The organism is Nocardia pseudovaccinii NBRC 100343 (assembly GCF_001613225.1).
GTDB classification, from domain to species: Bacteria; Actinomycetota; Actinomycetes; order Mycobacteriales; family Mycobacteriaceae; genus Nocardia; species Nocardia pseudovaccinii.
On the sequence record NZ_BDBY01000171.1, the window covers coordinates 1 to 57052 of the forward strand.

General features: G+C 66.4%; 56 protein-coding genes (1 of these 56 cut by a window edge). 33 read left to right on the top strand and 23 right to left on the bottom strand.

The window, feature by feature from the left end:
- Positions 1-113: 113 nt before the first annotated feature.
- Positions 114-2678, top strand: coding sequence for a primosomal protein N' (locus tag NP3_RS50510; RefSeq protein WP_245721043.1), 2565 nt, complete (start codon positions 114-116; stop codon positions 2676-2678).
- Between the two features lie 445 nt (positions 2679-3123).
- On the opposite strand, the gene NP3_RS20405 is transcribed toward NP3_RS50510, so the two are convergent.
- Complete coding sequence (locus NP3_RS20405) at positions 3124-3969, bottom strand: NAD(P)H-binding protein (protein WP_063043241.1); 846 nt, start codon at positions 3967-3969, stop codon at positions 3124-3126.
- Positions 3970-4042: 73 nt separating this feature from the next.
- Between NP3_RS20405 and NP3_RS20410 the strand changes: the two genes are divergently transcribed.
- From NP3_RS20410 to NP3_RS20430, 5 genes are all read left to right on the top strand, one after another.
- Positions 4043-4633 (top strand): TetR/AcrR family transcriptional regulator, encoded by a 591-nt coding sequence (locus tag NP3_RS20410; protein ID WP_063043195.1) that lies wholly within the window; start codon positions 4043-4045, stop codon positions 4631-4633.
- 256 nt (positions 4634-4889) lie between these two features.
- A complete protein-coding gene (locus NP3_RS20415) occupies positions 4890-5546 on the top strand; it encodes a PadR family transcriptional regulator (protein WP_063043196.1) in 657 nt (218 codons plus the stop codon).
- Between the two features lie 170 nt (positions 5547-5716).
- The gene (locus NP3_RS20420) at positions 5717-6658 is read left to right on the top strand and encodes an esterase/lipase family protein (protein WP_084508731.1); all 942 of its coding nucleotides are present in this window, start codon (positions 5717-5719) and stop codon (positions 6656-6658) included.
- Positions 6659-6749: 91 nt separating this feature from the next.
- Entirely contained in the window at positions 6750-7439 is a 690-nt protein-coding gene (locus NP3_RS20425) for a TetR/AcrR family transcriptional regulator C-terminal domain-containing protein (protein ID WP_245721042.1), read from the top strand.
- Between the two features lie 127 nt (positions 7440-7566).
- Positions 7567-8556 carry an NAD(P)-dependent alcohol dehydrogenase gene (locus NP3_RS20430; protein ID WP_063043242.1) on the top strand — a complete coding sequence of 330 codons (990 nt, stop codon included), beginning with the start codon at positions 7567-7569 and terminating at the stop codon, positions 8554-8556.
- 4 nt (positions 8557-8560) lie between these two features.
- On the opposite strand, the gene NP3_RS20435 is transcribed toward NP3_RS20430, so the two are convergent.
- Positions 8561-10513 (bottom strand): vWA domain-containing protein, encoded by a 1953-nt coding sequence (locus tag NP3_RS20435; RefSeq protein ID WP_063043199.1) that lies wholly within the window; start codon positions 10511-10513, stop codon positions 8561-8563.
- The gene (locus NP3_RS20440) at positions 10510-11904 is read right to left on the bottom strand and encodes an ATP-binding protein (protein WP_063043200.1); all 1395 of its coding nucleotides are present in this window, start codon (positions 11902-11904) and stop codon (positions 10510-10512) included. Before NP3_RS20440 ends, NP3_RS20435 begins: the two co-directional genes overlap by 4 nt.
- A 228-nt stretch (positions 11905-12132) precedes the next feature.
- Here NP3_RS20440 and def point away from each other — a divergent pair, with 228 nt between their 5' ends.
- The 4 genes from def (at position 12133) to NP3_RS20460 (ending at position 16335) form a co-directional block, all read left to right on the top strand.
- Complete coding sequence (gene def / locus NP3_RS20445; RefSeq protein ID WP_063043201.1) at positions 12133-12696, top strand: peptide deformylase; 564 nt, start codon at positions 12133-12135, stop codon at positions 12694-12696.
- Positions 12696-13619 carry a methionyl-tRNA formyltransferase gene (gene fmt, locus NP3_RS20450; RefSeq protein WP_063043202.1) on the top strand — a complete coding sequence of 308 codons (924 nt, stop codon included), beginning with the start codon at positions 12696-12698 and terminating at the stop codon, positions 13617-13619. Before def ends, fmt begins: the two co-directional genes overlap by 1 nt.
- Before the next feature lie 827 nt (positions 13620-14446).
- Entirely contained in the window at positions 14447-15763 is a 1317-nt protein-coding gene (locus NP3_RS20455; protein WP_063043243.1) for an RsmB/NOP family class I SAM-dependent RNA methyltransferase, read from the top strand.
- Positions 15764-15990: 227 nt separating this feature from the next.
- Positions 15991-16335: an MmcQ/YjbR family DNA-binding protein gene (locus NP3_RS20460; RefSeq protein WP_063043244.1), complete on the top strand. Its 345-nt coding sequence runs from the start codon at positions 15991-15993 to the stop codon at positions 16333-16335.
- Between the two features lie 6 nt (positions 16336-16341).
- Here the strand turns inward: NP3_RS20460 and NP3_RS20465 are convergent, their stop codons facing one another.
- A complete protein-coding gene (locus NP3_RS20465) occupies positions 16342-17199 on the bottom strand; it encodes an RNA polymerase sigma factor SigF (protein WP_084508727.1) in 858 nt (285 codons plus the stop codon).
- Positions 17199-17621 carry an ATP-binding protein gene (locus tag NP3_RS20470; protein WP_040692115.1) on the bottom strand — a complete coding sequence of 141 codons (423 nt, stop codon included), beginning with the start codon at positions 17619-17621 and terminating at the stop codon, positions 17199-17201. Before NP3_RS20470 ends, NP3_RS20465 begins: the two co-directional genes overlap by 1 nt.
- A 96-nt stretch (positions 17622-17717) precedes the next feature.
- On the opposite strand from NP3_RS20470, the gene rpe reads away from it, so the two are divergent.
- Positions 17718-18374 (top strand): ribulose-phosphate 3-epimerase, encoded by a 657-nt coding sequence (rpe, locus tag NP3_RS20475; RefSeq protein WP_063043203.1) that lies wholly within the window; start codon positions 17718-17720, stop codon positions 18372-18374.
- A gap of 12 nt (positions 18375-18386) precedes the next feature.
- On the opposite strand, the gene NP3_RS20480 is transcribed toward rpe, so the two are convergent.
- Entirely contained in the window at positions 18387-18857 is a 471-nt protein-coding gene (locus NP3_RS20480; RefSeq protein WP_063043204.1) for a hypothetical protein, read from the bottom strand.
- 577 nt (positions 18858-19434) lie between these two features.
- Here NP3_RS20480 and NP3_RS20485 point away from each other — a divergent pair.
- The 4 genes from NP3_RS20485 (at position 19435) to NP3_RS20500 (ending at position 22472) form a co-directional block, all read left to right on the top strand.
- Entirely contained in the window at positions 19435-20058 is a 624-nt protein-coding gene (locus NP3_RS20485) for a riboflavin synthase (protein ID WP_063043205.1), read from the top strand.
- 77 nt (positions 20059-20135) lie between these two features.
- On the top strand, positions 20136-21380 hold the full coding sequence (locus tag NP3_RS20490; RefSeq protein ID WP_063043206.1) for a bifunctional 3,4-dihydroxy-2-butanone-4-phosphate synthase/GTP cyclohydrolase II: 1245 nt from the start codon (positions 20136-20138) through the stop codon (positions 21378-21380).
- A gap of 111 nt (positions 21381-21491) precedes the next feature.
- Positions 21492-21965 carry a 6,7-dimethyl-8-ribityllumazine synthase gene (gene ribH / locus NP3_RS20495; RefSeq protein WP_063043207.1) on the top strand — a complete coding sequence of 158 codons (474 nt, stop codon included), beginning with the start codon at positions 21492-21494 and terminating at the stop codon, positions 21963-21965.
- Between the two features lie 3 nt (positions 21966-21968).
- The gene (locus NP3_RS20500) at positions 21969-22472 is read left to right on the top strand and encodes a PH domain-containing protein (protein ID WP_063043208.1); all 504 of its coding nucleotides are present in this window, start codon (positions 21969-21971) and stop codon (positions 22470-22472) included.
- 187 nt (positions 22473-22659) lie between these two features.
- On the opposite strand, the gene NP3_RS20505 is transcribed toward NP3_RS20500, so the two are convergent.
- Positions 22660-24612 carry a gamma-glutamyltransferase family protein gene (locus tag NP3_RS20505; RefSeq protein ID WP_063043209.1) on the bottom strand — a complete coding sequence of 651 codons (1953 nt, stop codon included), beginning with the start codon at positions 24610-24612 and terminating at the stop codon, positions 22660-22662.
- Between the two features lie 204 nt (positions 24613-24816).
- Here NP3_RS20505 and NP3_RS20510 point away from each other — a divergent pair, with 204 nt between their 5' ends.
- Positions 24817-25500: an HAD family hydrolase gene (locus NP3_RS20510; RefSeq protein WP_063043210.1), complete on the top strand. Its 684-nt coding sequence runs from the start codon at positions 24817-24819 to the stop codon at positions 25498-25500.
- Between the two features lie 118 nt (positions 25501-25618).
- Complete coding sequence (locus tag NP3_RS20515; protein ID WP_063043211.1) at positions 25619-26056, top strand: hypothetical protein; 438 nt, start codon at positions 25619-25621, stop codon at positions 26054-26056.
- A gap of 10 nt (positions 26057-26066) precedes the next feature.
- Here the strand turns inward: NP3_RS20515 and NP3_RS20520 are convergent, their stop codons facing one another.
- Positions 26067-27071, bottom strand: coding sequence for a bile acid:sodium symporter family protein (locus NP3_RS20520; RefSeq protein ID WP_063043246.1), 1005 nt, complete (start codon positions 27069-27071; stop codon positions 26067-26069).
- Positions 27072-27148: 77 nt separating this feature from the next.
- Between NP3_RS20520 and NP3_RS20525 the strand changes: the two genes are divergently transcribed.
- From NP3_RS20525 to NP3_RS20565, 9 genes are all read left to right on the top strand, one after another.
- The gene (locus NP3_RS20525) at positions 27149-28000 is read left to right on the top strand and encodes a LysR substrate-binding domain-containing protein (protein ID WP_063043212.1); all 852 of its coding nucleotides are present in this window, start codon (positions 27149-27151) and stop codon (positions 27998-28000) included.
- A 47-nt stretch (positions 28001-28047) separates the two neighbouring features.
- Positions 28048-30081 (top strand): excinuclease ABC subunit UvrC, encoded by a 2034-nt coding sequence (gene uvrC, locus NP3_RS20530; RefSeq protein WP_063043213.1) that lies wholly within the window; start codon positions 28048-28050, stop codon positions 30079-30081.
- Positions 30082-30164: 83 nt separating this feature from the next.
- The gene (gene rapZ, locus NP3_RS20535) at positions 30165-31166 is read left to right on the top strand and encodes an RNase adapter RapZ (protein WP_084508728.1); all 1002 of its coding nucleotides are present in this window, start codon (positions 30165-30167) and stop codon (positions 31164-31166) included.
- Positions 31163-32209, top strand: coding sequence for a gluconeogenesis factor YvcK family protein (locus tag NP3_RS20540; protein ID WP_063043214.1), 1047 nt, complete (start codon positions 31163-31165; stop codon positions 32207-32209). Before rapZ ends, NP3_RS20540 begins: the two co-directional genes overlap by 4 nt.
- Positions 32200-33183, top strand: coding sequence for a DNA-binding protein WhiA (whiA, locus tag NP3_RS20545; protein WP_040692075.1), 984 nt, complete (start codon positions 32200-32202; stop codon positions 33181-33183). Before NP3_RS20540 ends, whiA begins: the two co-directional genes overlap by 10 nt.
- Before the next feature lie 319 nt (positions 33184-33502).
- On the top strand, positions 33503-34522 hold the full coding sequence (gene gap, locus NP3_RS20550) for a type I glyceraldehyde-3-phosphate dehydrogenase (RefSeq protein WP_063043215.1): 1020 nt from the start codon (positions 33503-33505) through the stop codon (positions 34520-34522).
- Between the two features lies 1 nt (position 34523).
- On the top strand, positions 34524-35738 hold the full coding sequence (locus tag NP3_RS20555; RefSeq protein WP_063043216.1) for a phosphoglycerate kinase: 1215 nt from the start codon (positions 34524-34526) through the stop codon (positions 35736-35738).
- 3 nt (positions 35739-35741) lie between these two features.
- Complete coding sequence (tpiA, locus tag NP3_RS20560) at positions 35742-36527, top strand: triose-phosphate isomerase (protein ID WP_063043217.1); 786 nt, start codon at positions 35742-35744, stop codon at positions 36525-36527.
- Between the two features lie 152 nt (positions 36528-36679).
- Positions 36680-37309 (top strand): DUF1579 family protein, encoded by a 630-nt coding sequence (locus NP3_RS20565; RefSeq protein ID WP_157124420.1) that lies wholly within the window; start codon positions 36680-36682, stop codon positions 37307-37309.
- A 6-nt stretch (positions 37310-37315) separates the two neighbouring features.
- Here NP3_RS20565 and NP3_RS20570 read toward each other — a convergent pair whose 3' ends face one another.
- Together NP3_RS20570 and NP3_RS20575 are read right to left on the bottom strand one after the other, a co-directional pair.
- Positions 37316-37834 carry a hypothetical protein gene (locus NP3_RS20570; protein WP_063043219.1) on the bottom strand — a complete coding sequence of 173 codons (519 nt, stop codon included), beginning with the start codon at positions 37832-37834 and terminating at the stop codon, positions 37316-37318.
- A 2-nt stretch (positions 37835-37836) separates the two neighbouring features.
- Entirely contained in the window at positions 37837-38631 is a 795-nt protein-coding gene (locus NP3_RS20575; RefSeq protein WP_063043220.1) for an META domain-containing protein, read from the bottom strand.
- Positions 38632-38805: 174 nt separating this feature from the next.
- Here NP3_RS20575 and NP3_RS48085 point away from each other — a divergent pair, with 174 nt between their 5' ends.
- From NP3_RS48085 to secG, 3 genes are read left to right on the top strand one after another with little or no spacing between them, the layout of a single operon-like run.
- Positions 38806-39540, top strand: coding sequence for a hypothetical protein (locus tag NP3_RS48085; RefSeq protein ID WP_157124421.1), 735 nt, complete (start codon positions 38806-38808; stop codon positions 39538-39540).
- A 49-nt stretch (positions 39541-39589) separates the two neighbouring features.
- On the top strand, positions 39590-41200 hold the full coding sequence (locus NP3_RS20585; RefSeq protein WP_084508729.1) for an MFS transporter: 1611 nt from the start codon (positions 39590-39592) through the stop codon (positions 41198-41200).
- A gap of 58 nt (positions 41201-41258) precedes the next feature.
- Positions 41259-41492: a preprotein translocase subunit SecG gene (gene secG / locus NP3_RS20590; RefSeq protein WP_063043223.1), complete on the top strand. Its 234-nt coding sequence runs from the start codon at positions 41259-41261 to the stop codon at positions 41490-41492.
- Here the strand turns inward: secG and NP3_RS20595 are convergent.
- Positions 41479-42612, bottom strand: a complete 1134-nt coding sequence (locus NP3_RS20595; protein ID WP_063043224.1) for a YbfB/YjiJ family MFS transporter — start codon at positions 42610-42612, stop codon at positions 41479-41481. The two genes, secG and NP3_RS20595, sit on opposite strands and share 14 nt — an antisense overlap.
- A 70-nt stretch (positions 42613-42682) precedes the next feature.
- On the opposite strand from NP3_RS20595, the gene NP3_RS20600 reads away from it, so the two are divergent.
- On the top strand, positions 42683-43516 hold the full coding sequence (locus tag NP3_RS20600) for a LysR family transcriptional regulator (RefSeq protein ID WP_063043225.1): 834 nt from the start codon (positions 42683-42685) through the stop codon (positions 43514-43516).
- Between the two features lie 3 nt (positions 43517-43519).
- Here NP3_RS20600 and NP3_RS20605 read toward each other — a convergent pair whose 3' ends face one another.
- Positions 43520-44368, bottom strand: a complete 849-nt coding sequence (locus NP3_RS20605) for an SDR family NAD(P)-dependent oxidoreductase (protein WP_063043226.1) — start codon at positions 44366-44368, stop codon at positions 43520-43522.
- Between the two features lie 54 nt (positions 44369-44422).
- Here NP3_RS20605 and NP3_RS20610 point away from each other — a divergent pair, with 54 nt between their 5' ends.
- Positions 44423-45409, top strand: a complete 987-nt coding sequence (locus NP3_RS20610; protein WP_084508732.1) for an alpha/beta fold hydrolase — start codon at positions 44423-44425, stop codon at positions 45407-45409.
- Between the two features lie 5 nt (positions 45410-45414).
- Here the strand turns inward: NP3_RS20610 and NP3_RS20615 are convergent, their stop codons facing one another.
- The 4 genes from NP3_RS20615 to NP3_RS20630 all read right to left on the bottom strand — a co-directional run bounded on the left by NP3_RS20615 (position 45415) and on the right by NP3_RS20630 (position 48213).
- On the bottom strand, positions 45415-45894 hold the full coding sequence (locus tag NP3_RS20615; RefSeq protein ID WP_063043247.1) for an SRPBCC family protein: 480 nt from the start codon (positions 45892-45894) through the stop codon (positions 45415-45417).
- Between the two features lie 122 nt (positions 45895-46016).
- Positions 46017-46415 carry a DUF397 domain-containing protein gene (locus NP3_RS20620; RefSeq protein WP_063043227.1) on the bottom strand — a complete coding sequence of 133 codons (399 nt, stop codon included), beginning with the start codon at positions 46413-46415 and terminating at the stop codon, positions 46017-46019.
- Positions 46416-46476: 61 nt separating this feature from the next.
- Positions 46477-47298, bottom strand: a complete 822-nt coding sequence (locus tag NP3_RS20625; protein ID WP_063043228.1) for an SAM-dependent methyltransferase — start codon at positions 47296-47298, stop codon at positions 46477-46479.
- Between the two features lie 18 nt (positions 47299-47316).
- Positions 47317-48213, bottom strand: a complete 897-nt coding sequence (locus NP3_RS20630) for a DUF5753 domain-containing protein (RefSeq protein WP_063043229.1) — start codon at positions 48211-48213, stop codon at positions 47317-47319.
- A 193-nt stretch (positions 48214-48406) separates the two neighbouring features.
- Between NP3_RS20630 and NP3_RS20635 the strand changes: the two genes are divergently transcribed.
- Entirely contained in the window at positions 48407-48835 is a 429-nt protein-coding gene (locus NP3_RS20635; RefSeq protein ID WP_063043230.1) for a hypothetical protein, read from the top strand.
- A gap of 66 nt (positions 48836-48901) precedes the next feature.
- Here the strand turns inward: NP3_RS20635 and NP3_RS20640 are convergent, their stop codons facing one another.
- Entirely contained in the window at positions 48902-51076 is a 2175-nt protein-coding gene (locus tag NP3_RS20640) for a thiamine pyrophosphate-dependent enzyme (RefSeq protein WP_063043231.1), read from the bottom strand.
- 155 nt (positions 51077-51231) lie between these two features.
- Positions 51232-51585, bottom strand: a complete 354-nt coding sequence (locus NP3_RS20645; protein ID WP_063043232.1) for a MerR family transcriptional regulator — start codon at positions 51583-51585, stop codon at positions 51232-51234.
- Positions 51586-51650: 65 nt separating this feature from the next.
- On the opposite strand from NP3_RS20645, the gene NP3_RS20650 reads away from it, so the two are divergent.
- Positions 51651-52424, top strand: coding sequence for an amidohydrolase family protein (locus NP3_RS20650; RefSeq protein ID WP_218024884.1), 774 nt, complete (start codon positions 51651-51653; stop codon positions 52422-52424).
- On the opposite strand, the gene pgl is transcribed toward NP3_RS20650, so the two are convergent.
- The 5 genes in view from pgl to tkt are tightly spaced (at most 6 nt apart) and all read right to left on the bottom strand, a layout consistent with a single transcriptional unit that may run on beyond the window.
- Positions 52421-53182 carry a 6-phosphogluconolactonase gene (pgl, locus tag NP3_RS20655; RefSeq protein WP_063043233.1) on the bottom strand — a complete coding sequence of 254 codons (762 nt, stop codon included), beginning with the start codon at positions 53180-53182 and terminating at the stop codon, positions 52421-52423. The genes NP3_RS20650 and pgl overlap by 4 nt on opposite strands.
- Positions 53175-54083 (bottom strand): glucose-6-phosphate dehydrogenase assembly protein OpcA, encoded by a 909-nt coding sequence (gene opcA / locus NP3_RS20660; protein WP_084508733.1) that lies wholly within the window; start codon positions 54081-54083, stop codon positions 53175-53177. Before opcA ends, pgl begins: the two co-directional genes overlap by 8 nt.
- Positions 54080-55639 (bottom strand): glucose-6-phosphate dehydrogenase, encoded by a 1560-nt coding sequence (gene zwf, locus NP3_RS20665; RefSeq protein WP_063043235.1) that lies wholly within the window; start codon positions 55637-55639, stop codon positions 54080-54082. Before zwf ends, opcA begins: the two co-directional genes overlap by 4 nt.
- A gap of 4 nt (positions 55640-55643) precedes the next feature.
- The gene (gene tal, locus NP3_RS20670; RefSeq protein WP_063043236.1) at positions 55644-56774 is read right to left on the bottom strand and encodes a transaldolase; all 1131 of its coding nucleotides are present in this window, start codon (positions 56772-56774) and stop codon (positions 55644-55646) included.
- Positions 56775-56780: 6 nt separating this feature from the next.
- Positions 56781-57052, bottom strand: the 3' portion of a protein-coding gene (tkt, locus tag NP3_RS20675) for a transketolase (RefSeq protein WP_063043237.1). It continues 1870 nt past the right edge of the window; the window shows 272 of its 2142 coding nt (coding positions 1871-2142); its start codon lies beyond the right edge, outside the window; it ends in the stop codon at positions 56781-56783.

The following is a 57052-nucleotide window of genomic DNA, read 5'->3' on the forward strand; positions in this document are numbered from 1 at the left end:
CGGACCTGCAATGGGAAGCCCTGCCTGATGCGCGCCGATAAGCTGCGCGCAGCCGTGGGTCTGTAGGCATATCGGGGGCCCGCGTGCACGAACCCACAGCGGACCTCACCGCCGTGGCTTCCGCAGGGGCGGGAGCCACGGCAACGCACGATTCGACAGCAGCGGGACACCCGATCGCCCGGGTGCTCCCGCTGCTGTCGCCTGCTCACCTGGACCGCGACTTCGACTATCTGGTTCCTCCTGAGCTGGACGAAATCGCCCAACCCGGCGTCCGAGTCCGCGTCCGTTTCGCGGGCCGCCTCGTCGACGGGTATCTGCTGGCCCGCCTGTCCCACAGCGACCACACCGGGAAAATGGTCAAACTCGAACGCGTGGTCTCCGCCGAACGCGTCCTGACCCCGGAAATCCTGAAGCTGGCCACCGCCGTGGCCGCCCGCTACGCAGGGACCCGCGCGGATGTTCTGCGGCTCGCGATCCCGCCCCGGCATGCGCGCACCGAGAACGGGGGCGCGACGACGGCGGCCGCCCCGTCCTCGCCCGGTTCACCGTCGCCAGATCCCGCGCTGGTAACTGACTCGCCAGCTTTGGCTGCTGATGCTGTCGGGCCTGCTGGAACTCCGAATACCGCAGCGGCGGTGGCGGATTCGCGTGACCTGCCGACGGTGGGTGATTCGCCGACATGGGCTGATTCTGTCGAATCCGCTGTGTCCGACGATGCGGTCGCGGCGCTCGAGCATTCCGTCGATGCTCCGACGGTGGGTGGCGAGGACGAGGCAGTCGACGTTCGCGATCGGTTCGGTACTGCTCCGGTGTCTTCGTGCTCGGACGGTCATGTGACGGCTGCTGGTGCTGGATCGGAGTCGCTGTCGGCGGATTCGATCGAATCGGTGGTGGATTCTGGTGCCGTGACATCGGCACGGCAGGACGGTGTCGCTGCCGCCGACGGACGAGTGGAGGCGGAACCCGAGGACGCTGACGCGCCGGTGGGTGAACGCGCTGTCGTGGCTGACGAATCGGCAAATGTTGTTGCGGTGCTGGCTGATTCGGGCGGCACCGGTATGCCGGACGGTGTGGAACTGCGGCCGTGGGAACGGTACATCCACGGGGCGGCGTTTGTGTCGGCGCTCGGGCAGGGGAAAGGGGTGCGGGCGGGGTGGCAGGCGGTGCCGGGGGAGGATTGGGCGCGACGGCTGGCGGAATTGGCGGCGGTTGTCGTGGGGCGGGGGCGTAGCGCGATTCTGATGGTCCCGGATCAGCGGGATCTGGATCGCGTGCTGGCGGAATGTGTTCGGCTGGTCGGGGATTCGGCGGTCGGGTTGGCTGCGGGGTTGGGGCCGGCCGCGCGGTATCGGCGGTGGTTGGCGGCATTGCGGGGAACCGCGCGGGTGATTGTCGGGACGCGCAGTGCGGTGTTCGCTCCCACAATTGATCTCGGGTTGATCGCGATCTGGGACGACGGCGACGACACCTATGCCGAACCTCGGGCGCCGTATCCGCATGCGCGCGAGGTCGCGATGCTGCGGGCACATGACACCGGGGCGGCATTCGTCGCGGCCGGATTCGCGCGGACGGCGGAGATCCAGGCCGTGGTCGATTCGGGGTGGGCGCACGATCTGGTCGCCGATCGTGCGATGGTGCGCAAATTCTCCCCGCGCATCAGCGCACCGGGTGATTCCGATATCGCGATGGAGCGTGACCCGGTCGCGCGCGCGGTCCGCATTCCCGCCGTTGGTTACGCTGCCGCGCGATCCGCGCTGAAGGAAGGTGCCGCGGTGCTGGTGCAGGTGCCGCGGCGCGGATACATTCCGGCGCTGGCCTGCGCGAAATGCCGTACGCCCGCACGATGTCGGCACTGCAATGGCCCACTTTCCTTGCCGGACGGGCGAGCTGGGCATCGCGCCGACACCGCGCACAGTCCAGCATGCCGCTGGTGCGGTATCACCGAGGCCGCCTTCCGTTGTCCGGCTTGTGCTTCCAGAGCGCTACGTGCGGTGGTGATCGGTGCGGCCCGGACCGCCGAGGAACTCGGTCGGGCCTTTCCCGGCGTACCGATTCGCGGATCCAGCGGCGGCGCGGTACTCGACACGGTGGAACCGGGACCTCAGGTGATCGTGGCGACCGTCGGCGCCGAACCGGTGCTGCCCGGCGGCTACGGCGTCGCATTGCTACTCGACGGTTGGGCGCTGCTGAGCCGCGCTGACCTGCGCGCCGCCGAGGACACCCTGCGCCGCTGGATGTCGGCGGCCACCCTGGTGCGCAATCACGGCCAGGTCATCGTGATGGCCGAACCTTCGCTACCCACCGTCCAGGCGCTACTGCGCTGGGATCCGGTCGGCCACGCCCGCGCCGAGGTGGCCGCCCGCGCCGAGGTCGGCTTTCCACCCGCCGTCCGCATGGCCGCCATCGACGGCACCTCCGACTCCATCGCCGAATTGCTCTCCGCCGCAAAGCTTCCCGGCAATGTCGACATCCTCGGCCCGGTACCCCTCCCACCCGGCGCCCGCAAACCCTTCGACAGCGGCGATACCTCCGCCGAAGTCGAACGCATGCTTCTGCGCGTGCACCGCACCTCCGGCGCCGCCCTCGCCCGCGCTCTCACGGCCGCCCAGGCCGTCCGCAGCACCCACCGCTCCGACGCCCCCCTCCGCGTCCAAATCGACCCGGTCGACATCGGCTGATCCCCCAACGAGCGCCTGGCACTCACCGCCGCGACGGGCCGTGGCAACGAGCGGGTCAACGGGTCCCGCGGCCTGCTCGACATGACGCCTACGGCCGCGGCGAGGCGTGCGAGGACAACCCCGAGGGACGTAGCCCCTCGGAACAGTCCTGGCGCGCGGGCGCGGCCGGGAACGCCACCTGGGGCCCGACCAGCCGCCCTGTGCCGCAGTGCACCCGTCCCGCCGCGACCCCCGTGCAGCCCCGCAGCTGGCGCGACCATCACCACTGACACGCCTTTGTCGGCGGTATCGGCACAAGGTGTGCCGGTACCCGTCATGCGCAGCTCATAGCCAGTGGTGGTGATCGTCTCTCGCGGCGACACTTCTACCTCGACGACCAGTTGCTCGCCCTCGGCGTGTGCAAGATCGCAAGCGCGAGTAGCAGATTCGAGTTGGTGGTGAGACGTCAGCCGAAGATGGCGCGATTGCGCTGCGCCCATTCGGCATACGATGTCGCGGGCCGTCCGAGCACCCGCTCGACATCGGTGCTGACCTGCTGCTCGGCCGGTGTCGGCGTGCCGAGGATATCGAGCGTGCCGTCCGCGACATCCTCCGGCATGAATCGCAACATGCCGGAACGCGCCTGTTCGCGGGTCAATTCGACGAATTGCAGCGAAATTCCCACCGCCTCTTCGACGGCTTGGGCCTGCTGGCGCGGACTGATCGCGGCGGGACCGGTCAGTTCATAGGTACGTCCGGAGTGGCCGTCCGTGCGCAATACGATTGCGGCGACCTCGGCGATATCTTCCGGATCGATAGCGGGCAGTGCGGTATCGGCGAAGGGTGCGGCAATCACCTGCTCGGCCCGGATCGACTCGATCCACGCGTAGGTGTTGGAGAAGAATCCGGTGGGCCGCAGAATCGTCCAGTCGAACTCCGATCGCTGCAGCGCGGACTCGAACACATGGAGTCGCGCATGTGCGGCCAGTCCTGGCCGGGTACCCGTCGCCTGCGACGACAGCAGCACCACCTTCTTGACCCCACCCGCCGCGGCGACCTCGACGAACCGCGCCGGATCCGGTCCGGTCACCAGCTGCGGCCCGGTCAGCAGCAGGAAGAGCGCATCCGCGTTTTCGACTGCGGGGGAGAGGCTTTCGGGATCGGCGAGATCGGCCCGCCGATGCCGCACGCCGTCGGGCACGACGATGTCCTGATTCCCGCGGGATACGGCGGTCACCTGCTCACCGGCGCCGGCGAGGTGCCGCACGAGGGTGCGTCCGATATTGCCGGTCGCTCCGGTCACTACGATCACATTCACTCCTGAGTTAGTTGACTGACTTAAATGAACGTAGCCGATGGTCTGGCGCTTGTCTATAGTTAGTTGTGTGACTAACTCAGTCGAAGGTCGGCGCGGGACACCCAAGGCGGGCAAGCGTGAACGCCTTGCCGCCGCGGCCGCCCAGGTGTTCCACGAGCAGGGCGTCGAGAAGACAACGATCGCCGATATCGCGCGGGTCGCCGATGTTCCGCTCGGCAATGTGTACTACTACTTCAAGACCAAGGATCAGCTGGTCGAGGCGGCACTCGGCGCGCATGCGCAGACGCTGCAGGAGCTGATCACCACGCTCGAGCAGTGCGACGAGCCGCAAGACCGGCTGAAGGCGCTGGTCCGCGGCTGGGTGGACCAGCGTGACCGCGCCGTGCGATTCGGTTGCCCCACTGGAACTCTGGCCTCGGAGCTGGGTAAACGTGGCGACGGCCTGGAGTTGGCATCGGCGGCGAGTATTCGCACGCTGCTCGACTGGATCGAACGGCAGTTCATGGCAATGGGTCGCGTGGATGCGCGGGAGCTCGCGGTTGCGCTGTTCGCTGCCTATCAGGGGATTTCGTTGCTGACCAATACCTTCCGCGATCCGGAACTGATGGTGACCGAGGGGCATCGGCTCGAGCGCTGGATCGATTCGCTTGCGCCATAACCGGAAGCGGAAAGAGATGGGGAGTTCGTATTCTGGCGCTTCGACTTGCCGCGCGACATTCGGTGGTGACTTGCTCCACGGGGACAACCCGCTCATGTGACAACTCCCTACGCGGGCCGCGCATCGACCGATGTGCGGCCCATTCCTCGTTTCAGAGCGCCCGGTCGGTTCGTGTCGCCGGTCACCCTTGCATGCGATGCATTGCCGATATATCGTCGATAGCGTGAGATATACACGGGAGCCTGAGGAGGCTGACATGGAGAACATCGAATACGGAGAATTCAGAGGTCGCGGCCGCTGGCGGAAGCCTGGTCACGACGAGGGCGACGCCGGTCGTCGCCAGCATCGCCGCGGTGGGCGGCACGGTTTCGGACCCGAGTTCGGACCGGGCTTCGGTCCTGGTTTCGGGCCCGGCTTCGGTCCGGGATTCGGACGTGGGCGCGGCCGCGGTGGCCGGGGCAGGCGCGGTGACGTGCGTGCCGCGGTGTTGTTGCTGCTCACCGAGCGTCCGATGCACGGTTACGAGCTGATCCAGCAGATCAGGGAGCGCAGCGACGATGTCTGGCGCCCGAGCCCGGGATCCATCTACCCCGCGCTCGCGCAGCTCGAGGACGAGGGTCTGGTGCTCATCGAGAAGGTCGCCGGTCGCAAGACCGCGAAGCTCACCGACGCGGGCGAGACCTATGTCGTCGAGCATCGGGACGAACTCGGCGATCCCTGGGCCGATGTCAAGGAAGACGTGGGCACTCAGGCGATGGATCTGCGCGCGCTGATCGGACAGCTGATGGGTGCGGCCGCTCAGGTCGCGGCGGCGGGTACTCCGCAGCAGGCGGCTCGGGCCGCGGAGGTGCTTACCGAGGCGCGTAAATCGCTATACCGCATTCTCGCCGAGGACGACGCCCCCGAAAAGTGATGGCAGTGTGAAACGCCGCCTGAGCGTGCACTTTTCGAGCGGATCGGGTACATCATTGTGATATGGAACAGCCGAGCGGTCAGTGGGGTTGGGGAGTATCACAGTTCAGGCGCGTGGTGTCTGCCGGTGTCTTGGCCGGAGCCGTCTTCGTCGGCTCCGGCGCGGCACCCATGGCGGGTGCCGAACCAGCTGATCCCGCGCCGGTTAGTGCCCAGATCGCCGGATATCGGCCGCCGGATGTGCCCACCCAAATCGGTCCGTCCCAATCGGACCATCTGGCCGCGGCGGTGTATCAGAAGGCGCACAAGAACGTTGCCCCGGCTGGTACCAACAACTTCGACTGCAAGCCGACCGCCGAGCATCCTCGCCCGGTCGTCCTGGCGCACGGCACCGATTCCTCGGCGTACTCCGACTGGGCGGCCATCGGGCCGCAGATCTCGGCGCTCGGCTTCTGTGTCTTCGCGCTCAACTATGGCGGTGCACCGGGCAAAGACACCTGGGGCACCGAGGACATGTGGGTGAGCGCCTATCAGTTCGGCGCATTCGTCGACCAGGTACTGGCCGCCACCAATGCCACCCAGGTCGATATCGTCGGATTTTCCCAGGGCGCCAACGTCACTCGCTACTACGTGAACAAGCTCGGTGGCGCGCCGAAGGTCGGTCAGTGGATCGGCCTCGCGTCGCCGAGCTACGGCGGGGTGATGTATGGGCTGGTGCCGGTGGCGCAGTCGATTCCGGGTGCGCTGCAAGCCTTTGCGCAGGTCACCTCACTCGCGGCGGTGCAGCAGGTGCAGGGCTCGCCGCTGATGATCGAACTGAATGCGGGCGGTGACACCGTGCCCGGCCCGCACTACGTGACCATCGGCAGCCGAGTCGACGAGATGATCCAGCCGTTCAGCAATATCGCACTGCACGGCCCGAACGTGGAGAACATCGCACTGCAGGACGAATGCGCGATCGACCAGACCGGTCACTTCCACATGGTCTACGACCCGTTCGTGCAGGAACTGTTGCTGCGGACGCTGGATCCGGTCCACGCACCGGCTCCGACGTGCCGAGAGGTGCCGCTCGGCACCGGCATTCCCGAGGTCATCATCGCCGGACATTCCTGAACGCGCAGTTCGGGCGACCGGGCGGAGGTATCGACCCTCCGCCCGGCGCAGCTGTCCATGCCGGACTTACGCCGTATGGGAGGATGCGTAAGTGGCGGCCGAAGTCGAGTCTCGAATCCCATTGAGCCGGATGCGAGTACTTTCCACGGCGATCGGCGTCGCTGACACGAGTGGTATCGAAGCGCTGACTATGCGTCGGTTGGCGGAACTGCTCGGGGTCGAGGCGATGTCGCTATATCACCACGTGGCCAACAAGGAAGACGTGCTGGACGGCGTCGTCGACGTCATCGCGGGGGAGATCAACGAGGTCGTTGCCGACATCGATGTGCCCGCTGCCGGTACCGCGTGGAAGCAGGCCGTGCGGCAGCGGATTCTGTCCGCACGCGAGGTGCTGCTCCGACATCCGTGGGCGCCCGGTGTATTCCAGACGCGGACCAATACCAGCCAGGCCGTGCTGCGCTACTACGACGGCCTGCTCGGGCTGATGCGCGAAGGCGGCTTCTCCTACGACCAGACCCACCATGCGATGCATGTGCTCGGTAGTCGGGCACTGGGTTTCACCCAGGAGTTGTTCGATCCCGGCGACGGACCGATGGATGCCGAAGCCATGGCCGCGCTCGACGGAATGGCCGAGGCGCTCCCGAACCTGGTCGGGATGTTGCGAGAGGTCGCCCACGACGATCCGGACTCGACGCTGGGTTGGTGTGATGACCAATTCGAATTCGAATTCGCGCTCGATCTGATTCTCGACGGTCTCGACCGTCTGCGTGAGACTGCTTGATCTGCAACGACTTCGGTCGGCGTGCCTCGCGGCAGCCATTGACGAGCCTTACAACGTAAGGGTACCTTACGTTGTAAGGCTCATGAGCGCGGGTGGCGTCTCGGTGCCGAGATCTGAGGAGAACATGATGAAGGCCTATGTCCTTCGCGCATTCGGACCACCGGAACAGCTGACTCTCACCGATATCGACCAGCCGGTACCCGCCGACGACGAGGTGTTGGTTCGGGTGCGTGCCACTTCGGTCCAGCCCTATGACTGGCACTTCCTACGCGGCGAGCCGTATATCGCGCGGCTGATGGGTGGCGGCGTCGGATTGCGCAAGCCGTCCATCGCCATCCTCGGCGCGGACGTGGCGGGGGTGGTCGAAGCTGTCGGCAAGGCCGTGACCGGATTCCAGCCCGGTGACGAGGTATTCGCGATGCTCAAAGGGGGTGGCTTCGCCGAGTACGTCTGTGTCCGGGAAAGTGAATTGGCGCCGAAGCCGAAGAACCTGTCATTCGAGCAGGCGGCCGCGGTACCGCTGGCGGCCAATACCGCGCTGGTGGCCCTGCGTGACGAGGGACGGATCCAAGCCGGGCAGCGGGTATTGATCAATGGCGCGTCGGGAGGTGTCGGCACATTCGCCGTACAACTCGCGCATGCGTTCGGCGCGGTGGTCACCGGCATCTGTGGCACGCGGAACACCGAGCTGATCCGCTCGCTCGGTGCGGATGCGGTAATCGACTACACCGCAGCGGATTTCACGCGCAACGGGCAGCGCTACGACCTGCTGGTGGATATCGCGGGAAGCCGCTCGATGTCGGCATGTCGCCGGGTGCTGACCGCCAAGGGCGCCTATGTCGCGGTCGGCGGTCCGGCGGGTCGTTGGGTGCAACCCGCCGGGCGGATGTTCGCGGCGTTGGCGCTCGCGCCCTTCATCTCGCAGCGAGTCGCGCTGGCGGAGGTGACCCGATGCACTCGGAACAGGGAAAACCTCCTCGCGCTTACCGAGCTCATCGAGGACGGAAAGATCACCCCGGTCATCGACCGGACCTATCCCTTCACCGAAATCCCGGCGGCCGTGCGCTACCAGGAGGACGGCCACGCCACCGGAAAGGTGGTCGTGGTCGACGACTAGCGGATCAACCGCGCCTGCCGTGCAGGTAGTCGCTGACCACGGCGGCGCCGAGTCCGTCCAGGTCCGGGGCGACGACGCGACCGCCGCTGCGGCGGGCCACCAAATCGACGAATGCGGCCAGGCTCGGGTCCTCGCCGAGCATGAAGACGGTGACCGATGCGCCGAGCTTGGCCAAGGCGTCGACCTGGGCCATTGTCACGGCCAGGGTGCGCGGTGCGGTCGGCCAATTGAAGTACGCCGCACCGTTCGATTCCAGGTGCGCGGTCGGCTCGCCATCGGTCACGACGAGCACGACGGGCACCGCGTCCGGATGCCTGCGCAAATGGCGTGCGGCCAGCAGCAATGCGTGGTGCAGGTTGGTGCCCTGTTCCCAAACGCCTTCCAGCGCAGTCAGTTCGCCGATATCGACGGTGGTGGCGTGCCGGCCGAAGGTGATCAGGCTCAGTGCGTCGGAGCGGAACCGGGTGCTGATCAACTGATGCACCGCGAGGGCAGTGCGCTTCATCGGCAGCCACCTGCCCTCCTGCACCATCGACCACGAGGTGTCGACGCAGAGCGCAACGGCGGCCCGGGAGCGCTGCTCGGTTTCCATGATCTCGACATCGGACACATCGAGCGTGACGCCGCGACGGCCGACCGACATCGACCGCAGCACCGCGTTGCGCACGGTCCTCGGCACGTCCCACGGTTCGGTATCGCCGAACTGCCATGCCCGGGTGGCGCCGGTCGGCTCGCCCGCCGCACCGGCCAATCGGGTATCCCGCTCGCCGCGACGGGACCGCAACCGCCCGATGACATCGCGCAGCGCGGTCTCACCGAGCCGTCGTAGAGCCTTGGGCGTCAACCGAAGTGAGCCGTCCGGTGCTCGTTCGAATACGCCCTGTCTGCGCAGTTCGCGTTCCAGTTCGGCCAACCGGGCGGCATCCACGCTCGCGTCGTCGCCGAGTTGGCGGGCCAAGGCGTCCAGATCGATATCCTCGAGGCTGGCGCCCGGATAGGACTGGCTGAGCTGTTCGGCGAGCGCGTCGAGTTCGGCGAGATCCTGCAGGGCTTGGGTGCCCGCACCCAGGCCCAATGGATCGTTGCCGCGAAACCGCTGGGCGGAGTCCCAGTCCTCGCCCGGCCGCAGCGCCCGCAGCGCGGCGTCGAGGGCGGCGACCTGCTGGGCAATGCGTGGATCGCCGAATGCCTGCCCGATCAGCTCGGCCAGTTCGGCTTGCTGCTCGGCGGACATCGAGTTCAACATGCGTTGGGCAGCGGCGGACCTGGCGGCGAGCGCGTCGATCAGTTCGTCGGTATTGCGCGGATTCTCCGGGAAGAATTCGCCGTGCTCGGCCATGAATTCGGCGAATTGCTGTTCGGTGTTCTCGCCTCGCGCATGCGCCGCGAGCAGGTTGTTCAGATCGGACAGCATCCGTCCGACGCGCTCGACATCCTGCGGAGCGGTGTTCTCCAGTGCCTGTTTCATGCCCTGGAACCGGGATTCGAGCAGTTCCTGTCCGAGCAGGTCGCGGATCTTCTGGTAGTTCTCCCTACCGGTCTCGGAGCGCCATTGGTATTCGGCGAGCTCGTTGACGGCGGCCGCGGTGCTCGGCGGCAATGCGTCCAGCTGTGCCTCGGCGAACCTGGCGTCATCGGAGGGATCCGGAAATAGCTCGCGGCGTTCGGCTTTCAGAGCCTGTTCCAGCAGTTCACGGACCTGTTGCAGGGTGCCGTCGAGCCGGTGCCGTCTACTGATCTCGGCGCGGCGCTGCCACACCTGCCGGGTGAGCTCATCGAGCCCTCGCATTTCTCGCATACCGCGCCGCAGCAACTCCTCCAGTGCGGTGCGGGGGGAGCTGCCCTCCATCACGTCGCGCCCGATCTGGTCCAGCGCCTCGCGCAGATCGAGCGGAGGCGCCAGCGGATCGGGTCCATCGTGATAGGGCCCGTAGGCGTAGCGGTCGGGGGCGGTCATGAGCCGTATACCGCGACGCCGCCGTCGGAGTCCTTGGCTATCTGACGAGCCAGATAAAGGGCTTCCAGCGCGAATTCGACCGCAGACGCGATGCGGGCCGCCGGTTCGTCGGCGCCGACGCCGAGCCGACGCGCGACCTCGTGCAGGACAGGCAGTTCCGGCAGCGCGGAGAGCATATCCTTGCCCGGGACGCGTTCGCCGGTGGTGACCAGATGGCCGTCGCCGACCGCCTCCGCCAACGGTCGCAGATTCAGCCCACCGAGCAGCGCACTCCCGGCCTCGGCGAACGAACGCCGCATCAGATGTGTGAGATGTTCCTGCTCACGGCCTTCCTCCCCGGACTCGAATTCCAGCTTGCCGCGCAATACCGCGGGCACGGATTCGAGGTCGACGGGTCGCGCGACGGCGGGACGCTCGCCGGTGAGCGCCGATCTGCGCAGTGCGGCAGCCGCCACCGTCTCGGCGGCGGCCACCGCGAATCGCGCGGACACGCCGGAGCGCTGGTCGATCGCGGACGATTCGCGCAGGTGCCGCACGAACCGGGCGAGCACCTCGATCAGCGGGTCGCCGACCTCGGCCACCAATTCGGCCTCCTGCCGGACCAGCGCCACCTCGGCCGGGACACTCAGCGGATAGTGGGTGCGGATCTCCGCGCCGAACCGGTCCTTGAGCGGGGTGATGATCCGGCCGCGGTTGGTGTAGTCCTCGGGGTTGGCGGTGGCGACGAGCAGCACATCCAGGGGTAGTCGGAGGGTGTAACCACGGACCTGGATATCGCGCTCCTCCATCACATTCAGCAGCGCGACCTGGATGCGTTCGGCGAGATCGGGCAATTCGTTGATGGCGACGATGCCGCGGTGCGCGCGCGGTACGAGCCCGAAGTGGATGGTCTCGGGATCGCCGAGGCTGCGGCCCTCGGCCACCTTGACCGGGTCGACATCGCCGATCAGGTCACCGACCGAGGTGTCCGGAGTTGCGAGCTTCTCCGCGTAACGCTCGGAGCGGTGCCGCCAGGTGACCGGCAGGTCGTCGCCCAACTCCTCGGCCGATCGGCGACCGGCCGGGCTGATCGGCGCCAGCGGATGCTCGCCCAGTTCGGTACCCGCGATGACGGGTGTCCACTCGTCGAGCAGGCCGATCATGGTGCGCAGCAGCCGGGTCTTGCCCTGGCCGCGCTCACCGAGCAGTACGACATCGTGCCCGGCCAGCAGCGCACGTTCCAGTTGCGGCAGGACGGTCCGATCGAAGCCGACGATGCCCGGCCACGGATCGTCGCCGGAACCCAACCGGGACAACAGGTTCTCGCGAATCTCGGACTTCACGCTGCGCGGCAGATGGCCGCCCGCGCGCAACTCGCCGACGGTGGTCGGCAGGTGCTCAGGAACAATCACCCCATCGACGCTACGTCGGTTCAGCGACGCGGTCGACGTTCAGCGTGCTTGGAAACAAGCCGGAAATAAGCTTGACAAGCACAGGCGGCCGGGCGGAGGGGTGAACACCCCGCCCGGACCGCATTGGAGTTCTACCAGCTTTTTCCCGTTCGGTCGGGGAGATCGGTGTGAACGGTGTCTCTCTCTAGAATGAATCGACCGTGTTCATCGTTTTGGGGAGCCGCCGCCGTGACCATTCAGCCCGTTCGCCTCTTCGGCGATCCCATCCTGCGATCACGTGCGGCGGAGGTCACCGAATTCGATCGTGAGCTGCGGCAGTTGGTCACCGACCTGACCGAGACCATGCACGATGACGGCGGGGTCGGGATGGCCGCGCCGCAGATCGGCGTCGGGCTGCGGGTTTTCGTCTACGACACCGAGGACGCCAGGGGGCATCTGATCAATCCGACCTATGAGGTAGTGGGTGCGGAGGAGCAGGTCGGGCCCGAGGGCTGCCTGTCGATCCCCGGGCTGCGCTATGACACGCGCCGCGCGCTGCGGGTGCGGGCCGCCGGTGTCGATGTGAACGGTGAGCCGGTGGAATTGGCGGCCGAGGGCCTGCTGGCCCGCTGCGTACAGCACGAGACCGATCATTTGGATGGTGTGCTGTTCATCGATCGGCTCGATCCCGCGCAGCGCAAGGAGGCGATGCGCACCATTCGCGAATCCGATTGGTTCAGCGCGGGTATCACCGTGCGCAGTTCGCGTGCGCTCGGCTCGACCGAGGCCGGACCGTTCGGACGGGGTCGCTGATGCGCATTGTCTTCGCGGGCACACCGGAACCGGCGGTCCCGTCGCTGCAGCGTTTCATCGATTCGGAGCGGCACGAGGTGCTCGCCGTGCTGACCCGCCCCGATGCCATCGCTGGACGCGGACGCAAGGTGCAGCGGTCGCCGGTCGGGCGGCTCGCCGATGAGCACGGCATTCCCGTGCTGACGCCGCGGCGCCCGGCCGAACCCGAATTCATCGAGCAGCTCACCGAACTGGCGCCCGACTGCTGTCCGGTCGTGGCCTACGGTGCGCTGCTGCCGCAGCAGGTGCTCGATATTCCGCGCTTCGGCTGGATCAATCTGCACTTCTCGCTGCTGCCCGCGTGGCGTGGCGCGGCTCCGGTGCAGGCGGCGATCGACGCGGGCGACGAGATCACCGGCGCGTCCACGTTCCAGATCGAGGCGGGGCTGGACACCGGCCCGGTCTTCGGCGTGGTGACCGAGAAGGTCGCGGTGACCGATACCGCGGGCGCGTTGCTCGATCGGCTCGCGAACACCGGGGCGGTGCTGCTGGAGAAGACGCTCGACGGCGTGGAAGACGGGACGCTGCAAGCGGTTCCGCAGGCGCAAGACGGTGTTTCCTATGCACCCAAGGTGCCGGTCGAGGCCGGGCACATCCGCTGGGATCAGCCCGCGCTGGCGATCAACCGCCGCATTCGCGCGGTCACCCCCGCACCCGGTGCCTGGACCGAGGTGAACGGCACCCGCTTGAAGGTCGGTCCCGTCGAGATGGTCGAGGAAGTCCTGCCGGAACGGACGATCGAGGTCCACAAGTCCGGAGTCTTCGTCGGCACCGCAACCACCGCGGTCCGCCTCGATCAGGTTCAGCCGCAAGGCAAACGGATGATGTCGGCCCTCGACTGGGCGCGCGGTGCGCGCCTGCAGCCCGGTGCGGTGGTCGAGTGACCACGCCGAATCGCAAGTCCGCCGTCGACGCTGGTTGGCTCGCCCGCGCGACATCAGCGAAAAGTGGTGCACAACAGAAGAATTCGCAGTCCATTCGGCGCGACGACAAAGTCCGACCGTGGCGCACCGACCAGATCCGCGGCGATGCGCCGCGGACCCAATCAGAGCGGCGGAATATGACCGATCAGCGCAAGTCCGCATCATCGGGAGACAATTCTCCGCAGCGCGAAGGTTCGGGCTCGCCGCAGCGCGAAGGTTCGGGATCGGCGCAGCGCGAAGGTTCGGGATCGGCGCAGCGCGAAGGTTCGGGATCGGCGCAGGGCAAAGGTTCGGGATCGGCGCAGCGCGAAGGTTCGGGATCGGCGCAGGGCAAAGGTTCGGGATCGGCGCAGGGCAAAGGCTCGGTGCGCGGTGGCTGGCAGGGCAGCGCGCGGCGCGGTGGAGCTGACCGGCGGGACGATTCGGCGCGGCGTGACGATGCCATGAGGCGGTCTTCGGCACGGGATGACAACCCCCGGGACGCGAGACGGTCTGGCGATGACCGGCGTGGGGGACCCTCGTCTGCGGCAGAGCGGCGTGGCCGTTCACACGAAAGCGACGCGGGGTCCGGCGGGCAGCGGCGGGCCAGCCACTCGGCGAAGTCGAGTTCGGCCGGATCGAATGCGGGGCGACAGGCTGCCGGTGGTGATGAGCGGCGTTCGAATCGTGCGCGGGGCTCGGCGGCAGCGGCAGGCCGAGCCGGCGGCACTTCGGACAGGCGTGCAGACGCGCCGAAAAGTCCTGGGCGGCAAAAGGATTCAGCAGCACACGGCGATCCGGTGCGGCTCGTGGCGCGGGATGTTTTGCGGGCGGTCCGGGAGCGGGAGGCTTACGCGAATCTGGTGCTGCCAGGGCTGCTGCGCGACCGGCGGATTTCGGGGCGGGATGCGGCGTTGGCGACTGAACTGACCTACGGGGCCTGCCGTTCACTCGGGCTGCTGGACGCGGTGATCGCGGCGGGCGCTGGGCGGCCGGTTGACGATATCGATGGGCCGCTGCTGGATGTGCTGCGGCTCGGGGTGTATCAGTTGCTGCGTACCCGGATCGGGGCGCATGCGGCGGTGGATACCTCGGTGGCATTGGCGCGCACGGAGTTCGGTGCGGGCAAAGCGGGTTTCGTCAATGCCGTGCTGCGGAGGGCGGGGGAGAAGTCCGTCGACCAGTGGGTGGATGAGCTCGCGCCGCGAGATCCGGTGGGCCGGTTGGCATTCGAATTCGCGCATCCGGTGTGGATCGCGCAGGCATTCGCGGATGCGCTCGGCGCGCGGGCCGGGGAGTTGCGGGACGTGCTGGCCGCCGACGATGCTCGTCCGATCGTGCACCTGGTGGCTCGTCCCGGCGATATCACCGCCGAGGAACTGGCCCTGGTGACGGGCGGCGAAGAAGGCAAGTGGTCGCCGTACGCGGTCTATCTCGACGGCGGCGGCGATCCCGGCAAGCTGGAGCCGGTCCGCGAAGGTATGGCGGCAGTGCAGGACGAGGGTAGTCAACTCGTCGCGCTCGCGCTGACCCGAGCGGAACTTGATGGTCCGGACAATGGCCGCTGGCTCGACCTGTGTGCCGGACCCGGTGGCAAGGCGGCCCTGCTCGGCGCGATCGCCGCAATCGACGGCCACCGCGTCGACGCGGTCGAACCGGCAGAACACCGCGCCGAGTTGGTCCGCAAGACCGTCCACGACCTTCCCGTCGACGTGCACGTCGCCGACGGCCGCGATAGCGGCCTCACTCCTGGCTACGATCGTATCCTCGTCGACGCACCGTGCACCGGCCTGGGCGCACTGCGTCGCCGCCCGGAGGCCCGCTGGCGGCGCACGCCCGCCGACGTCGCCGAACTGGTCGTCCTGCAACGCGAACTCCTCACCGCCGCATGGGATCTCCTGCGCCCCGGCGGTGTAGTCCTCTACTCGACCTGCTCCCCCCACCTGCTGGAGACGGTCGCCGTTGTCGCCGACGCCGCCCGCCGCACCGGCGCCATCCAACTCGACACCCGCGACCTCCTCCCCGGCGTCACCGATATGGGCGACGGCCCCGGCGCCCAACTATGGCCGCACCGCCACGGCACCGACGCCATGTTCCTGGCCGCCTTGCGCAAGCCTTTGGAGTAGCACCTGATCGGAGGCGCGCCCAGCGGCATTCGGCTCGGCAACCGAGCGGTGACGGGTCTGTGCCGCTTGCGGTCTGTCGCGCATCCGGATGGCTCGCTGCATCGCCGCACGCGTGCCGCATCAACATCGGCGGGCCTTGCATCGCTCGGCTCGGAAAGACCACGGGTCCACACTCCGAGGCGACATTCGTCCAAGACTCGGGCAGTTCGGCGGCGCAGACTGATCGCATGGCGATGACATGGGAGCAGGTGGTGGCGCTGGCGACCGAACTGCCCGAGGTGGCGGAATCGACGTGGTGGCGCAGCCCTGCGCTGAAGGTGAGCGGTAAGGGGTTCGCGCGGTTGCGGTCGGAGGCCGAGGGGGGACTCGTGCTGCTGTGCGAGATGGCGGAGAAGGAGGCCATGCTCGCCTCCGGTGACCCGGCCTTCTACACCACCCCGCACTATGACGGATATCCCTACATCCTCATCGACCTCGACCGGATCGAGTCCGATCAACTCCGCGAGCTGCTCGACGCCGCCTGGTGGTTGTCGGCGCCCGCGAAACTCCGCAAACAGCAGCAGGCACGCTGACTCCGCTCAGTCGCGGGCCGACTGTTCGCGCAGCCGGGCAAGGGTTTTCGCGAGAATACGCGAGACGTGCATCTGCGAGATACCCATGCGCTGGGCGATCTGGGTCTGCGTCATCGATTCGAAGAACCGCATGGTGAGGATGCGGCGTTCGCGTTCCGGAAGTCCGGCGAGCAGCGGACGGATCGCGACATACTCCTCCACCCGGTCGAATTGGGATTCCTCCTCGCCGAGGGTGTCCAGCAGTGATGCCTCGGTATCGCGCCCGAGTGAGGCGGCATCGATGGAGCTCGGCTGGTAGGCGTTGCCCGCGATGACGGCCTGGGTCACCTCGTCGGGATCCACATCGAGTTCGGCCGCAATCTCTTTCGCGGTCGGGGAGCGGCCGAGGGATTGCGAGAGCGCGTCGATGGCCGCGCCGATGCGCAGATGGGTCTCCTTCACCCGTCTCGGTACCCGCATGGCCCAGGTGTTGTCGCGGAAATAGCGACGAACCTCACCCATGATCGTCGGCACCGCGAAGGACAGGAAGTTCGAGCCGCGCGAAATATCGAAACGGTCCACCGCGTGCACCAAGCCGACCCGCGCCACCTGCGTGAGATCGTCGAACGGCTCACCCCGCCCGCTGAATTTACGGGCGATGTGATCCGCGAGCGGAATGCACCGGCCGATCAGCTCGGCACGCAGTGCGGTATGCCGCGCGGTACCCGGCGTACTGGCGGCGAGCTGCTCGAATAGCGCGCCGACATCGTCGTACCCCGCGCCGGACGCCTGGAGGGTTTCGACTTCCTCGGCGGCCTCTTCGGTCAGCACGGGTTCGGCGTCGTCGTCTCGCTGGGCGTCGGACACGGTGTTCTCGTCCGCCACTACGCTTTCCCCCGGACCCGACGGAACTCCACCGTCGTCGGATATCCGGATGCGGCCGAGTCGAATGGGTCCTGTGTCGCTTGTACTTCATCGGTGAGGGTGCGCAGCACATGCCAGCCGAAGCTGCGCTGATCCGGCAGCCCCTCCGTCCCGGCGAGGCCGGTGACCTTGACGAGCAATTCGGTGTCACCCACGGTGAACCGGCAGTGCAGGCTGGTCGCCGGTGCTGCGACCGCGATCAGCGTCGAGCACACCTCGTCCACGGCCAACCGGATGTCGGCCACCTCGTCGAGGGTGAAATCGCTGAGCAGCACCAGTGTTTCGGCGAGCCCGCGCACGATCGGCAGCTGCGTCACCGACGCAGCCACCCGAATCTCCACCGGGGTGCTGTAGAGCCCCTGTTCCGCCGAAATGTTGATCACCCTATGCAGGCTACCCACTCCCGGCCGGAGCAACCCTAGGTACCGGTAAGCTCCCGCGATGTGTCCTCTTCGACGTTTACGCGCCCGACCACGCCGATGATCGCCCCGTCCATCCTCTCCGCCGACTTCGCACGCCTCGCGGACGAGGCGAATGCAGTGCATGGCGCGGATTGGTTGCATGTCGATGTGATGGACGCACACTTCGTGCCGAATCTCACTCTCGGACTCCCCGTGGTCGAAAGTCTGTTGAAGGCCACCGACATTCCGCTCGACTGCCATCTGATGATCGAGGATCCGGCGCGCTGGGCTCCGCCCTATGCGGAGGCTGGTGCCTACAACGTCACCTTCCACGCCGAGGCGACCGACGATCCGATCGCGGTCGCGCGCGATATTCGCGCGGCGGGCGCCAAGGCCGGCCTTTCGGTGAAGCCGAATACGCCGATCGAGCCGTATCTGGAAATCCTGCGCGACTTCGACACACTGCTGGTGATGAGCGTGGAGCCGGGCTTCGGTGGGCAGTCTTTCATCACGCATGTGCTGGAAAAGGCGCGCATTGTGCGTCGACTGGTGGACGCGGGCGAACTGCGGTTGATCGTGGAAATCGACGGTGGCATCAATTCCGACACGATCGAGGCCGCCGCGGAGGCGGGCATCGATTGTTTCGTCGCCGGATCCGCGGTCTACAACACCGCCGATCCGGGTGCGACCGTGGAAAAGCTGCGGCAGCAGGCCGCGGCCCTGCGCAGCTCCTAGGTCGCGAATCTGCTAGCGGGCGGGCACTTTCCGGCTGCCGATGGCGCGCGTCGCCTCGATCACCGCGCTGAGCGGTGGCAGGGTCGTCGCGTTCTCCGGCGGCTGGATCCAGGTGCGATAGCCGGTGCGTTCGTCATCCGGTGAGGGCAGCACGACCTGGCTCCCGGTGCAGGCGACGGTCGCGTAGAGCCGGAACAGCTCCGCGGAGACGGCCGCGCTGAGGGTATCGGGCCGGGCGGGTCCGGTGATGAAGGTCCAGCGCCTCGCTCGCGGATGGTGCACCACCGGTGCCGCGATCTGCGTCTGGGTGAGCTGCTGCTGCACCTGTTCGCCCAGCTCTGCGGGCATCGTTATAGCGCCGTAATGGGTGCCGATATGGAGCAGGATGCGGCGGGACGTCGGGTCGATCGACGCAGGCATATGGAATTCGCGCCGGTACTGCACACAGCGAACTTCCAGCGTCGAATCGACAAGAGTGGTCACGCAACGCCTCCATTGGTGTCGAACCTGATTTGACCCACTGCTGTATCCAGCTTCCTCGAGTGGTGGATTTCCCTGGGTCGAACTCGCCGGACGGCGTCGTGACCGGGTCGAACCGTTCCGCACTGAACTGCCGGGTCGAAGTTGAACGATAGGGATCAGCTACATAACAATCTTGCGACCGTTTTCGGGCCCGCGCAAGGTTTTGGTGTAAGTGTGTCTCGGCTGGGTATTACTCCCGATTCGACTCTATGTGCTGTGGATGAAATCCATTCGTGTGGTCACGAAAGTAAGAATGAATAAATGTCGTCGGCGGGGAAGCGACGACTTTTTCGCACGGCCGTGCACTATTTCGCTTCGAAAAATAATTGCCGCTGGTTCGGTGAGGCCTGAGGTGCCCTGCGGTCTCCTTCCCCAGGGACTCGCCGAGCCGCGGTATCGACCGGCCGCTGGTTGGAACCGCGGTGTCGTCTACGACCCGGCGTCGTTAGGCTGAGGAGGGATCGGCGTACCGGCGGGAATAGTCGCCGGATCCCGGCTGTTCGGCAACCGTAGAAACGACGCGACAGGGAGTCAAAGCATGTTCACAGGCATCGTCGAGGAACTCGGCGAGATCGTCGCCACCGAAGAGCTGGCCGATGCCGCTCGGCTGACGATCCGGGGCAAGCTGGTCACTTCCGATGCCGGACACGGTGATTCGATCGCCGTCAACGGCGTCTGCCTGACCGTTGTCGACGTGATCGACGGCGATTCGTTCACCGTGGACGTGATGCAGGAGACGCTGAACCGCTCCAGTATCGGTGGACTCGGCGCGGGTTCGCGGGTGAATCTCGAGCGCGCGGCCGCGCTGAACAGCAGGCTCGGCGGCCACCTGGTGCAGGGCCACGTCGACGGTACCGGCACCGTGCTGGCGCGCACGCCCTCGGAGAACTGGGAGGTCGTGCGGATTTCGCTGCCCGACGCGATCGCCCGCTATGTAGTGGAGAAGGGTTCGATCACCGTCGACGGCATTTCGCTGACCGTCTCGGGTCTCGGCATCGCCGATGCGCCCGCCGCCGACGGCAATCGCGACTGGTTCGAGGTCTCGCTGATCCCGACCACCCTGTCCATGACGAACCTCGGTGCGGCCGCCGTCGGTACCAAGGTGAACCTGGAAGTCGATGTCATCGCCAAGTACGTCGAACGCCTCCAGCAGCGCGGCTGATCCGGCCGGGCGGCGGCGACTCGCGATCGACGCCGTACTGTATGGGGGCACCTATTTCGAGATGGAGCACAACAGACGTGACCAGGTTCGACACTATCGAGCGCGCAGTCGCCGATATCGCTGCCGGTAAGGCAGTCGTCGTCGTCGACGACGAGGACCGCGAGAACGAGGGCGACCTCATCTTCGCGGCGGAAAAGGCGACCCCCGAGCTGGTCGCCTTCATGATTCGCTACACCTCGGGTTATATCTGTGTGCCGCTCACGGGTGAGGACTGCGATCGGCTCGGCCTGCCGCCGATGTACGCGCAGAATCAGGACAAGCACGGCACCGCCTACACCGTTTCGGTCGATGCCAGGGACGGCATCACCACCGGTATCTCCGGCGCCGACCGTGCCACCACCATGCGGCTGCTCGCCGACCCGAACGCCAAGGCCGACGATCTGACCCGGCCCGGTCACGTGGTTCCGTTGCGCGCCAAGGAGGGCGGCGTGCTGCGTCGTCCCGGGCACACCGAGGCCGCGGTCGATCTGGCGCGGATGGCCGGATTGCAGCCCGCCGGTGTCATCTGCGAAATCGTCAGCCAGAAGGACGAGGGCCATATGGCCCGCACCGAGGAACTGCGCGTCTTCGCCGACGAGCACAATTTGGCGCTGATCTCCATCGCGGAAATGATCGCCTGGCGGCGCAAGCACGAGAAGCAGGTCATTCGGGTCGCCGAGGCCAGGATCCCCACGGCGCACGGCGAATTCAAGGCCGTCGGCTATCAGAGCATTTACGACGATGTCGAACATGTGGCGCTGGTGCGCGGCGATATCGATGACGGCGACGATGTGCTGGTGCGGGTGCATTCCGAATGCCTCACCGGTGATGTCTTCGGTTCGCTGCGCTGCGATTGCGGTCCGCAGCTGGACGCCGCACTGGAGATGGTGGCCCAGGAGGGTCGCGGTGTCGTGCTCTACATGCGCGGACACGAGGGCCGCGGCATCGGGCTGATGCACAAGCTGCAGGCCTACCAGCTGCAGGATTCGGGCCACGACACCGTCGACGCGAATCTGGAGCTCGGTCTGCCCGCCGACGCCCGCGACTACGGCACCGGAGCACAGATCCTGGTGGATCTCGGGATTCGGTCGATGCGCCTGCTCACCAACAATCCGGCCAAGCGCGTCGGACTGGACGGTTACGGGCTGAAGATCACCGAGCGGGTGCCGATGCCGTTGCGCGCCAATGCCGAGAACCTGCGGTACCTGCGCACCAAGCGGGACCGGATGGGGCACGACCTGATCGGGCTGGACGAACTCGATCTCGGCGAGACCGCCCAGTGATTTCTCACCTCGACGCAGCCTGGAAAGGACACCAGTGAGCGAGCGCAGCGAGCGAACCATGTCACGGCGTGTATCGCGCATGCCGGAGCCGAGCGTCAGCGAGGCGCAGGCATGAGTGGCACTGGCGTACCGAGCTTCGAGCTGTCGGATGCCAAGGATCTGAAGCTCGGCATCGTCGCCTCGCGCTGGCACACCCAGATCTGCGACACGCTGGTCGCGAATGCGGAGCAGGTGGCCAAGGACGCGGGCGTCGAGCACATCACCGTGGTCCGGTGCGCGGGTGCGATGGAACTTCCGGTGGTAGCTCAGGAATTGGCTCGCTCACATGACGCGGTGGTCGCGCTCGGTGTGGTGATCCGCGGTGGCACACCGCATTTCGAATACGTCTGTGATGCGGTGACCGCCGGTCTCACGCGGGTGTCGCTCGATGCGGGTACGCCCGTGGCCAACGGTGTGCTGACCACCAATAACGAGGCGGAGGCGCTGGACAGGGCCGGATTGCCGGGCTCCGCCGAGAACAAGGGCGAACAGGCCGCCGCCGCAGCGCTCGATGCCGCGCTGACGCTGCGCGCTCTGCGGCCGTAGATCATGCCGGTCGTTCGCATCTGGCGTAGAGGCCCGGCCGCGGCTGCCGAATCGGGCTCCGGCGAGTGGGAGCTCGAGGTGCGGCCGCATCGCGCGGTACGGACCGCGTGGACCGTGGCGGTGCTGCTCGTCGCCGGTTTCACCGCGGGTGGCATCCTGTTGCGGCACGGTTCGACCGGTGTGAACTTCCGCCTCGCGGACCAGTTCGCGATGATCGGCATCGGCGTCCTCGGTGCGGCGGCGGTACTCCTGCTGACCCGGCCGCGCGTCCGTGTCGGTAAGCGCGGCATCTCGGTGCGGAACATCCTGGGGGACACCGAATTCCCCTGGGAATACATCCGCGGCGTCTCCTTTCCGGACCGAAAGTCCTGGGCCCGCCTCGAGCTGGTCGACGACGACTACGTCCCCCTCATGGCAATCCGCTCCAACGACAAGCAACGCGCCGTAGAGGCCTTGGACAAGCTGCGCGCACTCGGTGCGAAATACACCACCGCCGCAGAGGAGTAGTCGGCAGCCGGATGTCAGTGTGTCGCCGAGGCATTCGGTGACGATCCGCTCATGACTTAACTCCGGCCGAATGCGGTTCGCCGTCGGAAAGCGTTACCGCTTTTCTGGGATTCATGCAGGGTGACCTGGCGCTCGACGACGGCCCGTGCTCTATCCGATGCCGCAGACCGGATAGAGCAACCGTAGGTCAGCGGGTGTCGCCGAGGACCGCGCCTTCGCGTCTGGGATCCGCGCCGCCGATCCAGCCTTCGGTACCGTCGCGTTGCAGTGCGCTGAGGCCGCTGGATTGGGGGGCGACCGAGACCTGGTGGCCGAGTTCGCGCAGGCGTAGGACGAGTGGGTCGTGATCGCCGTTGTCGGTGGCGATGATGGCGGGATGTTCGCCGCCCACGCCGGTCGCCGGACTGTTTCCGGCGCCGAACGCGACCGCGGACACCGCCTGCTGCGGGTCCAGGCCCCAATCCAGCACGCCGACAAGGGCTTTCACAACGAACTGGATGATCACCGAACCGCCGGGGGAACCGGCGACCTGGGTCAGATCGCCGCGTGAGCCGTCGGCATTGTGGTCGAAGACGAGGGTCGGGCTCATCGAGCTGCGCGGCCGCTTACCCGGCTGCACGCGATTGGCGACGGGAGCGCCGTCGGTGCCGAGCGGATCGGCGGAGAAGTCGGTGAGCTGGTTGTTCAGCACGAATCCGTCGACGAGATGGAATGATCCGAAGGCCGATTCGACCGTGGTGGTCATCGCGGCGGCATTGCCGTACTTATCGACGACCGAGATATGGCTGGTGCCGTGCTCGGGTGGCTGCGGGCCGACACCGAGTGGCACCGGGCCGAAGTCGCCCGGCTGCGCGGTGCCCATGCTGTGGCCGGGATCGATGAGACCCGCGCGCTGCTTCAGATAGTCCTTGTTCAGCAGGGTCTGCGGTGAATTACCCGGCAGCGGAATGAAATCCGTATCGGCGACGTACTTGTTCCGGTCGGCGTAGGCGAGCCGCTCGGCCTCCGAGATCAGATGCACCGCTTCGGCCTTCGGCTTGCCGCCGTTGCGGTCGATATTGTCCGGCTTCAGCGCGGCCAGGTCGAAGTTCTCCAGAATGCCGAGGGTGGCCGCGACAGTGATGCCGCCTGAGGACGGGCTCGGCATACCGCAGATCTCATGCGTGCGGTAGTTCGTGCAGAGCGCGGTCCGCTTCTTGGCCTGATATCCGGCGAGATCGTTGGCGGTGACGAGGCTCGGGGTGCGCCCGCCCGCGGCGGATCCGGCCGCATCGACGATATCGTGAGCGATAGCGCCGGTGTAGAAGGCATTCGCGCCGTCGGTCGCAATGGCGTTCAAGGTCTTCGACATCGCCGGGTTGGTCAGCACGGTGTCGGCCCGTTTCGGGGTGCCGTCCGGATTGAGGAAGTATGCCTTCGCGGACTCGTCCACCGCGAGATCCTTGGCGGATTCGGCGATCTGACCGGCCAGCCGGGGACTGATCGGGAAGCCACGATCGGCCAGTCCGATGGCCGGATCGAACAGGTCCCGCCAAGCGGTCTTGCCGTGGTCGCGATGCGCCAGTTCCAGCATGCGCAAGACGCCGGGCACGCCGATCGAGCGTCCGCTCGCACGGGCACTCGGCTTCGGCTCGGTGCGATCGGTATCGCTGACCCAGCGCAGATAATTCTCGGTCGCCGCCGCGGGGGCGATCTCCCGACCGTCGTAGGCCTCCACGCTCTTGCTGGCCGCATCGTAATAGAGCATGAACGAGCCACCGCCGATGCCGGAGGCCTGCGGCTCCACCAACCCGAGCACCATCTGCGCCGCGATGAGTGCATCCGCGGCCGTGCCGCCGTTGCTCAGCACCTCACAGGCGGCTTTGGTGGAGACCGGGTTGGCCGTGGACACCGCGTACGTCTTGGTGCGCACCGCCGTCATATCGGACCGGTAGCCGGTCGCGATCTCGGGATTGGTGCTCAGATCCTTGGTCGCGCCTGGAGTCGCACCCGCTGAGGTCGCGACCACCGGGGTTCCGTTCGGCGTCGCGCTACACGCCGCGTTCGCCGGTGTGTCGTCGGAGGAACATCCGCTGACAACGCCGACGATGAGCGTGAGCGCCGCCGCGGCGCTGACCCAGGTTCTTCGCGTGCCACTCATGGACGGCACTGTATCGCCGATCGCCGAGCGTCGCGGCAAATCCGGCGCTGTGGGCTCCCAGCACTGGTGGTTTCAGCGAAAACGGTTAGCGGGCAATTGCATTGAGCGCCCATGTCGGATGCGATTTCCGCGAGATCCGCGGAGGCGCTGAGGCCAATTCCGCTCGACCCCAATGACAACTGTCGTCATCGGTAGGCTGGCACAGTGGCGATCGAGGCAGTTCTCTTCGACTTCTCCGGCACGCTGTTCCGGCTGGAACCCGATGAAACCTGGGCCGATATGGTCGGGTCAGATGGCAAACCCCTGGACCGGTCGCAGCAGGACGCGATCCTGGATCGGATGACGAGGCCGGTCGGCGACGGTGCGGTCTTCGACGCCGAGGGGCGGCTCGCATGGGAGCGGCGAGATCTGGATCCGGCGATGCATCGCACGGCCTACCACGAGTTGATGCGACAAATCGGGGTGCCGACACCGGCGCTGGTCGCGCGACTCTACGACTGGATGCTCGACCCATTGGCCTGGACGCCGTATCCGGACACCGGTGCCGTGCTGAAAACCTTGGCGGCGCAGGGCATCCCGGTCGCCGTGGTGAGCAATATCGCTTTCGATATCCGTCCGGCGTTCGCCGCCAACGGTTGGGATCGGCTCGTCGCCGCGCACACGCTGTCGTTCGAAGTCGGTGCGGTGAAGCCGGATCCGCGGATCTTCCTGGCCGCGGTGGAACAGCTCGGCGTGCGTCCTGGGTCGGCGCTCATGGTCGGCGACAGTGCCGAGGCCGACGGCGGTGCGGTCGCGGCGGGCTGCGGTTTCGCGCTGGTCGATCCATTGCCGACGGTGGAGCGCGCCGAAGGTCTGCTCGAGGTATTACGGCGGCACGAACTGGCCTAGTGTCCAGTATGTGACCTGCGACACACTCTGCTGTTCCTGAATGTCGATGCCCCCGAACTGAATTAGCTTGCTGTGACGCCCACCACATCGTGGTGCGCAAGCTCGACGGGGAGTGGCCATGGATGATGCCGAGGCATATTTCGAATCGTCGGTCGTGCGGACGGCGCGGCCGGTCGACCTGCCCGAATCGGTCCGCGAGGCCAGAGAGGCCGCATTGGGACTTGCGGGCTTCGGCCTCGCATATCCGGTCGTCATGGGCCTGATCGCCGGTGACGAGGCGGCCGGATCCGCGGCACTGCAATTCGGCTGCAGTTGGGTGCTCGGTCTCGCGGTACTGGTTCTCGGTCCGGGGCCGCGGATGCGTCGCGTCGCGATCGTTTCGGTCATGCTGCAGTCCGTCGCGGTACTGCGGATTGACGTCGAGGCTGTCCCGGACTCGGCCCGGCTGATCGTCGTCCTCTTCACGCTGGGCGCGTCGGCGAGGATCCTGTACCAGCTTTCGCGACCGGAAGCCAAGGCGTGGATCGGCATTCGGGTCGCCGACGCCGAGTGGTGAACGGCTCGGATCAGGCGGGTTGTGCGGATGGCTCGGCTGTCGGGAGATCGGACTGTGCTGATCGCGTGTAGCGCTGAGCGAGCACGGTGCAGGTCAATAGCTGGATCTGGTGGAAGACCATGAGCGGCAACACGATCAAACCGACCTGATGTCCCGCGAACAGGACCGAGGCCATGGGGAGACCGGTGGCCAAGCTCTTCTTCGAACCGCAGAATACGGTGACGATCTGATCGGGGCGGGCGAAGCCGAGGAGGCGACTGCCGAAGGTGGTAATCGTCAGGACTGCGGCGAGAATGCCTGCGCAAACCGCGACGATCGCCAGTAGCGCCCGCGGCGAGATGCCGCTCCAGATGTGTTCCACCATGCCCGCGCTGAAGGCGGCATAGACGACGAGATAGACCGAGCCACGATCGACGGCCTTGGTCACCGTGGCATGCCGCAGCAGCCAGGTCATCCTGGGGCGCAAGAGTTGACCCGCCAAGAACGGCAGCAGCAACTGAACGACGATCGCGAGCATCGCGGTGGGCGAGACGGTCGCATTGCCGGTGGTGTCCATCAGCAGCACGACCAGTAACGGCGTCGCGAAGACGCCGACCAGATTCGACAGCGACGCGCTGACCACCGCGCCCGCCACATTGCCTCGGGCAATCGAGGTGAAGGCGATCGATGACTGCACGGTCGACGGCACCAGACACAGGAACAGCACGCCGGTGTAGAGATCGTCGGTCAGCACCGATGGCACCAGCACATGCAAGGTCAGCCCGATCAGCGGGAAGATCAGATAGGTCACCGCCAGCACCGCAGAATGCAACCGCCAATGCCGCAATCCGGCGAGCGCCTCACGCGGCTCGAGTCGGGCGCCATAAAGCAGGAACAGCACACCGATCGCGATCTTGGTTGCCCAGTCGAGCGCATCGGCCGCGACACCCCGCGCGGGCAACAGCGCGGCCACCGCGACGCTGGCCAGGATGCCGAGCATGAACGCATCGATCCGGAGTTTGGCGAGGAACTTCACCAGTCGACCGTACGACTCGGCCAATTGAACGCGAAAGGCGTTCAGAAGGATATCTGTAAACGCAGACAGTGATAATTGTGGGTGTGTTCGAACCCGAACTGCTACGCACCTTCCTTGCCGTCGAGCGCGCGGGCGGATTCACCGCCGCCGGGCGCATCCTCGGCCTGCGTCAGTCCACCGTCAGCGGCCACATCGCCCGATTGGAGAAGGCCGCGGGTCGCGAGCTGTTCCGCCGCGATACGCGCAATCTCGCGCTGACCGCCGACGGTGCGGCCATGGTCGGCTTCGCCCGGACCATCCTCGACGCGCAGGGCCAGGCCGAGCGCTACTTCTCCGACTCCACCCTCACCGGCCTGATCCGGCTTGGCGCCTCCGACGATGTGATGGCCCGCGAACTCCCCGACGTACTGCTGGAATTCCAGCGCACCCATCCGGGGGTCGATCTGGAACTCACCGTCGGCCTGAGTGAAAACCTCAAAACCCGGATGGAGACCGGTGAACTCGACTTGGTCGTCGGCAAACGCCTGCCCGGTGAACGGCACGGCGAACTGCTCTGGCGCGACCGTCTGGTGTGGGCGGGCCGTTCGGCCACAACGGAATTCGATGATCCGGTCCCGCTGGTGACCTATCCGCCACCCAGCCTCACCCGCCGCATCGCATTGCAGGCACTCGAACGCGACGCCCGCACCTGGCGCGTGACCTGCACCAGTGACAGCCAGCTCGGCTTGCGTGCCGCGGTCCTCGCCGGTCTCGGCGTCATCGTGCATGCCGAAACCCTGATCCCGGACGGTCTGCGCGTGCTCGGCGACCCGCGGCTTCCGATGCTCGGCGACCTCGAATTCGTGCTGATGCGGCGGCGGACGACCCTGTCCGCGCCGGAGCAGGCGCTGTGCGACGCGATCGTCGCCACTGCCCGCCGCTTCGGCTGAGCCGCGCCCGTGCGGATGTGTCGGAGCCGGTCGATAGGCTTGGATTCGTGGCAGATCCCGCGACCTACCGGCCGAAGCCGGGCACGATTCCCGTTGAACCCGGTGTCTACAAATTCCGGGACGCACACGGGCGTGTGATCTATGTCGGCAAGGCGAAGAGCCTGCGCAGCAGGTTGAATTCGTACTTCGCCGACGTGGCTTCGCTGCATCCGCGGACCAAGCAGATGGTCACCACGGCGGCAGGCGTCGAATGGACCGTGGTCTCCACCGAGGTGGAAGCCCTTCAGCTGGAATACAACTGGATCAAGGAGTTCGATCCGCGATTCAACGTGCGGTATCGGGACGACAAGTCGTATCCGGTGCTGGCGGTCACCTTGAACGAGGAGTACCCGCGGCTGTTCGTCTATCGCGGCGCGCGCAAGAAGGGGGTGCGGTACTTCGGGCCGTACGCGCACGCCTGGGCCATTCGGGAAACCCTGGATCTATTGCTGCGGGTCTTCCCCGCGCGCACCTGCTCCAACGGAGTCTTCAAGCGGCACAACCAGATCGGGCGGCCGTGCCTGCTCGGCTATATCGACAAATGCTCGGCCCCGTGCATCGGCCGCGTCGATGCCGACGAGCATCGCCGGATCGTCGAGGACTTCTGCGACTTCCTGGCTGGACGCACCGATCGCATGGTGCGCGACTTGGAGCGCCGGATGCACGACGCCGCCGAGGACCTGGACTTCGAAACCGCCGCCCGGCTGCGCGACGACGTTCAAGCGCTGCGGCGGGCACTGGAGAAGCAGGCCGTCGTCCTCGGCACCGGCACCGACGCCGATGTGGTGGCCTTCGCTATCGATGAGCTCGAGGTCGCGGTCCAGATCTTCCACGTCCGCGACGGCCGGGTGCGCGGTCAGCGCGGCTGGGTGGTCGACAAATCCGGCGACGCCATCGACGGCCAGGAGGCCGGTGGCGAGGTCGCCGCACTGGTCGAGCAGTTCCTCACCCAGTTCTACGGCGAGCAGGCCGCACAGGCCGAACAGGGCGAGGACGAACAGGGCGAGGCCCAGCAACCGGCCACCGCGGTGCCGCGCGAGGTGCTGGTGCCGGAACTGCCCGCCGATGCCGAACAGGTGGAGGAATGGCTGAGCAAACTACGCGGCTCCGCGGTGCGGCTGCGGGTGCCGCAGCGCGGTGACAAGAAGGCGCTCGCCGAAACCGTGCAGCGCAATGCGATGGAGGCGCTGGCCCAGCACAAACTCAAGCGTGCGGGCGATCTGACCTCGAGATCCGCTGCGCTGCAAGACATTCAAGATGCCCTCGAGCTGGACAGCGCGCCGCTACGAATCGAGTGCGTGGATATCAGCCACGTGCAGGGCACCGATGTGGTGGCTTCGCTGGTGGTCTTCGAGGACGGCCTGCCGCGCAAGTCCGAGTATCGCCACTACACGATCAAAGAGGCCGCGGGCGAGGGCCGCTCCGACGATGTCGGCAGCATCGCGGAGGTGACCAGACGGCGGTTCTATCGTCTGCGCCGCGAACGCGACGAGCTGGCGGCCGAGGAGCTGGCATCCGGTCAGGAGAACGGACACGTCGACGACGACCTCGAACTGACTTCACGCCCCGGCATCGACCCACGTACCGGCCGCCCGCGCAAATTCGCCTACCCGCCCAATCTCTACGTGGTCGACGGCGGCGCGCCCCAGGTCGCGGCCGCCGCGGAGGTCCTCGACGAACTCGGCATCACCGATGTCGCGGTGATCGGCCTGGCCAAGCGACTGGAGGAGGTATGGGTGCCGGGGGAGAGCGATCCGGTGATCATGCCGCGCAACAGTGAGTCGCTGTATCTGCTGCAGCGGGTGCGCGACGAGGCGCACCGCTTCGCCATCACCTTCCATCGGAGCAAACGCTCCCGTCGGATGACCGCGTCCGCACTGGACTCGGTGCGCGGCCTCGGCGAGTCGCGCCGGACCGCGCTCGTCACCCATTTCGGGTCGGTTGCCAAACTGAAGGAGGCCACGGTCGAGCAGATCACCGAGGTACCCGGCATCGGTGTGGCGACCGCGAAGGCCGTTTTGGCCGCTTTGCGGGAGGAATAAGACACCTACGTTGTGTGTCTGCGCCCGATACCGGAACCGGTGCGGGATGATCGACACGCACCCTGACACAGATCCGGTAGGACATGACACGCGTCGAATCGAACAACAGTGCGGGCAGCCCGCGGTCGACCGCTGGGCGGACCGGCCCCGCGGGCACCCTCGGCGCATCTGTCGAACGCGGCGGCAACCCGGCGCAGCCAAAGGTCGAGGTGGTCATCGTGACCGGCCTATCCGGCGCGGGCCGCGGTACCGCGGCCCGGGTACTTGAGGATCTGGGCTGGTATGTCACCGATAACCTGCCGCCCGAGCTGATCGGGCGGATGGTCGAACTCGGCGCCTCCGCCGAACCGCCGATCCGCAGGCTCGCGCTGGTCATGGATGTGCGCAGCCGTTTTTTCACCGGCGATCTCTCGGCCGTCACCGATCAGCTGCGGTCCGCGGGCGTGCCGACCAGGATCCTGTTCCTGGAGGCCTCCGATGACGTGCTGATCCGGCGCTTCGGCTTCGCGCGCCGACGCCACCCGCTGCAGAGCGAAAGCGCCGACGGTACGCTCTCCGCGGGCATCGCAGCCGAACGGATCCGCCTCTCCGCCGTGAAGACGGCGGCCGACCTGGTGATCGACACGACCGAACTCTCGATCCACCAGCTGCACCGCAAGCTGGAAGAGGCCTACGGCGGCGGCGCGCCCACCGCACTGCAGCTGACAGTGCAGTCGTTCGGATTCAAGTACGGGGTTCCACTCGATGCGGACATGGTGTTGGATGTGCGTTTTCTACCCAATCCGCATTGGATACCGGAACTTCGGGAACATTCGGGACAGGAGACCGTGGTCAGCGAGTATGTATTGTCGCGTCCCGGCGCGGCCGATTACTTGAGCACCTGCCACCACCTGGTCGACCTGACGACGAATGGTTACCGCCAAGAGGGGAAGCGATACATGACGGTGGCAGTGGGCTGCACCGGAGGTAAACACCGCAGCGTGGCGATCGCCGAGGCGCTCGGCGAACTCATCGGTTCGGAGACGGAGAAATCCGGCCCGGCCGATGTCGTGCGGGTCGTGCATCGGGATCTGGGGCGCGAATGACGGGGTGGGAATCGGATCCCGCCATAGTTGCGCTCGGTGGCGGGCACGGGCTGTACGCGACGCTCACCGCGGTCCGGCGGCTGACCAGAAAGATCAGCGCGGTGGTGACCGTCGCCGACGACGGCGGATCATCGGGCCGACTGCGCGCCGAACTCGGCGTGCCACCGCCCGGCGATCTGCGCATGGCCCTGGCGGCGCTGGCCGCCGACGGCGACGATGTGTGGACGCGCACCGTGCAGCACCGCTTCGGCGGCACCGGCGCGCTGGCCGGACATTCGGTCGGCAATCTGATCCTCGCGGGCCTGACCGAGGTGCTCGGTGATCCGGTCGCCGCGCTCGACGAGGTCGCCAAGATGTTGCGAATCACCGGACGGGTGCTGCCGATGTCGCCCATCGCCCTCGATATCGAGGCGGATGTTTCTGGGCTGGAAGCGGATCCGCGGGTGAGCCGCTGTATCCGCGGCCAGGTCGCCATCGCGACGACACCGGGCAAGGTGCGGCGGGTGCGGCTGATTCCGTCCGATCCGCCTGCCAGTCCGGAGGCAACCTCGGCCATCGAACACGCCGATGTCGTCGTGCTCGGCCCGGGTTCCTGGTTCACCAGCGTAATTCCGCACGTGCTTGTGCCCGAATTGCGTGACGCGCTGGTCTATACCAGAGCACGCAAGGTGCTGGTACTGAATCTGGCCGCGGAGCCCGGAGAAACGGCGGGTTTCTCCGCGGAACGCCATCTACATGTATTGTCCCAGCACGCACCGGAATTCGTGGTCGACGAGGTACTGGTCGATTCCGGGTCGGTGCCGGAGGGTCGCGAAAGAGAACATGTGGCCAGGGCTGCCGAACAATTGCGGGCGCGAGTAACCTTCTCCGATGTCGCCGAAGCGGGAACCGACCGGCATCACCCCGGAAAGCTTGCCGCCGCACTGGATCAGCTGATCCGGCAACCTCGGCCACATATGGCAGGGCTTCGAGTCGAGGGACGGCACATGGGTCAGGATGTGCGTTCCGGGTTGGGTGGAAAGGAGCGCGTCTCGTGGCGATGACAGCCGAAGTGAAGGACGAGCTGAGCAGGCTCACGGTCTCGCAGGTGAGTTCTCGCAAGGCGGAATTGTCTGCGCTGCTGCGGTTTGCGGGCGGCCTGCACATCGTCGGCGGGCGGGTGATCGTCGAGGCCGAGGTGGATATGGGTTCCATCGCGCGTCGGCTACGGCGCGAGATCTTCGAGCTCTACGGCTACGGCTCCGACGTGCACGTGCTCGGCGCGGGCGGTCTGCGCAAGACCTCGCGCTATGTGGTACGGGTGTCCAAGGAGGGTGAGGCGCTGGCCAGACAGACCGGTCTGCTCGATGTGCGTGGCCGTCCGGTGCGCGGTCTGCCCGCACAGGTGGTCGGCGGCAGCATCGGCGATGCCGAAGCCGCTTGGCGCGGAGCGTTTCTGGCGCACGGCTCGCTCACCGAACCCGGTCGCTCCTCGGCGCTCGAAGTCAGCTGCCCCGGTCCGGAGGCCGCGCTGGCACTCGTCGGCGCGGCGCGGCGGCTCGGCATCACCGCGAAGGCGCGTGAGGTGCGCGGCACCGATCGGGTGGTGGTGCGCGACGGCGAGGCCATCGGCGCACTGCTGACCCGGATGGGCGCACAGGACACCCGGATCGTCTGGGAGGAGCGCAGGCTGCGCCGCGAGGTGCGGGCTACCGCGAACCGCCTGGCCAATTTCGACGACGCCAATCTGCGCCGATCGGCCCGCGCCGCGGTCGCCGCCGCCGCGAGAGTCGAACGCGCACTGGAGATTCTGGGCGACGAGGTGCCCGACCATTTGGCCGCGGCGGGCAAGCTGCGCGTGCAGCACCGTCAGGCGTCATTGGAGGAACTCGGCCAGCTCGCCGATCCGCCGATGACCAAAGACGCTGTGGCAGGCCGGATTCGGCGGCTGCTGTCGATGGCGGACCGCCGGGCCAAGGAGTTGGGGGTACCCGATACCGAATCGGCCGTCACGGCCGAACTGCTCGACGAAGCGTGAGCAGAATCGCCGCCCCGCGGGGCGGCGATTCGCTTTTCCGAGGCCGGGCTGTCCACCCGGCTTACGGTCCGAAGCCCGCCGTGGCAGCGCCTGCCGGGCCCGCTCGGATCGCAGGTGGCCGCGGCGGGGCACCGGATTCCATGGTGAGCCGAGACAAGGACAGGGACGGCGGATTTGTGCACCGAAACCACATGCGCGGGCGTCTGTGCAGGTCCCGCGTTCTCAGGAATGTCAGGTGCGTGTCGGAGAGGCTACGGTCGGGCACTACTGTGGTCTATGGCATCGGAATGAATCCGCTTGAAAGCTGAGGAGCGATAACGTGACTGTCCGGGTAGGCATCAACGGCTTCGGCCGTATCGGACGTAACTTCTTCCGGGCGGTGGAGGCGCAGAAGGCGCTCGGCACCACCGACATCGAGATCGTCGCGGTCAACGACCTCACCGACAACGCGACGCTGGCCACTCTGCTCAAGTACGACTCGATCCTGGGCCGCTTGCCGCAGGACGTTTCGCTGGACGGCGACGACACCATCGTGGTCGGCGACCAGCGGATCAAGGCGCTGGCCATCAAGGAGGGCCCGTCCGCGCTGCCGTGGGGTGACCTCGGCGTCGACGTGGTCGTCGAATCCACCGGCATTTTCACCGACGCGACCAAGGCGAAGGGCCACATCGCCGCGGGCGCCAAGAAGGTCATCATCTCCGCGCCCGCCAAGGGTGAGGACCTGACCGTCGTCATGGGCGTGAACGACGACAAGTACGACGGCAGCCAGAACATCATCTCCAACGCGTCCTGCACCACCAACTGCCTCGGTCCGCTGGCGAAGGTGCTCAACGACAGCTTCGGCATCGAGCGTGGTCTGATGACCACCATCCACGCCTACACCCAGGACCAGAACCTGCAGGACGGCCCGCACGGCGACCTGCGCCGTGCCCGCGCCGCCGCGCTGAATATCGTGCCCACCGGCACCGGCGCCGCGAAGGCCATCGGCCTGGTGCTCCCGGAGCTCAACGGCAAGCTCGACGGCTACGCGCTGCGCGTCCCGGTCCCGACGGGCTCGGTCACCGACCTCACCGTGACCCTGAGCAAGTCGGCCTCGATCGATGACATCAACGCCGCCTACAAGGCCGCCGCCGAAGGTGCGCTGAAGGGCATTCTGAAGTACAACGTGGACCCGATCGTGTCCAGCGACATCGTCACCGACCCGCACTCGTGCATCTACGACGCGCCGCTGATCAAGACCATCGATGACCAGGTGAAGGTCGTCGGCTGGTACGACAACGAGTGGGGCTACTCCAACCGCCTGGCCGACCTCATCGGCCTCGTCGGCAAGTCGCTCTGACATGGCGGTCGAGACACTCCAGGATCTGCTGAACGAGGGTGTCGAGGGTCGGGGCGTACTCGTGCGCTCCGACCTGAACGTCCCCCTCGACGAGAACGGCGAGATCACCGACCCGGGCCGCATCATCGCCTCGGTGCCGACGCTGCGTGCGCTGGTCGAGGCCGGTGCCAAGGTCGTCGTCACGGCGCATCTGGGCCGTCCGAAGGGTGAGCCGGATCCGAAATTCTCCCTCGCTCCGGTCGCGGTGAAGCTGGCCGAGTTGCTTGGCCGTAATGTCCAGCTGGCCGGTGACGTCGTCGGCTACGATGCGCTGTCGCGTTCGGAGGGCCTCACCGACGGCGATGTGCTGCTGCTGGAGAACGTGCGCTTCGATGCGCGCGAGACCAGCAAGGACGACGCCGAGCGGGCCAAGCTGGCCGCGGCGCTGGTCGAGCTGGTCGGCGATGACGGTGCGTTCGTCTCCGACGGCTTCGGTGTGGTGCACCGCAAGCAGGCCTCGGTCTACGACGTGGCGAAGCTGCTTCCGCATTACGCGGGCACGTTGGTCGCCGCCGAGGTCGAGGTGCTGGCCAAGCTGACCGAGAACTCGGAGCGCCCGTACGCGGTTGTGCTCGGCGGTTCCAAGGTCTCCGACAAGCTGGCCGTCATCGAGGCACTGGCCCCCAAGGTGGACACCCTGGTGATCGGCGGCGGCATGTGCTTCACCTTCCTTGCCGCACAGGGCCTTTCGGTCGGCGCCTCGCTGCTGCAGGAGGAGATGATCGAGACCTGCAAGGGGCTGCTGGAGCGCTACGGGGATGTCATCCATCTGCCGCGCGATATCGTCGTCGCGAATGAGTTCGCGGCCGACGCGGACTCGAAGGTGGTGCCCGCCAACGAGATTCCGGACGGCTGGCTCGGTCTCGATATCGGTCCCGAGTCGGTGGACCGGTTCGCGGCACTGCTCACCGAGGCGAAGACGGTGTTCTGGAACGGCCCGATGGGCGTATTCGAGTTCGAGAACTTCGCCGCGGGTACCCGGGGTGTCGCCGAGGCGATCGTGACCGCGACGGGCAAGGGTGCCTTCACCGTTGTCGGCGGTGGCGATTCGGCCGCGGCCGTGCGCGCGCTCGGCCTGCCCGAGGACGGTTTCTCGCACATCTCCACCGGTGGCGGTGCATCCCTGGAATACCTCGAGGGCAAGGAACTGCCCGGTATCGCGGTACTGGAGGACTGAACCATGGCACGCAAACCGCTCATCGCGGGCAACTGGAAGATGAACCTCAACCACCTCGAGGCCATCGCCCTGGTGCAGAAGATCGCCTTCGCGCTGCCGGAGAAGTACTTCGCCAAGGTCGACGTCGCGGTGATTCCGCCGTTCACCGATATCCGCAGCGTGCAGACCCTTGTCGAGGGTGACAAGCTGCTGCTCACCTATGGTGCGCAGGATGTCTCGACGCACGACGAGGGCGCGTACACCGGCGAGATCAGCGCCGCCATGCTGTCCAAGCTGGGCTGCACCTTCGCGGTCGTCGGCCATTCGGAGCGGCGGCAGTACCACTCCGAGGACGACGCCACCGTGCTGGCCAAGACCAAGCAGGCGCTGAAGTACGGGATCACCCCGATCGTGTGCATCGGCGAGGGTCTCAATGTCCGCGAGGCGAAGACCCATGTCGAGTACAACCTCGAGCAGTTGCGTGGTTCGCTCAAAGGTCTGACGGCCGAAGAGATTTCGAAGATCGTCATCGCCTACGAGCCGGTCTGGGCCATCGGCACCGGTAAGGTCGCTACCCCCGCCGACGCGCAGGAAGTCTGCGGTGCGATTCGCGCGGAGCTCGTCGAACTGGCCTCGCCCGAGGTAGCGGCGGGCGTGCGGGTGCTCTACGGCGGTTCGGTGAATGCCAAGAATGTCGGCGAGCTGGTCGCGCAGACCGATATCGACGGCGCGCTTGTCGGCGGCGCGTCGCTCAAGGGCGACGAGTTCGCCACGCTGTCCGCGATTGCCGCGGGTGGTCCGCTGCCCTGACGAGTGAATGTTCGAATCAGCCCGGTAGCACGCTCGAGCGCGTGTTGCCGGGCTGATTTGCGTCGGGCCTTCCCGCTCGGGGCGAGGCATACCGGCGCCCGGGATGCGATGCTGTTCGAGTCTCTGATCCGTAGGCCGACAAGGACTTTCACGTGAGATCAACGAAGGCGCGCGCACTGGTGACGGTTGCGCTCATGGCGTCCACCGCGTTCGGGGCCGGATGCTCCGACGATTCTCCCTCGCCGGTGGAAACCATATCGAGTTCCGAGGCGGCTCCCACCAACCAGGATGCCGGGCACCAGAAATTGAATCAGCTGGTGGGCGAATGGAATGGCGCGAAGTCGACATTCATCGCGGGTGGTACCGCGGACAATCCGATCAAGAGCGATATCACCTCGCGCTGGCATTGGATCGGCAAGACGGGCAACAACTTCATGCAGGAGGAGGCCGAGGGTACCTTCGGTGGCAAGCCATACTACCGGCTCGGCACGCTCGGCTATTCGCCGACCGACGACCGCTACGAATGGTCGACGGTAGACAGCGTGACGCCGATGATGATGACCTACAAGGGCGCAAAGGCCAGCGGCAGCGCCGCCGACATCGGGGTGGCGGGGGAGTTCACCGATCCGGGTGTGCTCGGTCCGCAATTCGTCGGCAAGACGATTCCGATGCGGACGGTGATCGAGCTGGAGTCGGCCGATCGGGTGACCATGGAGCTCTACTTCGCCCCGCCCGGGGAGGCGGAGCGGATTGCGGACCGGGTGATCCTGACGCGGAAGTAGTTGGAATCAGAGGTGATTCACGATGAAACCGCTGGCGGTGAGTGCCAGCTCGAGTGGCTCGTCGTGCGGGTCCATCGAGATCTCGGCGGTCCGCACGTCCGGATAGTGCACGTGTAGTCGGTACAGGGTGCCGCGCAGGAGGTGGGCGAGTTCGGCGGGCTGCTTGGTGGCGTGCACGATGTACAGCTTGGCGGTGGTCTCGGAGATGCCGACCGAGCATTCGGCCAGGAGTGCGCCGTCGGGGTCGATAAAGCCCAAAGTGAAGGCGGTGTGCAGGAATTCGTCGCGCGCGGCGAGTAGCGCGGCGACGGTATCCATATCTGAGCCGCCGTGTTCGGTGCGGCGGATGCGGCCCGCGGCGGTGTAGAGCTCGGCGTAGCGGACGAGGGTTACCTGGGACGGCGGCGCGGGTAGCTTCTCGATGTGGGCGGACGGAAGATCCGGCCACGGGCCGATCTCGGTATGCCAGCTGCGTTTGCGGTCCGGGTGGCGGAGATCCGGTGTGCGGGAGGTGTTTTGGTTCACGGCTATGCCGCGCGCAGGGTCAGGCCGAAGCCGTTGGTATTGCGCAGGATCAGCGTGTCCGCGTCGATGGTCGCTGTCGTCTTGCCGTCGAGGGCCTTCAGCACCGCCTGCTCGACCTCCATGATCTCCGGCGCGCACGCCATCTTCGTGGTGCCGATCTGGAACGTGACGTCCGGACCGTTGGCGGTGGGCGATGCGGTGGCGTGGCCGGTCATGCGATTGCATCCGGCGCTTCCGGCGACCCCACCGTCCGCCGCGATGGCGAGCGTCGGCTTCACATCGTCCAGCGTCTGGGAACGGATCTGCGCATCGGGCGTCATCAGGGCGGAGACGATCCATGTCGTGCCGACGAGCGGCCTATCGGGTTGGGCGACCTTCTTGTCCAGCAACGTGACCGTTGTTTCCTTTCCGGTCAGCGTCAGTGTCGAATCGTCGATCCGCCACTTCGGCAGCGACGTCAACACCTTGTCCTGCCAGCTGTCGGCCTGGCTCCGTTCATCCGGACAGGCAATCAGGGTGCTCGAGAGCGTGCCGACGTGCAGGATCCCATCGGCCAGATCCACCGTGCCATTGGCCGTATTGCAGCCGGAGTTCGCCGAGATCTTGCCATCGGTAAAGGCGAGCGTCATCGGTCCGCCGCCCGGAATCTGCTGCCCCTCGACCCCGGTCGAGACAAATGTGCGCCCCATCGGCGACCCCGCCGGTTGGTTCTTCTTCTCATCGTCTCCCGAACAGCCAGCCACCAGAGCGGCCGCCATAGCCAGCAGAATCCCGACGCGCACCGTTGTAGCCGACATGTAGCCGATGGTACGGGCGTTGCCGCTGGAAACCGCGCAATTCAGCTGGCCGCTGCGGCGGGCGCGACCTTCGAAACAGGTAGTGGATTACTCATGCCGGTGTGTCGGGACGCGGCACAGACTTGATTCCGGGGCCCGGATCGATGCGGCGATCCGCGTTTCGGAGAGGTGGCTATGAGAAGTGAGGCGCGAGCGTTTCTTGTCGCTGCGGCCGCTGCGGCTGTGCTCGGCGCGGTGGCGGTACCGATGGCGGTGTCGGCGCCTACGACAACCACACCTACGCCGACCACATCTTCGACAACCGCAGGGCAGGCGGGACCGTGCACTACGGCCCGCCCGGCGGTGGGGGAGACTTGCCCGCGTCCCGACCCCACTTTCGACGTCGCGCCAACCCGCGCGGAACGCGGCACAGAGATCGCAGTGAACGGCACTTACTGGCCGTGCACCGTGGTCCGGCTTACTCCGAGCTGGTCCGGTTCGCCGCAGAACGCGTCGGTCTCCCATGGGACGTTCGCCACTTCCATTGCCGTGTCCAATCAGGCCGCAACCGGCCCGCAGACGATCAGCGCGGCTTGTGGCGAGGCATCTGCGGTCCGGCAGATCACGATCGACCCTCGCTCCGGCACGACCACCAAGCCGATCACGACGACCACCACTCGAGCAGCTGTCGCGGAAACATCCGCCACGCCGACCGCAGGGTCAGCGGTGGACAATCCGCAGCGGGGCAACCACTTCGGTGCAGTATTGGGAACCGGCTTGCTTCTCCTCGCCGTCGGTGTGGCGACGCTGCTGCTGCGCCTGCGGCGTAGGCAGCCGCTCGGTCGCACGCGAGGCCGTCGAGGGGAGTCGGCCGACCACCGACGGCCCCGGCCGGTCGCCGCACCGACCCGAGCCGTGCCGAGGTCGTAGCCACCAGAACCGCACCAATGGCGAACGGCACGTAGTTCGACCCGTAGCTATGCTCGGGCCAGTGACCACTGCTGATGCGACGACACCTTTATCCACCTGGGCGCCGTTACGGTCGCGAATCTATCGGGCGCTCTGGATCGCGCAGTTGGTCTCGAATCTGGGTACCTGGATGCAAACCGTTGGGGCGCAGTGGATTCTGGTCGACGCGCCCAATGCCGCGACGTTGGTGGCATTCGTACAGACGGCGACGACATTGCCGGTGATGCTGTTGTCGATCCCGTCGGGGGTGTTGGCGGATCTGTTGGATCGGCGCCGGTTGTTGGTCGGGGCGCAGTCGGCGATGGCGGTGTTGGCGGCGGTGCTCGCGGTGTCGACGGCGACCGGGCACACCACTCCGGGCGTGCTGTTGACGTTGCTGTTCCTGCTCGGGTGCGGGCAGGCGTTGACGGCGCCGTCTTGGCAGGCGATTCAGCCGGAACTCGTTGCGCGCGAACAGATCCCGTCTGCCGCCGCGTTGGGCAGTATGAATATCAATATCGGGCGCGCGGTCGGGCCCGCCATCGCGGGCGTACTGGTCTCCGTGTCCGGGCCGACGCTGGTATTCGCGCTGAACGCGATGTCGTTCGTCGGCATCGTGACGGTGCTGCTCAGCTGGCGAAGACCGGCGAAGGAACGGAAACTGCCCAGTGAACGTCCGCTGGCGGCGCTGCAAGCGGGCACTCGGTTCATTCGCGCCGCGCCCGCGATCCGGCGGGTGCTGTTGCGCTCGATTCTGTTCATCGCGCCGGCGAGCGCGCTGTGGGCGCTGCTTCCGGTCATCGCCCGCGACGAACTCGGCTTGTCCTCATCGGGCTACGGTCTGCTGCTCGGCGCGCTCGGGCTCGGCGCGGTGACGGGGGCCGTCGGCTTGGGACGGGTCCGTGCCCTGCTGACACCCACGCAGCGCTTGACCGCGGCCGCGATCCTGTTCGGCATCGCCTCGGCGGGGGCGGCGATGTTGCACAGCGTGCCGGTGGTGCTGGTGCTGCTGGTCGGGGCCGGATTCGCCTGGCTGCTCGCGATGTCGACGATGAACTCGACCATGCAATTGCTGCTGCCCGCATGGGTGCGGGCGCGCGGGTTGTCGGTGTACATGCTGGTATTCATGGGCGGCCAGGCACTCGGTTCGCTGGTGTGGGGTCTGGTCGCCGGTGCGGTGGGGCCGGTGGCCGCACTGCTGGCGGCGACGGTGCTATTGGCAGGTTCCGCGCTCAGTTCGGTCTGGCTGCCGATCCGCCACAACGCGGAGGAGGTGGATCTGAGTCCGAGCGTCTTCTGGCCGGAACCGCAGCTCGTTGTCGAACCGGATCCCGAGGACGGGCCGGTGCTGGTGTTGCGTACCTACGATGTCCCGCCGGAGAAGATCGACGAATTCCTGGCCGCGATGGTGTTCGTCGGACGGTCCATGCAGCGCACCGGCGCGATGGAATGGCGGTTGTACCGCGACGTCGGGGTGATCGATCGCTACGTCGAGGCCTTCGTGGTGCGCTCCTGGTCGGAGCATATGCACCAGCATCAGGTGCGGCTGACCGCTCAGGACCAACTGCGCGAACGCGCCGTCGCGGAGTTCATGATCGGCCAGGACACCGCCACGCACCTGGTTGCGGTAGACACACCGTAGGTCGCGTCGAGTCGGGGTGATTATGCGGGTACCGACCCGCACCCATAGACTGTCCGGCATGCGGATGTTCCTGGATATCCTCCTGATCGTCACCAGCGTGCTGCTGGTGCTGCTGGTGCTGCTGCACCGCGCCAAGGGTGGAGGTCTGTCCAGCTTGTTTGGTGGCGGCGTGCAGTCCAGCCTGTCGGGTTCGACCGTCGTCGAGAAGAACCTCGACCGCATCACCATCTTCACCGGCTTGATCTGGCTCATCGCCATCCTCGGCATCGGCCTGGAGATCAAGTTCGCCTGAGTTGCCCGGCGACGACGACGGCTGCCGCTGTCGCCGCCGCCAGCACGAGGGTCGCGATTACGAAGGCCATCGCATAGCCGTCGCCGATTACCGGTGCGACGACCAGCGGCCCCAGCATCTGCCCCGCGCCGTAGACCGCAGTGAGGGTGGCCGCAGCCCGGTGGTCGGTCAGTTCGATGCCGATCTGGATCGCGAGCATGCAGATGCCCATGAACGTCCCGCCGAACAGTGCAGCCGCGATGATCGCCGACCACATGGTCGTCGACCAGGCGAGCAGGGCCGACGAGGCGCACTGCGCGAGCAGTGCGAAGACCAGGGCGGTCGTCGGCGTCCAGCGATGTGCGGCAATGCTCCAGAGTATTGCCGGTGCGGCGGCCGCGCCGACGATCACCCACATCGCCGAGCCGACGGTCGCGTTGTGTGCGCCGACGGCGGCGACCAAGAAGGTGCCGATCACGATATAGCCGACGCCTTCGAGCGAGTAGGAGATGAGCAGCGCGCGCCAAGCTGTGCTTTTCCGTTTCGCGTGGACTACCTCGGCCCTGCGCTCGTCGTGAAATTCCAGTCGGAAGGCGGGCAGCAGTAGTAGGGCGGTCAGACCGGCGGCGCCGAGCCACAGGCCCTGCCAGGACAAGACCGGCTGCGCGGCCAGCGCGAGCAATCCGGTGAGCGCGATACCGAACCCGACCCCGCCGAAGGCGATGCCCGCGGCATGCGCGCGGCCACCGAGCCGAGCGATCGCGCCCGCGCAGCCGACGAAGATCACCGCGCTGGCCAGCCCCGCGATCAATCGCAGCAGCGCGAGGATCACGGTCGGGCCGGGCAATACGACCAACGCTTCGCTGACCACCAGGACCGCGGCCGAAATGCGAAAGATATTGCGGCTGTTCATCTCCGGACGACGCGCGAGCAGGACCGCGCCCACCAGATAGCCCGCATAGTTGGCGGCGGCGATGAGCGCGCCATCGTGGGCGTCGATGCGGTGCGCGTCCACCATCGCGGGCAGGATCGGTGTGTAGGCGAAGCGCCCGACACCGACGGCGCCTGCCAGGCCCGCACCTGCGGCGAGTGCCGGTGCGAGGGTGCGGCGTGGGGTGTCGAGGAGAGCTGATGCGGTCACAAGATCCGACGGTATGGTCCGCTGACAAGCTTGTGAAATGCTTTCTGTGCACGATGTATACGCTCGACGCATGGATATCGAGCTGCGGCACCTGCGGGCATACGTCGCGCTCTGCGAGGAAGCGAACTACACCCGCGCCGCCGCCCGCCTGCACCTCAGCCAGCCCGCGCTGACCCGAACCATCCAGCAGTTGGAGCGCCTGGTCGAATGCCGGTTGATCGAACGCACGTCCCGGCGCTTCGAGCTGACCGAAGAGGGAGCCGAGCTGCTCGAACACAGCAGGCGCATCATCGGCGATATCGCGACCGTCCAAGCGGATCTGCGCATGCGCGCCACGATCGAGGTCGGATTCTCCTGGCTACTGCCCGATGCCTGGTTCGCCGCGATCCGCACCCGCTACGAGGCGCTCGGCGGCGGGATTTCGCTACGCCGCGTGGAGGATCCGATGGCGGCACTCGACGACCGCTCGATCGATATCGCCATCCACCGCAACGATATCTGGCTGCCACACCATCTCGAATCCCGCGAAATAGGTTCGGAGCAGCGGGTGCTGGCGGTTTCGGTGCATTCGCCGCTGGCAACCGCGGTCGAGCTGCGCTGGGCCGATCTCGCGCACTTTCCGCTGGTGGCCAATACCGTTTCCGGCACCACCGATGCCGGATCATGGGATGCACCCGATCCGAACCGTACCGTCATCACCTGCACGAATTTCGACGAATGGATCGAACTCGTGGCGGCGGAACGTGGTATCGGGATTGTGCCGGTGCTGGCGCGGTCTCGGGCACCATATCCGGGCGTGGTCTATGTCGATATCGTCGATGCGCCGCGTTCGCATATCTATCTGACCTGGCGGGTCAAGCCGACGCCGTTGCGATCGGTGCAGCGCTTTCTGAGTCTGGTCTGAATCTCAGTCGTTGCGCGGGATGCGGCCGTCGAGGTCGGTGAAGCCGTACTCGTCGGCGAGATCCGCTATGCGCCAAGCCGATCCGGAGCGTTGGCTACGGTCCGGATCGGCGGCGAGTGCGACGACGGCACGGCCCGGGAAGCGGGGGGATTCTGCGTTGTCGAGGTCGTAGGTGCCCTCGCCGGGCAGTGTGACGACGCGGCGGCCGTCCCTATCGCGTGGAACCATTTGCAGCAGTTCGGTGTCGACGATTCCGGGCCACAGCGAGACCACCGTGACGCCCGACTCGGCGAGATCGTCGGCCATGTCCGAGGTGAGCCGGTCCAGCGCGGCCTTGGCGACGCCGTATACCGCGTTGTGCATATAGCGCTCGGCGCCGGGGGAGGAGATATTGGCGATCAGGCCCGCCGATTCGATCAGCAGGGGAGCCGCGAAAACGCTTGCGACGTAATGTGACCGGAGGCCGACGTCGAATGTCTCATCCCAGGCCTGCGGCGGCACCTCCCAGAACGGTTTGCCCAGCCAACGCGCGGCAGCGGGGGCGTTGTAGACGTTGTTCACCAGCACATCGAGTCGTCCGTGCTCGTTGCGGATCCGCTCGAATAGTCGCTCGACCGCATCGTCGTCGCGGTGATCGCAGACCACCGGAACCCCGATGCCGCCGAGCAGGTCGATCTCGGCCGCGGTAGCGTGCACGGTCCCAGGCAGCCGTCCTGGTACGGCCGAGCGCCCGGTGACGAAGACGGTGGCGCCCGCGGCGCCCAACTCCAGCGCGATGCCCTTGCCGATGCCGCGGCTCGCGCCGGTCACCACCGCGACCCGGCCGCCTAGAACCTGAGGTATTCCGTTCACGATCCCGGGACATTACCGTGAAACAAGAACACGTTCTAGCAATTGGAGGCCGTAGTGGAATTGATCCATCGGTTCGTTACGAGCAACGGCATTCGCATGCATGTCGCCGAGCAGGGCGAGGGGCATCCGGTGATCTTCTGCCACGGCTTTCCGCATACCTGGTTCATGTGGCATCGCCAGCTCGCGGCCGTCGCCGCGGCGGGTTACCGGGCCGTTGCCCCGGATTTGCGCGGATATGGGCGCACGGAAGTGCCTACCGATATCGAGGACTACAGCAACCGCGCTGTCATCGGCGATCTGCTCGGTCTGCTGGATGAGATGGGTGCCGAGCAGGCGGTCTTCGTCGGTCTGGACTTCGGGGCCGCGCTGGTGTGGGAGCTGGCGTTGCGCGCGCCGGAGCGGGTGAGCGGTGTCATCGTTCTCAATAATCCGTTCGCCCCGCGGCCGCCGCGCGCGCCATCGCAGCTGTGGGCCAAGGCTGCTCAGCGTCACTTTCTGCATCTGGACTATTTCCAGAAGCCTGGCGTGGCCGATGCCGAACTCGGCGGTCGCACAAGGGAATTCCTGGCCCGCGTCTACTACTCGCTCAGCGCCGACTACCACTACCTCGACACCTGGCGTTTCCCAGCCGAGGGCACCGGCTACCTCGACGTTCTCCCCGAAGCCCCGCTGTTGCCGTGGCGCTGGCTCTCCATCGCCGAATTCGACACCCTGGCACAGGATTTCGAGCGCACCGGCTTCACCGGCGGACTCAACTGGTACCGCGTGCTCGATCGGAACTGGGAACTCACCGCCGAATTCGCCGACGCCGAGATCTCCGTTCCGACGTACTTCCTCTACGGCGACCGAGATCCGGATATGGAGGGCTTCAGCGGGCGCGACCCGCTCGCAACTCTGCGTGCGAATGTTCCCGATCTGCGCGCCGTCACCAAGATCGCGGACGCGGGTCACCTCGTGCAGTTGGAACGCACCGACGAGGTCAACGCTCTGATCACGAGCCACCTGCGCGACCTGGTCCCGAATCCGGCCCTCACGCAATAGCCGGGTCAGCGGTATTCGTTGGTCAATTCGGGGTAGTCGGCCCAGCTGGGGAGGGGGCGTCGGTCCAGGTAGGCGGTGAGTCGATCAAGTAGGTACTGCCAGCGTGGGCCGACCGAGCAGGCGTCGGCGGGGCAGATGTGGCGGCGGATCAGTTCGAGATTGGTGACGACGCCCACCTGGGTCATATGCATTTCGAGGATGCCGCCATCGATATGGATCACCAGATCATGTGGTGCGCGGCAGTCTTCGACACGGATTGCGATGGGGCCGGGGACCGGACCGTCGAACGGTTCGATGGTCAGGTTGCCATTGCCTCCGGTGACCTTGCCGAACCAGCGATCCAATTGCCTGTGTTCGGCGCAGGCGGACCATACGTCGAGTACGGGCATGCGGAACGACCGCAGAAAGTGCAGTAGTACCCGGCCCTCCTCGATCGCCCGATCGTGTTCGGGTCGTACCTCGCCGAGCATGGACATCGTGGTCATAGCCGTGCCCTTTCGCCGCTGGTCACCGTATGTCCACTGTATTTCCCCGGTGGCGCCGCCGAATCGGATTCGTCGGAAGTCGGCTACCGCGTGTCGGATCGGTCGGCGCCACGGGACAGATCTCAGGCCGCGATGAATCGTGTGCAATCGAATTCGTTGCTCAGCACACCCTGTCGAAAGGCATCGAACTCATCCTCGTCGAAGAGTAGTTCCACGCCATCGATCGGCTGGGGAACGGCGGCGCGGAAGACGTATCGGCCGTCGCGGCGCGATATCGCCAGATACCGGTCTTCGACGCGACCCGTCCGCACTCCGGCCTGGAAAGCATCGAACTGCTCGTCGGTGAATACCAGAATTTCCTTGTCGGGCAGCGACATTCCGGGTGTGTAGCGCTCGTCGGCGAGCTTGTCGTCCCAGACCGCAGTCCACCCGTTCTTGCGTGCGATGCACACGCAATTCTGGTTGGGCGAGCTGAAGGTCGCCTTCCGGAATTCGGCGACGGTGAAGGTGGGCTGCGTCATTGCATTTCCTTTCAACGGGTAGAGCAGGAGTCGCAGGGGTGGCAGACCCGTTGCTCGTCCTTCAAGGCTTATAGCCAACGGCGGCGAAATTACACGGCCGCGCTGTGTCTGCCCGGTCGACCGGTTGGTCCGGTCGCCAGTCCGGTGCGTAGGCGATACCGGGTTCGACCAGGTCCAGGCCGTCGTAGAGAGCGGTGAACTGGGCGCGGGTGCGCAAGGACACTGGATCGGAGGTCTCGTCGTACAGTGCGGCGGCCGCGGCCATTTGCTGCTTGATCTCCGGGCTGGCGTCGTCCAGGGAGACATGGGTCATCGCGGCATAGCTGCCCGAGGGGAGCCGGTCGCGTAATCGCGCCATCAACTCGTGCGGCTGGTCGGCGTCGGGCACGAACGGCCAGACGCTGACGATCAACAGGCCCAGCGGCTGCCCGAAGTCGATCAGCCGTCGGGTATCCGGATGGTCCAGAATCAGGTCGGGATAACGCAGGTCGGCCTCGATGACGGCGGTGTTGTCGAGGGCATCGCCGTGCAGCAGGAGATCGTGGGCGCGATTGACCGCTTCCAGATCGTTGTCGACATAGACCACGCGCGATTCCGGCGCCGATTCCCGTGCGACCTCGTGCGTATTGCCGACGGTGGGGAGTCCGGAACCGATATCGAGGAATTGCCGGATGCCCTGCCCCAGCATGAATCGTGTTGCACGGCGCAGGAATCCGCGGTTGTGATGCGCCCACACATCGAGGAATGGAAGTATTTCGAACAGTCGCTCACCGAAGATCTTGTCGACCTCGAAGACGGCTTCCCCGGACAGGTAGTAGTGGTACATGCGGGCGGCGGATGGTCGGCTCGCATCAATTTCTCGGGGCTCGAAGTCGGCGGACATCCGGGTGCTCCTGATTCGTCAAGTACTGGTGAATGTCTTGCGGCGCAACGATCGTGCGACGTGCTCCATGAACTTCCGGGAATCCGCGGCGCCGAGAGCGGCGGCACTGAGCCGGGACCATACGGTTTCGCGGGCGGCCACCGCGGGTTTGTCATCTATGTAGCGGATATCCCCCTGGCTCTCCACGATCGCCATCTCGAGGTCACCCGCGGCGCCCGGTGACGGCACCCGGACCAGGGTGTACCGGTCCTCCATCCCCGCCCCGCGGGTGGTGACGGTGAACGGGAGTACTTGGATCAGGATGTTCGGCCGTCTGGACAGACTCGACAGATGTTCGAGTTGTTCGAGCATCACCTCGCGCCCGCCGTATTCGCGGCGCAGACAGGATTCGGACAGGATCGCGCGGAACTCCGGCGGGTCCGCCTCGGTCAGGACCTGTTGCCGGGCCAGCCGCGCCTGCACCGACTCCTCGACGGTGACACGGTCGGCCGCGACCGGAGTGACCGGTTCGTGCAGTGCGCGAATGTAGGACTCACACTGCACGAGTCCCGGCATGATCTCCGCCTCGGCGGTGCGCAACAGACTGGCATGCGCCTCCAGATCGACGAGCAGTCGCAGGTCCTCGACGTAGGCGCGGCGATGGCCGGTGGTCCAGAAGCCGCGCTTGTGGTTGTCGCGGCGCAGTTCCTTGAGCGCCTCGACATAACCCGGATCGGTGAAACCCAGTGTGGTCGTGAGGAGTTCGAGATCGCCGACGCTGATCGCCCCGACTCCGTTGATCAGCTGGTTGATTCGGCTCTGGGTCGACTCGATGATTTTGCCCGCCTCGGTCTGGCTGACACCCGCGGTGCGGACCATATGCTCGATCTCGCGTCCCAGCAACAATTTTCGCGCGGTCCGTAATCGAGTTCCCATGGCTCCCCAGCGTATCGGTCTGACGCAACTCATCCGATTCACTTCCTGGAGCGTGATAATCACGCTAGCATTACCACACCAAAGATATCACGTCACGCCGAGGCAGTGGGTGTCATCGAGGACCGTCCCCTGCGTCGCGGTTTGAGGGGGCGTCGGATGACGACAGCCACGAACGATCGTCGGATGGTGCGAAATGTCCAGTAGCGCAGAGACAACCGCGCAGCGCTGTCGGCACTACCAACGCGATCTGGGACTGCCCGCGGTGATAATGCCCGACACCGAGACACGGATCATCGTGCAGACCGGACCCGTCAGTGCGGTGGTGATGCCCTCGAGGCTGGCAACGGAAGTCATCGCGGAGCAGCAGGGGCCGTTGGGGCCGGTGATAGAGCATCCGGCGTCGCGGCGGTGGGCCTTTCTGACCGGACCGTCCGGACCGTGTCCGGAGAGTCTGACGCCAGCGCTGCTGCGCTGGAACATCGGCGTCGCGTCGAACTACATTGTGCTGCCGTCTCCCGCTGACGAGCGACGCGGATTTCGGCGCTGGATCCACGAGCCGCACAACAGGTTTCGGCCGTCGATGCGAGAAATCCTGGAAGCGGTGCTGCGGTTGCGGCGATAACGGTTCCAGCGGGCGCGCGTACTCGCCGATACGAGGGGTCGGCGAGTGACGCGCGGTCCGGAACGGTTAGCGGGTGAGGAGTTTCGTGGCTGCGGATTCGATTCGGGATTCGTCGAGGAGGACGGTAGTGGCGGCCTGGCCCAAGGGGATGAAGGAGTCTTCGCTGGTTACGCGGGTTACGGGGCCGTTGAAACCGGCGTCGATCAGGGCGGTGCAGAGGGATTCGGAGACGCCGCCGGTGTGGCGGGTTTCGTCGGCGATGAGGACTCGGCCGGTGGCGCGGGCGTGGTGAAGTAGGTCGTCGAGGGGGAGGGGCGAGAGCCAGCGGAGGTCGAGCACGCGGGCTCGGATGCCGCGAGATGAGAGGCGTTGGGCCACACGCAGACTCATGGGGACGCCATTGGCGAAGGTGACGATGGTGAGGTCGGTGCCGTCGCCGTAGCTGCGGGCTCGGCCGATGGCGATGTGATCGGTGTCGGAAGGTGTTGCGAGCCAGGCGTTATCGCCAGGTTGGTGCAGGTCGCGGGTGTGGTAGAGGGCGATGGGTTCGAGGTAGAGGCACACGCGGCCGTCGACGCGAGCAGCGGAGACGCAGGTGCGGAGCATGGCGGCGGCATCATCGGCGCGAGCGGGGGAGGCGATGATCAAGCCCGGGATATCGCGCAGTGCCGCAATGGAATTATCGTTGTGGAAGTGGCCGCCGAACCCCTTCTGATAGCCATAACCGGCGATGCGGACGACCATCGGATTGCGGTATTGCCCCTGGGAGAAGAACGACAGTGTGGCGGCTTCTCCGCGCAGCTGGTCCGCGGCATTGTGCACGTAGGCGAGATACTGGATCTCCGGAATCGGCACGAATCCGGCGAGCCCGGCGCCCAGAGCCGTGCCGAGCACGCTCTGTTCGTCGAGCAGCGTATCGAAGACGCGGCGCACCCCGAACTGCTTCTGCAGCCCTTTGGTGACGCCGTACACGCCGCCCTTGCGGCCGACATCCTCGCCGAATACCAGGACGTCGTCGTCCCGGTCGAGCAGCGCGGCGAGCGTCTGATTGATCGCCTGCGCCAATGTCACCGAATCACCCTGTGTAACCGAGTGTCCTCGACGCAGAACATCGGCCTGCACGAGGTCCGCATGCGGCGGGGCCAGCGGTGCCATCACCGCAGCGGCAGAAGTCAATTTCGGTTCACGACAAACCAATTCGGCCGTAGCGGCGACGCGGCCACCGATTTCGTCGTAGCGTGCGATGACTTCGGTCGGAGTGGCGACACCGGAAGTGACCAGGAGGCGGCCGGTTGCAACCACCGGGTCACGGCGCAGGTCGGCGGTGATATCGGTGGGGCTGCGGTAGGCGGATTCGACATCGGACCCGGCGTGTCCCATGAGTCGTACGGTGCTCAGGTGGAGAAAGGCGGGCTTGCGATGTTCGCGCACCCAGTCGACCGCCTGGGTCGCGGTTGTCGCGACGTCGAGCAGATCGCAGCCGTCCGCGTCGAAATACTGCAGCCCGAGGCGGATGCCGTAGGACTGTTCGATCCAGCCGGGCGGGGTCGGGACGCTGATGCCGATGCCATTGTCCTCGCATACGAACAGCAGCGGTAGCGGAACCCCTTGGTGCGCGGTGTGAATCGCGGCATTGATGGCACCGGCCGCAGTGGAGTGATTGGCCGACGCATCGCCGAAACTACAGAGCACCACCGAATCCGACGGCCATTCGCAAGTGACGCCGAGCCGAGCCGCACGCTCGATCGCGAAGGCGAGCCCGACTGCGCGCGGCAGATGTGATGCGATGGTGGAGGTCTGCGGGATCACCGCGGCCGGTTTGCTGCCGAAAACCTTGTGACGGCCGCCGGATATCGGTTCGGTGGCCGCCGCGACCACGCCGAGCAGTACATCCCTGATCGGGTCCAGACCGGGCACCTGCCTGGCTCGGTGCACGAAGAATGCCCCGGAGCGATAGTGCAGCAGCGCCGGATCGGTGGGGCGCAGAGCTGCCGCAACCGCCGCATTGCCCTCATGCCCGGACGACCCGATGCTGTAATAACCGCGCTTGGCGCTGCCCAACCGGCGCGCTGCCAGGTCGAGATGCCTACTGGTCGCCTGTGATTCGAACAGGTCCAGGCACTGGGCTCCGGTGAGCCCTACCTCGTCGAGCGGCTGTTCGACAGGACGGCTGGGCCGCGGCTCCAGCGCCGACAGCTCGGCACGGAACCGCTCCTCGAGGTCGACTCGCTGTTCGGTCACGCTGTGATCATCTCCGACGAACGCTGCTCCGGGGACCTGATTTCGACGCTAATTCCGAAAGTATTCTGATCACCTTGGTAGTCGCAAGGAAATTCTCCGAGTATCCCGGTGTCGAATCGCGGATTTATCGGCCACAGCCAGAAGGATGCACAGCTTCAGCCCGACTGCTCGGTCTCCTCGATCGTCCGCCGCAGCAGATCGCGAGCGGAATCGAGATCAGCGGCCCGACGATCCAACTCCGCCAGCCGATCCCGCAACGCGGGCAGCACGCCAGGACAGGCCCGCAACGCACCGTCGTGTACAGCGCACGGCAGCAACTGCCCGATCACCCGGGTTGAGAGCCCCGCCGCGAGCAATGCGCGAATCTGCCCGACTCGCTGCTCGGCATCCGCGTCGTACTCGCGATACCCATTGTGGCGGCGTTCGGCCGACAGCAGCCCGACCCGCTCGTAGTACCGCAGCAGCCGCTCACTGGTGCGGGTACGGCTGGCCAGCTCACCGATCAGCATGATTTGACCTTCCCATGGTGTCAGGGATCAACACTCGACCCCGCAACTCGATTCCATAAGGAGAGATGTTGATCATCGACGCACACAGCCACGTCCACGACCCACTCGCCGACCACATCGCGCTGCTGGACGAGGCAGGCGTGGACAAGACCATCCTGTTCATGACCCGACCACATCCCGAACGAGCCGGAAACCTCACCAAACTACGCGACGAGATGGACCTGCTGACGCAGGCCCTCGCTGGCGGCGGCGCCCTCGGCCGGGAAACGGCCCGGCGCGAACTCGATGCGGCAATCGCCGCCTACCCGGAGCGCTTCATCGGATTCGCCTCGGTGCCGCTCGACACGCCCGATGCCGACGCGATCGTCGAACGTGACGTAGTCGGGCGCGGACTGCGCGGCATCGGTGAGTTGACCCCGCCGCCGGACCGAGCGGCCCTGATCGAGCCGGTACTCCGCGCCGCCACCGACCACGATGGACTTCCTGTCGTCGTGCACGGCGCCGCACCCACAACCGCCGCTGACCTGCGCACTCTGACCGACCTCGCGCGACGCTACCCACGAGTGCCGCTCGTGGTCTCCCAACTCGGCGGCGCGCACTGGATGGACGCGATCGAACTGGTCCGCGACACCCCGAACATGTATCTGGAACTGTCCACTGCCAGTATCGTTTTCGCGGTCCGTCTGGCCATAGCCGAAATTCCCGAGCGGACCCTCTTCGGCTCGGATGCCCCCTATGGCGACCCGGTCATCGCACGCATCACCGTCGAACGCGCCACCCGCTCACCAAACGTGCGTGAACTGGTCCTCGGCGCGACCGCGCAGCAGTTGCTGAGTTAGCTCGCGGCATCCGGCAAGGCCGCGGCGGCGTCCCGATCCAACAGCCACGTAGTGGATTCCGACCCGACGGCACCCGCCGAGGGAATCTCCACCGGATCCGCACCGGCAACCGCCGCGGCAACGGCTTCGGCCTTGGCGGCACCACCGACAACCAGCACAACATGGCGACTGTGCCGCACCGCGGGCAGCGTCAGCGTGACCCGCACCGATGGCGGCTTCGGCGAATCCGGTACCGCGACAACGAGTTCGTGCTGTTCGCGCACCGCATCGGTATGCGGGAACAGCGAATTCACATGCCCTTCGCCACCCATACCGAGCAGATGCAGATCGAAGGCCCCGTGCTCGGCCAGGTGCGCGTGCACTGCCGCCGCATACTCGGCTGCGGCCTCGACCGGATCCGGATACTCACCGTCGGAGGTGGCAACCGGATGCACCCGCGACGGATCGACCGGCACATGATCCAGCAGCGCCTGCCGCGCTTGCAGATCATTGCGCTCCGAATCGCTCGCGGGCACGAATCGTTCGTCACCCCAGAACACATCGAGCCGCGACCAGTCGATATCGCCGGGCGTCTTACGGACCAATTCCAACAGTCCGATCCCGGTCCCACCGCCGGTCAACACCACCGATGCGGAGCCACGTTCGGTCTGCGCCGCCACGACGACCGCGACGAATCGCGCGGCCGCGGCGGCGATCAAGGCATCGGTGTCGTCGTGTACTTCGACGGTGCTCGCGGGAACGTTCGTGCGCTCACTCATAGGTCACCTTCTCGATTCCGGCGAGTGCCTCGGCATAGATCTCGTCGGCATCCAGCCGTCGCAGTTCCTCGGCGAGGCAGTCGCGAGTTTCTCGGCGCGCCAGGGCGATTCGCTGATCCGGATCACCGGTGCGAGTGAGTGTCGCGGTGCGCCCGGTCTGCGGCCGTTCGATCGCGATCGACACTGTCGGGCGATGCACCTCCACGCGCAACGGACCCGAGCGGCGACGCACCGGGCAGTTGAGCCGGGCGGCCAACCAGCCCGCGAGCATATCGAGCGCGGGTTCTTCGCGCAGTCCGGAGATGATCACCGAATCCACCGGCTCGAACGGCGGTTCGTCCATGGCGGCCGCCAACAGCGCCCGCCAGTAGGTGATGCGACTCCACGCCAGATCGGTGTCGCCCGAGGCGTAGGAGCCGAGCCGCTTCTTGATCGTCGCCTGCGGATCGGCGGCGAAGGTGGCGTCGGTGATGCGGCGAGTCGCCAAGCGCCCCACCGAATCCTTGGACGGGAACTCCGGGGCACCACGCGGCCACCACGCCACCACCGGGGTGTCCGGCAGCAGGAACGGGATGACGACGCTGCTCTCGTGGTTGATCAGATCCCCCTGCAGCCGCAGCACTATCACTTCGGCCGCTCCGGCATCACCGCCGACGCGGATCTGGGCATCCAACCGGGTCTCGGCCTCGCGATCCCCGCGCGCCAAAACGACAACACGGCAGGGATGTTCGCGGCTGGCGTCATTGGCGGCGTCGATGGCGTCTTCGGCCTCGGAGCTGTCCAACGTACACACGACCAGGGTCAGCACCCGGCCCATGGTGATCACACCATTGCTCTCCCGAAGGCGCACCAGGCGTTTGGTGACCTCGGCGGTGGTGGTCTGCGGCATATCGACGATCATGGCCGCCGCCATTCGCGCCCGGTGCGGGCCAGCATCTCATCGGCCGACGCTGGACCCCAGGTCCCCGCCTCGTACTGTTCGGGTTTACCGTCGGCGGCCCAGTGCTCGAGCACCGGATCCAGGATGCGCCAGGACAATTCGACCTCCGCGTTCACCGGGAACAGGGACGGCACCCCGAGCAGCACATCGAGGATCAGGCGTTCATAGGCCTCGGGGGAGGATTCGGTGAACGCCTCGCCGTAGCTGAAATCCATATTGACGTCGCGCACTTCCATGCTCGACCCCGGCACCTTCGAACCGAATCGGGTGGTGATGCCCTCATCGGGCTGCACCCGGATGACCACTGCGTTCTGCCCGAGATCCTCGGTCATGGTCTGGTCGAACGGCAGATGCGGGGCCCGCTTGAACACCACCGCGATCTCGGTCACCCTGCGGCCCAGGCGTTTTCCAGTGCGCAGGTAGAACGGCACACCCGCCCAGCGGCGGGTGTCGATCTCGAGGGTGATCGCCGCGTAGGTCTCCGTGCGCGATTGCGGGTCGAAACCCTCCTCGTCGAGCAGTCCGACCACATGCTCGCCGCCCTGCCAGCCTTCGGCGTACTGTCCGCGCGCGGTGGTTCCATCGAGGGGCTCGACGAGTTTGGTCGCCGAGAGCACCTTGATCTTCTCCGCCTGCAGCTGCTTGGGCTCGAAGCTGATCGGCTCCTCCATGGCGGTCAGCGCGAGCAGCTGCAGCAGGTGGTTCTGGATGACATCGCGGGCCGCGCCGATACCATCGTAATAGCCTGCGCGCCCGCCCAATCCGATGTCCTCGGCCATGGTGATCTGCACATGGTCGACGTAATTGGCATTCCAGATCGGTTCGTAGAGCTGGTTGGCGAAGCGCAGCGCCAGGATGTTCTGCACCGTCTCCTTGCCGAGATAGTGATCGATGCGGAATACCGTCTCCTCCGGGAACACCCGGTTGACCAGCGCGTTGAGTTCGACCGCGCTGTCCAGATCGTGGCCGAACGGCTTCTCGATCACCACCCGGCGCCACGGCTTGCGGCCCTCGCCCTCGGTTTTCGTCGGCTGGGCCAGTTTGTGCTCGGAGAGCTGATCGAGCACCACCGGGAACATATTCGGCGGAATCGACAGGTAGAAGGCGTGATTGCCGCCGGTGCCGCGGTCCTTGTCCAGCTTTGCCAGGACGTCGGCCAGTTTGGCGAAGGCGGAGTCGTCGTCGAAGGAGCCCTGCACGAAGCGGATGCCCTCGGCCAGGTGGTCCCAGACCTCCTGCCGAAAGGGTGTGCGTGCGTGCGCTTTTACCGCCTCGAGCACGACATTCGCGAAGTCCTCGTCCGCATAGTCCCGGCGGGCGAAGCCGACCAGCGCGAAGCCCGGGGGCAGCAGCCCCCGGTTCGACAGATCGTAGATGGCCGGCATCAGTTTCTTCCGGGACAGATCGCCGGTGACGCCGAAGATCACCATGCTGCACGGCCCCGCGATGCGGGGGACTCGCTTGTCCCGCTCGTCGCGGAGCGGGTTCCTCCAGGTATTCGTCTGAGTGCCGGCCATCGGGTCAGTTGTCCCCGGACTTGGCCAGTTCGCCTGCCGTGGCGGAAAGCAGCTCCTCCCACGACTTCTCGAACTTCTCCACACCCTCGCGCTCGAGCACGTCGAATACGTCGTCGAGGTCGATGCCGACCGCGGTGAGCTTGTCGAAGACCTCCTGCGCGGCTGCAGCGGTACCGCTGATGGCGTCGCCGCGGATCTCGCCGTGATCGGCGACGGCCTCGAGGGTCTTCTCCGGCAGCGTGTTCACCGTGTTCGGCGCGACGAGTTCGGTGACATACAGCGTGTCCGAGTACTCCGGATTCTTCACACCCGTCGAAGCCCACAGCGGCCGTTGCCGATTCGCACCGGAGGCGGCCAGATGCGCGTAGGTCGAGGTGTGCGCTCCACCGTCGAAGACATCCTGGTATTCGGCGTAGGCCAGGCGCGCGTTGGCGACACCCGCCTGTCCGCGCAGTGCCAGCGCCTCCGGTGTACCGATCGCCTCGAGTCGCTTATCGATCTCGGTGTCCACGCGGGAGACGAAGAACGAAGCGACCGAATGGATCTTGGCCAGGTCGTGGCTGGTGGCCTTGGCGCCGCGCAGACCGTCGAGGTAGGCGCCCATCACCTGGCGGTAGCGCTTGACCGAGAAGATCAGGGTCACGTTGACGCTGATGCCCTCCGCGATCACCCGGGTGATCGCGGGCAGGCCCGCCTCGGTGGCCGGAATCTTGATGAACAGGTTGGGCCGATCCACCGTCTTCCACAGGTCGATGGCCTGCGCGACCGTCTGCTCGGCGTCGAAGGCCAGGCGCGGGTCGACCTCGATGGAGACCCGGCCGTCGACACCGTTGCTGGCCTCGTAGACCCCGGCCAGCACATCGCAGGCCGCACGCACGTCGTCGGTGGTGATGGTCCGGATCGCGGAATCCACATCCGCGCCTTGGGCGGCAAGTTCTTTCACCTGGCCGTCGTAGGCGTGGCCCTGGCTCAGGGCGCCCTGGAAGATGGTCGGATTGGTGGTGACGCCGACGACGCTGCGGGTTTCGATGAGGTCGGCCAGGTTCCCGGACTGGATCCGGTCCCGCGACAGATCATCGAGCCACACCGAGACGCCCGCGGCGGAGAGGGCGGCGAGGTTTTCGTTCTGTGCCATGAGCTCTTATCCCTTCACGTTTTCCAGGGTGCGCTGCGCGGCAGCGACTACGGCTTCCGCGGTGATACCGAACTCGCGGAACAGGGTCTTGAAATCGGCCGAGGCACCGAAGTGCTCGATCGAAACGATCTCGCCCGAGTCACCGGTGAACCGGTACCACGGCATCGCGATACCGGCCTCGACGGCCACGCGAGCGGCGACCGCCGGTGGCAGCACCTCGTCCCGATATGCCTTGTCCTGCGCGTCGAACCACTCCACACATGGCATCGAGACCACGC

What these genes read in the sequence shown, in the direction of transcription:
- ribH (WP_063043207.1), top strand. Translation starts at nt 21,492, where the DNA reads ATGAGTGGCACTGGCGTACCGAGCTTCGAGCTGTCGGATGCCAAGGAT.
- NP3_RS20575 (WP_063043220.1), bottom strand. Translation starts at nt 38,631, where the DNA reads ATGTCGGCTACAACGGTGCGCGTCGGGATTCTGCTGGCTATGGCGGCC.
- NP3_RS20585 (WP_084508729.1), top strand. Translation starts at nt 39,590, where the DNA reads ATGCTCGGGCCAGTGACCACTGCTGATGCGACGACACCTTTATCCACC.
- fmt (WP_063043202.1), top strand. Translation starts at nt 12,696, where the DNA reads ATGCGCATTGTCTTCGCGGGCACACCGGAACCGGCGGTCCCGTCGCTG.
- NP3_RS20505 (WP_063043209.1), bottom strand. Translation starts at nt 24,612, where the DNA reads ATGAGTGGCACGCGAAGAACCTGGGTCAGCGCCGCGGCGGCGCTCACG.
- NP3_RS20460 (WP_063043244.1), top strand. Translation starts at nt 15,991, where the DNA reads ATGGCGATGACATGGGAGCAGGTGGTGGCGCTGGCGACCGAACTGCCC.
- NP3_RS20420 (WP_084508731.1), top strand. Translation starts at nt 5,717, where the DNA reads ATGGCGGGTGCCGAACCAGCTGATCCCGCGCCGGTTAGTGCCCAGATC.
- zwf (WP_063043235.1), bottom strand. Translation starts at nt 55,639, where the DNA reads ATGGCCGGCACTCAGACGAATACCTGGAGGAACCCGCTCCGCGACGAG.
- NP3_RS20615 (WP_063043247.1), bottom strand. Translation starts at nt 45,894, where the DNA reads ATGACCACGATGTCCATGCTCGGCGAGGTACGACCCGAACACGATCGG.
- NP3_RS20415 (WP_063043196.1), top strand. Translation starts at nt 4,890, where the DNA reads ATGGAGAACATCGAATACGGAGAATTCAGAGGTCGCGGCCGCTGGCGG.
- tal (WP_063043236.1), bottom strand. Translation starts at nt 56,774, where the DNA reads ATGGCACAGAACGAAAACCTCGCCGCCCTCTCCGCCGCGGGCGTCTCG.
- NP3_RS20645 (WP_063043232.1), bottom strand. Translation starts at nt 51,585, where the DNA reads ATGCTGATCGGTGAGCTGGCCAGCCGTACCCGCACCAGTGAGCGGCTG.
- tpiA (WP_063043217.1), top strand. Translation starts at nt 35,742, where the DNA reads ATGGCACGCAAACCGCTCATCGCGGGCAACTGGAAGATGAACCTCAAC.
- rpe (WP_063043203.1), top strand. Translation starts at nt 17,718, where the DNA reads ATGATCGCCCCGTCCATCCTCTCCGCCGACTTCGCACGCCTCGCGGAC.
- rapZ (WP_084508728.1), top strand. Translation starts at nt 30,165, where the DNA reads ATGACACGCGTCGAATCGAACAACAGTGCGGGCAGCCCGCGGTCGACC.
- NP3_RS20500 (WP_063043208.1), top strand. Translation starts at nt 21,969, where the DNA reads ATGCCGGTCGTTCGCATCTGGCGTAGAGGCCCGGCCGCGGCTGCCGAA.
- NP3_RS20630 (WP_063043229.1), bottom strand. Translation starts at nt 48,213, where the DNA reads ATGGGAACTCGATTACGGACCGCGCGAAAATTGTTGCTGGGACGCGAG.
- secG (WP_063043223.1), top strand. Translation starts at nt 41,259, where the DNA reads ATGCGGATGTTCCTGGATATCCTCCTGATCGTCACCAGCGTGCTGCTG.
- NP3_RS20625 (WP_063043228.1), bottom strand. Translation starts at nt 47,298, where the DNA reads ATGTCCGCCGACTTCGAGCCCCGAGAAATTGATGCGAGCCGACCATCC.
- NP3_RS20650 (WP_218024884.1), top strand. Translation starts at nt 51,651, where the DNA reads ATGTTGATCATCGACGCACACAGCCACGTCCACGACCCACTCGCCGAC.
- NP3_RS20485 (WP_063043205.1), top strand. Translation starts at nt 19,435, where the DNA reads ATGTTCACAGGCATCGTCGAGGAACTCGGCGAGATCGTCGCCACCGAA.
- NP3_RS20515 (WP_063043211.1), top strand. Translation starts at nt 25,619, where the DNA reads ATGGATGATGCCGAGGCATATTTCGAATCGTCGGTCGTGCGGACGGCG.
- NP3_RS20620 (WP_063043227.1), bottom strand. Translation starts at nt 46,415, where the DNA reads ATGACGCAGCCCACCTTCACCGTCGCCGAATTCCGGAAGGCGACCTTC.
- NP3_RS20540 (WP_063043214.1), top strand. Translation starts at nt 31,163, where the DNA reads ATGACGGGGTGGGAATCGGATCCCGCCATAGTTGCGCTCGGTGGCGGG.
- NP3_RS20600 (WP_063043225.1), top strand. Translation starts at nt 42,683, where the DNA reads ATGGATATCGAGCTGCGGCACCTGCGGGCATACGTCGCGCTCTGCGAG.
- opcA (WP_084508733.1), bottom strand. Translation starts at nt 54,083, where the DNA reads ATGATCGTCGATATGCCGCAGACCACCACCGCCGAGGTCACCAAACGC.
- NP3_RS20435 (WP_063043199.1), bottom strand. Translation starts at nt 10,513, where the DNA reads ATGACCGCCCCCGACCGCTACGCCTACGGGCCCTATCACGATGGACCC.
- NP3_RS20430 (WP_063043242.1), top strand. Translation starts at nt 7,567, where the DNA reads ATGAAGGCCTATGTCCTTCGCGCATTCGGACCACCGGAACAGCTGACT.
- pgl (WP_063043233.1), bottom strand. Translation starts at nt 53,182, where the DNA reads ATGAGTGAGCGCACGAACGTTCCCGCGAGCACCGTCGAAGTACACGAC.
- NP3_RS20555 (WP_063043216.1), top strand. Translation starts at nt 34,524, where the DNA reads ATGGCGGTCGAGACACTCCAGGATCTGCTGAACGAGGGTGTCGAGGGT.
- NP3_RS20635 (WP_063043230.1), top strand. Translation starts at nt 48,407, where the DNA reads ATGTCCAGTAGCGCAGAGACAACCGCGCAGCGCTGTCGGCACTACCAA.
- NP3_RS48085 (WP_157124421.1), top strand. Translation starts at nt 38,806, where the DNA reads ATGAGAAGTGAGGCGCGAGCGTTTCTTGTCGCTGCGGCCGCTGCGGCT.